The sequence below is a fragment of the Kineosporia sp. R_H_3 genome (assembly GCF_002198675.1).
Lineage (GTDB): Bacteria > Actinomycetota > Actinomycetes > Actinomycetales > Kineosporiaceae > R-H-3.
Window position 1 is genome coordinate 1 of the sequence record NZ_MWLL01000116.1, and the last position, 56,092, is coordinate 56,092.

Genomic DNA, 56,092 nt, shown 5'->3' on the forward strand with positions numbered 1-56,092 from the left:
GCGGGCGCCGGGTCGCTGCACGCGGCCAGGACGAGCACGGACCCGACGGCGGCGAGGACCGCGGCGGCAGCGCGTCGGGGGCGGCGGGCAGCGGTCCGGGTCACGCCCTCACGCTAGCCCGCGTCGTCCCACCCCGGGCGGCCGCGTCAGCCGCGGACGCTCGCCAGCTGCGCCCGCTCCCCCGGCCGGCGCCAGGCGTAGGCCTCGAGCACGGTGGCGAGCACCGGGTCCATGGAGAGCCTGCGGTGCACGGGCAGCGGCGCGTTGACGATCTCGAACCAGATGCCGTCGTCGGCGGCCTGCAGGACGGCGCGGCGCAGCTCCTGGAGGCCGCTGTCGCCGAACGAGTCCACGCCGCCGAGGTTGACGCTGATGCCCTTGGGGCGCGAGCGCAGCAGCGCGCCCAGGCCGGAGCGCAGGATGGCCGTCGACGTCGCGGTCTCGATCTCCCCGCTGAGCGAGACCCGGATCCACTGCCGGGCGGCGCGGTCGATGACGGACACGATCTGCACGGCAGGTGCGGCTCCTTCCTGGGCCGGGTGCTCGACTGCTCGACCGTCCGCGGGCCCGTCGGACGCGGACGGGCCGCGCCCGGCAGGCTCCTGTGCCGGTCCTCTGACTTGTCGGCGGGACGTGTGCGCTCTTGAGATCGTTCGCAGCCGCACCACCCTCTCGGCGGTGATCCGCCCCGGACGGCGTCAACCCGGCGCCCCCGGCGGCCGACACCTACAGGGTGACAGCGCGACCGCGAGCCGTTGCCGCCGCGGCCCTCGTGCTCGCGGGCGGCCTCGCCGCCGCGCCTGCCGCCGCGGCCGTTGCGCCCGCGGCCCCGGGCGGCTCCGTAGCCGCTTCCTCCGCCCTCTCCGACGTCTCCTCCGCCGCCCTGACGAAGGCCCCGGCGGGCCTGCTCCGCTCGGACCCGGAGAACGGGTCCTGGGCGCGGCGCACCCCCGACGCCGTCCGGCTCTGGTTCACCTCCGGCACCGTCGCGCGGGCCGCGGCCGTGCGGGTCTCGACGCCGCGCCGGACCTCGGCGACGGACGTGCGGCTGTCGGTGTCGGGTGCGGTGCTCAGCGTGCGTCTGCCGGACGACGGTCCGGGTGACTACCGCGTCGTCTGGTACGTCCTGCCGGGCGCGGACGGCGCCGGCGCCGCCGGGGCCGACACCGGGTACGGCGCGGCGGACGGCGAGGGCGGCGCCGCGGGCACGGTCGCCTTCCGGGTCGGCGGCGTCCGGCCCGCTCCCGGCTCGGACCGCGACCCGGACGACGCACGGGTGCCGGGTACGCCCCGCGCGGGCGGCTTCACCATCCCGGACCGGCCGACCACGTCCGGCGGCCGCGACGACGCCACGACGACCCCCACCACGACAACCCCCACGACCACGACGTCCACCACCACGACCTCCGCCGCGGCCACCGACGCCCGCCCCACGACGGCCCGCGCCGGGCTGCCGGCGCTGCCGGCGCTGCCACCCGGGCCCGCCGTCACCCCCGGCGACGGCCCGGCCGTGACGGCCGCGCTGCTCCTCACGGACCCCGTCGGCCTCGGCGTGACCGGGCTCGCAGGGCTGCTCGCGTGCGCCCTGGCGGCCCGCTGGTCGTGGCGCCGCGGCACCGCGGCCGGCCTGCGACCGCGCTGATCGGCTACCCGCCCGACCCGTCGAGCGTCGTCTCGCGGTACCCCTGCACCCCGGCCCCGGCGAGCTGCGGCGGGGCGTTCCACTTCTGCACGCGGCTGCCGTCGCAGACGTCCGCGGTGATCGTCGACCACTGCGCGAGGCCGCCCGACGTCTCCCCCGGCCTCCCGAGGGACAGGCAGCGTCCCTGGACGTCGGTGATCGTGTACGCCGTGGCGCGGGCCCCGGTCGCCCCGAGCTTCACCCAGTGCTGCGCGGTGTCGGCGGCGTCGCAGGGAACGGTGAGCACGTACCCGCCCGTCGACGTCGGCGTGCGCAGGCAGTGGTCACCGGTCGGCGCCGGCGTCGTGACGAGCCCTGTCACCGGGTCGTGGACGAACCGCTGGTTCCACAGCACCGGCCGCGTCGGGTCGGCCTTGCAGGGGAAGGCGATGAGGTAGGGCCACGTGACCTTCTGGTTCGTCACGTCGAGGCAGCGGCCGAACTCGCCGTAGTTGACGAGCTGACCGGTCACGTCGCCGGCCGCCCCGGCCCCGACGGCCGAGCTCGGCGCCCAGTCCCGGGCCGCACCGCAGTCGGCCTGCAGGGTCAGCCCCGCCCCGGCGGCGAGCGTCGGGGCGTCGACGCAGGCACCGGACAGCGCCGTCGCGTCGAACCGCTCGAGCTCGATCCGGCCGCCGTCGTTGTACGCCCACTTCTGGTGCGGGCCGCCGTCGCAGGGTGCGAGGAACGCCACGACGTCGTCCACGGCACCGCCGAGCGGCCAGTGGTGCTCGGCCCCGGTGCTCGCGGCGAGGCCCGTGACGTCCTGCCACGTCGGCGCCGTCGCGACGCTCGTCACCTCCCAGTCCCAGAGCTGGCGCGGCCACACCGAGACGTGCGCGAGCGAGCCCTGCCAGTACGGGTTGGACGGCGCCTGCACCCAGCCCGCGACGAGCTCGCCGCCCCACCCGACGTGCCAGTAGCCCGCGGTGCTCCCGGCCGACGTCCACAGCGGGTCCCAGGCGACGAGCGCGCCGTCCACGTAGAGCTTGGTCCCGCCCCAGCCGACCGACGCCGCGACGTGGTGCCAGGCACCGTCGGCGTACGTGCCGGTCGAGGTGACCGTGCGCCGGGACGTCGGCGAGACGCCCCACACGAGGTGCCCGGCCGAGTCGACCCAGAGCATCCTGTCCGCGGTGGTGCCCGCCGTCCCGGGGTCGCCGCCGAAGCCGATGACGGTGCCGCTGCGCGCCGTCGTCCGGAACCACGCCGCGACCGTCACCGCGGCGGGCGGGGCGAACGACGTCGACGTCCGCAGCCAGGACGACGCCCCGGAGAACGCGTGGGCCGAGCCCTCGACCGGGCCGGTGAGGTCGGGCGTCACGGCCGTCGAGGACGACGCCGTCGCGTCCGCGGGGGACGTGCCGTGGTCGGTGAGGTCCGCCCGGTCCCGTGGCTCGCCGGTCAGGCACATGCCGTCGTAGGTCCCGCTCACGGCGCTCTGGGTGCCGGCGAGGACGACGGAGTAGTCGTCGCGGAACGACCACAGCTGCTCGTCCCGGGCGGCGTCGCACGTCGCGAGCACCGGGACCGATCCCGTGGCCGGTGCGGTGGACGGCGAGGCCCAGCACAGGTCCGCGGAGGCCGAGTACGTGCCGACCTTGACGAGCCCGCCGGCGATCCCGGCGTCCGTGCGGTTGAAGGCGTAGACGACCTCGACGGAGCGGTCGGTCCACCCCGCCGGCAGCCCGCCCTCGGAGGACGCCGTGGCGACCGACTGCAGCAACGCGTAGTACGGCGCCTGCGGGGTGCCGCCACCGGTGACGCACGAGATCGTGTTCGTCGCCCGCCAGGACTCGGGGTGCCCGGACGGGTCGTCGAGGTAGTAGCGGATGACGACCGCGTAGGACGTCGGCGACGCACCGTCGGCGGAGACCGTCGCTCCGGCGCTGCCGCGCAACGGGTTCGCGGCCGTCGCGCAGGGCAGCCGGGTCAGGTCGCCCACCTCGCCGGTCCCGGCGACCGTCGTCCGGGCCGCCCGGACGACGGCGAGCCCGGCCTCCAGCCCGGCGCCCGCGGCGTGCAGGGTCCGCTCGCGCGCCCGCTCGGCCGCCGTGGGGAGCACCTCCCCGACGACGGTCGCGAGCACCGCGACCGACATCGCCGCGGTCATGAGCAGCACGAGGACGACCTGGAGCATGCCGACGCCCTCGTCGTCGTGCCGCCGGGGCCGCAGCGCGGCGAGCGGTCCTCCGGGGCGGGTCATGACCGCGCCACCTCCGCGCAGACCTGCTCGGACGCGACACCGCCGCTCTCGCCCGCGCCCTCGGTCAGCGGGACGACGGTCCCGGCGGGGACCGGCCCGCCCGTCGCCCGCCGCAGGCGCAGGTCGACGACGACCCGGCCCTGCGCCCAGTCGTCGTCCGCGGGGAGCAGCGCGAAGACGGGCTGGCCCGTCGTGTTCGCGACGCCGGTCGCGAGGGTGAGCCACGCGGTCGGCGTCGTCGTGCCCGCGGTCCAGGTGCGGGTCTGCAGCACCTGCTCCGCCGGGACGACGCGCCACTGCCGGCAGACCGCGGGACCGCCTGCCGCGGCAGCGGTCCGGGCCTCCAGGTACGTGTCGGCACCGACGGTCGCCGGCGGGTTGACGAGCTCGGCGGAGGCGAGCCCGCGGCGGACGGCGTCGACCGCCCGGCGGGCGTCCTGCGCGGACGCCGCGGTCGCGTCGAGCCGGCCCGCCGTCCGGATCATCCCGGTGACCGCCAGCGCGCTCACGACGAGGACCACCGTGAGCAGGATGCTCCCGACGAGCAGCTCGACGAGGGTCGTCCCCTCGTCCCGCGGGCGCGGACGGCGGGTCACGCCGTCCCCGTCCGGGCCGCCGACGCCGGGCCGGTGCCCATGGCGTTCGTCGCGGTCACCGTCACCGAGTACGTCGTCCCCGTGGTGAGACCGGTGAGCACGCAGCCGTTCGCGGCCGACGTGCACGTCGCACCGCCCGGGGCCGCGGTCGCCGTGTAGCCGGTCGGGGGCGAGCCGCCGTCCCACGACGGTGCGTCCCAGACGACGGCGAGGCTGCCGGGCGCGGCCGTCGTCACGGTGACGCCGGCCGGCGCGCGCGGGGTGACCGGCGCGGACCACTTGCGGGCGAGGTACTCCTCGAGCACCCGGCGCTCCGCGGTCGTCGCGGTCCCCTCGAGGACGACGACCTCCTCGATCGGGCCGCGCCAGCGGTCGTTGACGGAGCCGTCCGGCCAGATCGTGCAGCCGAGCCCGGCCGCCCCCGTCCCGGTGCTGCGCAAGGCCGCCGTGGCCCGGACGACGGCGGCCTGACCCGCGGCCCAGAGCACGACCTGCCCCGGGTCGTGCTGCGCGCCGACGACCTGCGCCGAGGTGCGCGACCAGTCGAGCGCGGAGACCGCCTTGTCGCTGAACGCGGTGTCGGCGGCGGCCTGGGCGCTGCCGGCGACCTTGTAGACCTGCCGCGCCTGGCCGCCGAGGTGCGTGCCCCAGGTGACGACCTGGCGGTACGGCGCGGTCGCCGGGGTCGGGTCCGCGGCGGTCGCGACGACGTACACCGTGCTCGGCGTCGCCCCGTTGGGCAGCAGCACCGGGTCCGCCGCGAGGCACGTCGTCGTCCCGTCCCAGTCCGGGACGACGCGACCGGCGCCGACGACGCTCGACGGCGGGGTGCTCCCGGCCCGGACGGTCGCGTCGTTGCCGCGGGCGGACTTGTCCTTCCAGCGCCGCACCGGCTGCCCCGAGCCGGTCACGGCCGTCGTCCCGGCCGCGTCGGTCGCCAGCGTCGCGAGGTCCGCGCCGTCGAGCCACCAGGCGAGCCGGGCGCCCGTCATCACCGCGGCCGGGTAGGGGATGACGGTCGTCGAGGCCTCGGCACCGGCGCCGAGCGCGTTGGTGGCGACGACGTGCACCGTGTACGTGACCCCGTTGACGAGCCCGGTGAGGCGGGCGCCGAGCGCCGCCGCTGCGGCCGTCGCCGTGACGGCGGTGCCGCCGTCGCCGGGGACCGCGGTGAGCGTGTAGCCGAGGATCGGCGAGTCCCCGGGCGAGGCCGGCAGCGCCCACGTGAGGTCGGCGACGCCGTCGCCGGGGACCGCGACGAGCAGCCGCGGCACGGACGGCGTCGGGCGCCGGATCTCGAAGAGCGGGTCGTCGGAGGCGTCGCGCAGCGTCGAGGCGGTGTAGAGGCAGCCGCCGGGGCAGCCGCGGGCCGCCGCCCACGAGACCGCGGCGACGACCCGGTAGACGGTCGTGGCGGGGACGTTCCCGATCCCGGACGCCGCGACGCAGGCCCCGCCCGCGACGGGCAGCGAGCAGGTCCCGACGTAGGTCCGCACGGTGAACTGCTGGCCGCCGACGACCACGGGGTCGGAGACGGTCTGCGCGGTGCCGGAGCGCAGCCCGGTCAGCGGCACGAGGGCCGGCCGGGACGCGCAGTCCGTCGGGGTCGTCGCCGGGTCGGTCGCGGCGAGGTCGAGCCCCGCGGGCGCCGCGGCCCACTGCTGGGTGACGGCCGACGCCGTCCGGCCGTCGAGCAGGGGCACGCACCCGTCGCCGCGGGCCGTCACGGGGACGGCGGCCGCCGTCCCGAGGGCCTGCGCGGCGAGCCGGACGGCGGTCTGGTGCCGCTGCAGCGCCGCGGCCGAACGGGTGCTCCCGACGAAGGTCACGGAGGCCGAGGCGAGGACCAGCCCGACGAGGACGACGGCCAGGACGTTCTCGAGCAGCGTGAAGCCCCGGTCGTCCGGCGCCGGGGGCAGGGGCGCGTGACGGCGACCGTCCGACCGGCGGCCGCACGAGTGCATGCCTGTCAGATCGTCCGGATCCCCCCGTTCTTGACCCGGGCGCGGCAGGACGACCCGACCGGACCACAGCCGGTCCGCCGGACGGCGATCAGGCCCCTGACCGGGACCGATGGCCCGCGGAAGGGCCTGCGGGACGTGCCCCGCGGGCCGTCCGGACGACGCCGTCCGGGGCGGATCCGGAAGAAGTGTTCGGAGAATCGGCCCGGAGGGCGCAGACTAGGGGTGTGACGCAGAGCCCTCCTCGCCAGCGCCGGCCGCTTCCGACCAGCCCGTTCCAGCGTAAGGAGGTCACCCTCCCCACCACGGCTGACTTCCACGTCGGTGACCGGGTGACCCACGACCACTGCGGCCTCGGCCGTGTGGTCGCCGTCTCAGAGCACTACGTGACCGTCGACTTCGGGTCGGCGGGCACCAAGCAGGTCACCCCCGCAGCGCGGGGCTTCTCGATCCTCTAGCCAGGTACGCGGCCGCCTCCGGGCGGCCGCGTCGCCCGGTAGAAGACCGCCGGACGACGTCACCGCGCAGCGGGTGGCGGCGTCCGTAGGGTCCGCACTGCCCCACCACTCGTGCGAGCGAGTCCCCGGCCCTCCCGGCCTGCGGACCCCCCCGAGTGTCCCCGGTCACGTCCCCCCGTCGCGTGCATGATCCGCGCCGGGAGTGGCACAGGGCCCCAGGACGGAGCCGCGCCGCTCCGTGATGATGCGCATCTGCGCCACGTCAAGCCCGGTCCGTCGTCACGCCGGCCGGGCCCGGTGCCCTCCACGACGGGACGCCCCGGCACCGCAGCCGGGCGGGTGTCCCGCAGCAGGTCGCACGGCGACGACGCCGGGCCCTGCCCCAGACCATCGCACCGCGGCGCGCCCTGCGCCGGACCGCTGCGGCACCCCACGCCGGCGCACCGCCGGCTCCAGGACGGAGACGCCACATCGTCATGTCTGCAGACACGGGACACCTGTCCGAGCACGAACCTGCTGCCGCCCACGCCCCTGCCCAGGCCCGGGCGAACCACCTCACCGCGCAGCCCGTCGACGACTACTCGTGGCGGCCGCTGCAACGCTCGACCCGCGTCGCCGTCGCCCTGGCGCTCGCCGTCACGATCTACTACGTCGTCTTCCTGCTCAACCCCGCCTACCGCGGCAACCCGTGGCTGTGGGGGGCGGTGCTCTTCGCGGAGGGCCTGACGGTCTTCCAGGCGCTCGGCACCTGGTGGACGGTCCTGGCCAACCAGGGGCACCCGGACACGACCGAGGTCGTGCTCAACCGCCGCCGCCTCACCACCGGTTCCTGGACGCCGACCGTCGACGTCTTCATCACCGCGTGCGGTGAGCCCGTCGAGATCGTCGACGGCACGATCCGGGCCGCGCGTGACATGGCGGTGCCGCACAAGACCTGGATCCTCGACGACGGCAAGTCCGACGAGCTGCGCGACCTGTGCGCCGAGCTCGGCGTCGGCTACCTGCGCCGCGGCGACAACGCGCACGCCAAGGCGGGCAACGTCAACGCCGGTCTGGCCCGCACGGACGGCGACTTCGTCGTCATCCTCGACGCCGACCACGTCCCGAGCCCGGACTTCCTGGTCCGTGCCCTCCCGCACCTGTTCGACGACGGCGTCGCGTTCGCCCAGACGCCGCAGGCGTTCCCGGCCGCGAAGGGCCTCGTCGCCACCGGCACCGCCGAGGCGCAGCGGATCTTCTACGAGCTGGTCTGCCCCGGCAAGAACCACTTCAACGCGGTGTTCTGCGTCGGCACGAACGTCATCTTCCGGCGGGCGGCCCTCGACCAGCTCGGCGGCATGTGGACGGCGAGCAACTCCGAGGACATCTGGACCTCGATCGAGCTGCACCGCCGCGGCTGGCGCTCGGTGTTCGTCCCCGAGACCCTCGCCCGCGGTCTCGCGCCCGACAACCTGCTCGCGTTCTTCAAGCAGCAGTTCCGCTGGTCCTACGGCGGCTTCGAGATCCTCCTGCGCGGCGGCATCTTCCGCCGCAAGGGCCTGACGCTCGACCAGCGCTTCCAGTACCTGCTCACCGGCACGAACTACCTGCTGTCGCTCGGCGCCATGGTGCTCATGCTGCTGCCGTCGGCGTACCTGCTCCTCGGGCTCAGCCCCGTCACCGCGACGATGTCGGTCTGGCTCACGCACTACGTGCCGTTCTACACGCTCGTCCTGGCCGTCACGTGGCTGCAGACCGGCGGTTTCAAGCCGTCGGCCGTCGTCACGAGCATCGGCGCGGCGCCGATCCACCTGCGGGCGCTCGTCATGGCCGTGCTGGGCCGCAAGGCGAAATGGACCGTGACCAACGTCAAGAGCGGCCGGCTCCCCGGTGTCCAGCTCGTGCTGCCGCACGTCGCGCTGCTCATCCTCAACGTCACCGCGATCGCCGTCGGCATCGCGACGATGACCGACCCGCTCGCCACCGGCCTGTCCGTCGTGTGGGCGTCGCTGCACGTGCTCGTCCTCGGCCGGGTCGTCGTCGAGGCCGTCCTCGCCCCGGGCCAGGAGCGCGAGCGCCGCGAGGACCGCAAGGCCGGTGCCCGCATCATCCGTGCACTGCCGTGGCCGGCACGCACCGACGACGAGCGCAGCGCGCAGGCCCTCGCATGAGCGCCTCCCCGCTGACCTCCCCGCGCACGGACCCGAAGGGAAACCCCATGATCGACCTCACCGAGCTCGACCCCGCCCGCGGCACCGAGGCCCGCGACCGCACCCCCGGCGGCGACACGGACGCCGTCCGCCGGCTGTCCGCGGACTCCCCGGGGCGCCGCGCCGCCGGTACCCCGGCCGCGCCGCGGCACCCCCTGCCCCGCACCCGTCGCCGGCCCGACGTGAAGAAGTGGTGGTCGCGGCTCCTCGTGCTCGCCATGATCGCGGGCGCGGTGTACGGCGGGACGAAGCTCGTCGAGTACCGCACGACCCAGCAGCAGACCATGGACATCGGCACCGTGACGCTCACCGCGCGCGCCACCGCCGTCTCGCCGTCCCAGCTGGGCGTCGTGAAGACGGTGGCCGTGAACGCGGAGGACACCGTGAAGGCCGGGGCCCGGCTCGGCACCGTCACGACGACGACGGTCACCGGCAACGGCCGCGTCGAGACCGCCGAGATCGCCGTCCGCGCACCGTCCGACGGCGTCGTCGTCGCCGACCCGATGCCTGTCGGCGCGACCGTCGCGCCCGGCCAGGCCTTCGTGAGCATCTACGACCCGGCGGACATGACCTTCGTCGGCGACGTGAAGATCGACACGCTGACCCACCTCAGCAGGGGCATGACCGTGACGCTCACAGGTCCCGGCCTGGCCGCGCCCGTGACGGCGAAGGTCGAGCGGGTGGCACCGCGGGTCGTCGGCAGCACCGACGACGTGGCGGCGGGCGCCATGCAGCTCGTGCTCACCCCGGCCGCGACCACGCAGGTCGCCGACCTCGTGCCCGGCTACCAGCTCACCGGCTCGGTCCAGGCCGACCCGGACGCCACGCCTGCCGGTGGCGGGATCCTCAGCGGCTCCTGACCCGTTCTCCAGGAAGGCTTCTCATGACGCACGCGACGACCGACAGAACGACCGGGCCGCCCAGCCCCGGACAAGGCGGCGACCCGGCCGCGGACGTCCGCCGGCCGCGGCGCCCCCGCAGGACGACGGCCCTGGTCGCCGGTGGACTCGTCGTCCTCCTCGCCGCCCTCGGCACCTGGTGGTGGACGACGCAGCGCTGGCAGACCGAGTGGCGCGACGACTTCGACGCCTCGGCCGGGAGCCTGCCCTCGCAGGACTGGATCGTCGACACCGGCACCCAGTACCCCGGCGGTGCACCCAACTGGGGCACCGGCGAGATCCAGACCTACACCGACGACCCCGCGAACGTCGGCCACGACGGCGACGGTCACCTGCGCATCACCCCGACGGTGGACGCCTCGGGCGCCTGGCGGTCGGGTCGCATCGAGACCCGGCGCACCGACTTCGCCGCCGAGCCCGGCGGCGAGCTGCGCGTCACGTCCCGGATCAAGGTGCCGGACGGCGGCCAGGGCTACTGGGCGGCGTTCTGGATGCTCGGCGAGGGGTTCCGCGAGAACGTCACCGACTGGCCCGGCGCGGGCGAGGTCGACATCCTCGAGGTCATCGGGCGCAAGCCGACGACGGTGCACGGCACGCTGCACTGCGGCACGGCACCGGGTGGTCCCTGTTCCGAGACCGACGGTCTCGCCGGGGCCAGGTCCGTGCCCGACGGCACCCACCTGTCGGAGGGTTTCCACGACTACGCCGTCGTGTGGGACCGCACCGGCGCGACCGAGGAGCTGCGCTGGTACCTCGACGGCGACCTCTTCCACACGGTCCGCTCGAGCGACGTGCCGGCGGCGGTGTGGGAGAGAGCGACCGGACGAGGCTTCTTCGTGCTGCTCAACGTCGCGATCGGCGGCGGCTGGCCGGGGCCCCCGGACGGCACGACGACGCCGGGCCGCCCGATGCTCGTCGACTCCGTCGCCGTCGAACGGCGCTGACGGCGGGCGCACGTCCCGGTGCAGGGCGCCCCGGGCGGCGTGATGATCGGACGGTGAGGGCCCACGGCAGCGCGACGGACGACGGGGCGGCGGCGCGGTGGTTCCTCACCCCGGCCCGTCGCGGCAACCCGGCCACCGAGATCGACCGGCTGCCCGAGGACTCCCCCGGGTCCTGGTGCGGCGGCAACCGCGTCGTCCCGCTCCTGCACGGCGCGACGTACTTCCGCCGCCTCCACGAGGTGCTCTGCGCGCTCTCGGCGGGCGACCGGGTGTTCTTCACGGACTGGTCCGGCGACGCCGACGAGCGGCTCCTGCCCGACGGCGGCGAGGTCGGGGACGTCCTGCGCGACCTCGTGACCGCCGGTGTCGAGGTGCGGGCGCTGCTGTGGCGCTCGCACTCCGAGCGGCTGTCGTTCACCGCCGCGCAGAACCAGCGGCTCGGGCGGTGGCTCAACGAGGCCGGCGGCGAGGTGCTCCTCGACCAGCGGGTGCGCCGGTTCGGCTCGCACCACCAGAAGCTCTTCGTCGTCCAGCACACCGGGCACGCGGAGCGGGACGTCGCGTTCGTCGGCGGGATCGACCTGTGCCACGGCCGCCGCGACGACGAGGAGCACGCAGGCGACCCGCAGCAGCCGCCGATGGACCGGCGCTACCGCGGCCGCGCGCCGTGGCACGACGTGACCTTCGAGCTGCACGGCCCGGTCGTCGGAGACCTGCTGCGCACCTTCGCCGAGCGCTGGAACGACCCCACGCCGCTCGACCGCCGCACCCCCTACCGGCTCCTCACGCAGCGCCTGGCCCGGATGCCCCGCCACCCGCGGCCGCTGCCCGAGGCGTTCCCCGACCCGCCGGCGGCCGGCCGGCACGCCGTCCAGGTGCTGCGGACCTACCCGCGCAAACGGCCGCGCTACCCCTTCGCGCCCGAGGGCGAGCGAAGCGTCGCCCGCGGCTACCGGACGGCGTTCGGGCTCGCCCGGAGCCTGGTGTACCTCGAGGACCAGTACCTGTGGTCCGGCGACGTCGTGGAGTCGCTGTGCGCGGCGCTGCGCCGCTCGCCCGGCCTGCGGGTCGTCGCCGTCGTCCCGCGCTTCCCGGACGCCGACGACGCGCTCGCCGGGCCGGCCAACCGGCTCGGCCAGATCGACGCCCTGGCCCGGCTCTACCGGGCGGGCCCGGGCCGGGTCGGCGTGTACGACGTCGAGAACGCCGCCGGGACGCCGATCTACGTGCACGCCAAGGTCTGCGTCGTCGACGACGTGTGGGTCAGCTGCGGGTCCGACAACGTCAACCGCAGGTCCTGGACGTCGGACAGCGAGCTCACGGTCGCCGTCCTCGACCCGGAGCGGGACCCGCGCGAGCCGCGGGACGTGAGCGGCACCGGGGACGGCGCCCGGGTGCTGCCGCGGACGCTGCGGATGCGTCTGGCGGCCGAGCACCTCGGGCTCGCGGCGGACGACGCACGGCTCGTCGACCCGATGGCGAGCGCCGACCTGTGGGCGGCGCGGGCGCGGGCGCTCGACGACTGGCACCACGCGCGCCGGGCGGGCGAGCGGCCGCCCGGCCGGGCCCGCGTGCACCGGCCGCAGCCGGTGCCACGCTGGGCACGCACCTGGTCGGTGCCGCTGTACCGCACGGTGTACGACCCCGACGGCCGGTCCCGCCCGCTGCGGCGCGCCGGCGAGTTCTAGGGTGGCAGCGGGCCGGACGGTCCGCCGTCGAGCAGGGAGGTCGTCGTGGCCGGCAGACGCTCGGCAGGGATCCTGCTGTGGCGCAGGGGGTCCGGGGGTGTCGAGGTGCTCGTCGCGCACATGGGGGGCCCGGCGTGGGCCCGCAAGACGGTCGGTTCGTGGTCGGTGCCGAAGGGCGAGTACCTCGACGACGAGGACCCGTTCGCGGCCGCGCTGCGCGAGTTCGCCGAGGAGCTCGGGCAGCCGGTGCCGGCCACCGAGTTCCTCCCGCTCGGGAGCGTGCGGCAGAAGAGCGGCAAGGTCGTGACCGTCTGGGCGGCCGAGGGCGACCTGGACCCGGACACGTGCGTGAGCAACACCTACGAGGCCGAGTGGCCGCCGCGCTCGGGACGGATCCAGACCTTCCCGGAGATCGACCGGGTCGCCTGGATGACCCCGGAGGAGGCGAAGGCGGTCGTCATCCCGGCCCAGGCGGAGCTGTTCGACCGGCTCGTCGCGGCCCTGGCGGCGCCCGGCGACCCGTCGTGACCCGCAGCACGTCCCTGACAGGAGATGTCGTCTTCGAGGGCTAGCGTCGGGCCATGCCGATCTTCGAGTCGACGGTCGATGTCGACGCCGCGCCCGCCGCCGTCTGGGACGTCCTCGTCGACACCGCCCGCTGGCCGCAGTGGGACTCGGGCGTGCTGGGCGTCGAGGGGAGCGTCGCCCTGGGCGCGAAGGTGACCGTGCGGGTGGAGGCGAACCCGGGCCGGGCCTTCCCGGTCAGGGTCGTCGAGCTGGCCCCGCCGGGCGCGATGACCTGGCGCGGCGGGATGCCCCTGGGCCTGTTCACCGGGACCCGGACCTACCGGGTCTCGGCGCAGGGCGCGGGCACCCGCCTCGTCATGCGCGAGGAGTACACCGGCCCGCTCGCGGGCCTCGTCACGCGCTCGATCCCGGACCTGCAGCCCTCGTTCGACCGGTTCACGGCCGGGCTCAAGGCCCGCGTCGAGGGCGGCGCCGGCGCCGCCTGAGCCCGCGGCGCGGGCCGTCAACCGAGCCAGGCCCGGTACGCCGGGTCCTGCGCCGCCGCCCAGACGCCGTCGAAGTCCGTCTCGGTGGTGTAGCCGCGCACCTGCTCGAGCGCGTGCAGCCGGCCGTACGTGAACGTGCTCTCACCGGCCGCGTGCGCCGCGGCCGAGAGCTCGACGAGGTAGCCGCGGATGACGACGCTGTCCTGGTGCTCGCCGAGCACCTCCTGCACGGCCGCCATCTGCTTGCCGTACGCCTTGGCGTCCTTGCCGAAGGCGGCGACCAGGCTCTCTCCCGCGTACCGGGCGCGCTTGGCGGCCTTGCGGACGTCGTGGAGCAGCAGGTCGTGCTCGGCCGGGTCGTCGGTGGCGTGCGCCGCGTCGACGAGCCGCGCCGTCCGCTTCCACGTCTTGCGGACGAGCGGCAGCAGGACGTCGGCCGCCGGGCCCTCGGCACCGGCGGTGAACGGCGGCGTCGCGACGAGGGCGTCGAGGGTGTCGAGGAGCGCGAAGTAGCGCGGGGTGTCCAGCGTGACGAGGGCCTCGTCATGGGCGGCCCGGTAGCGCTCGTCCATCGTGCGCACGATCCGCTCGACGACCGGGCCCTCGACGAGGCCCGCGGGCTCGGCCTCGACGAGACCGCGCAGGTGGTCGCGGACGACCTCGGCGTCCCGGGCCGCGCCGAGCTCCTCCCCGAGCCAGGCGAGCTCCTCGCGCAGCGGCTCGGTCACCTCGCGGTCGAGCAGCGGCCGGTACACGGTGAGCGCGCTGCGCAGCCGGCGGCAGGCGACCCGCATCTGGTGGACGGCGTCCTCGGCGTCGACCCGGACGAGCGGGTCGTGGGTCTGCAGGTGCGCGACCTGGTCGCGCAGGTACGCCAGGACGACGGCCCCGGCGCTGCCCTCGGCAGGCGGCTGCGCGGCGTCCTCGCCGGCGTCGTCGGCGTCCTCGTCCGCGCCGGGAGCGGCCGGGACGCGCCCCGCGGCGGCCAGCGCGCGGGCGACCTTGGACGGCGAGTCGCTCACCGCGGCGCCGGCCTTGACGAACGCCTTGACGACCTTGGCGAGCAGCTTCTCGGTGCCGCCGACGAGCTCGACCTCGATCTCGTCCCAGGCGGTGAGCGTCGTCCAGCGACCGTTGGCCGAGGGCACCGACGCGTGGACGGCGTCCACCGCGACCTCGGCGAGCACGGCGCCGTCCGCCCCGAGCAGGTTGCGGACGGTGCGTGTCGTCCGCAGCCGGACGACGGGGACGATCGCGACCCCGCGGGCGTGCACCTCGACCCCGGCGCGCAGCGCGGGCGGCACGACGCGGGTGGCCCGGCCGAGCGGGTGGTGCTCCTCGGTGCGGGCGCCGCCGGACGCCGGCCGCTTGAGGTGCCAGCCGCCGTCCGTGCCGCCGGTCCGCCGGCGCAGCGTGAGCCGGGCCTTCTGCAGCCGCAGGTCCTCGGTGTCGAAGTACGTCGCGTCGAGGGAGTGCTCGACCGGGTCGGAGACGGCCGCCACCCCGGCGACGCCGAGGAGGTCGGGCAGGACGAACCCCGCGGGGGCGTCCAGCTTGCGCTCGATCTCGACGTGGCGGGTGGGGGCGGGGGGCGTCATGTGGCCAGTAAACATCCAGAAGGTGAACAGAACGCGGGCCGTCCGGACCCGGTGCTGACGACCACCTGACCGGAGCACCCGGACGACGGCGCGCAGGGCCCCGGGGCGGCGCACGTCGCTTCTCACGATCCGAGACTCATTCGTCCGGCCCTTGAACAGGCCGGGACCGCTCACCTACCGTTGACGCCAGGTCACGAGTACCAGCGTCAAGCCCCGGCTCGCTGGTCGGCAACCCTCCTCCGCGGTGGGGTGCTCCGGGTGAGGACCGGGCCGCTGCCCGACCGGCAGCGGCAAGCGCGGACCTCTCGACGAGGTCCCTCCGGCTGGAGGAGCCATGACCGCTGTGCTGTCCCACCTCGAGAACGACACCTGTCCGCCCGCCGACCCCTGTGCGCAGGGCGCGCCCGTGGCCCGCACCGCCACCGCCACGTACGCGCCCGTCGTCCGCCCGCTGCTGCCCGTCGTCGGGCGCGACCTGCGCAGCCCGGTCGTCCCCGGCGGCACCGTCCGGTACGCCAACCTCGACTACGCCGCGAGCGCGCCGGCCCTGCAGACCGTCGCCGACCACGTCTGCAGCGGCCTGGAGCACTACGCGAGCGTGCACCGCGGCGCGGGCTACGCCTCGCAGGTGAGCACCGCGATCTACGAGGGCACCCGGGCCACGGTCGCGGCGTTCGTCGGCGCCCGCCCGGACGACGTCGTCGTCGTCACCCGGAACACGACCGACGCGCTCAACCTGCTCGCGTCCGCGGTGCAGACCGACGGCCCCGGCGGCGGCGAGGTCGTCTTCCTCGACGTCGAGCACCACGCGAACCTGCTGCCGTGGACCCGGCTGCCGCACCGCTGCGTGCCCGCGCAGGAGACGGTCGCGGGCACGCTCGCCGCGCTCGAGGCCTCGCTCGCGCAGCGCCCCGCGACGCTCGTCGCCGTCACGGGTGCGAGCAACGTCACCGGCGAGGTGCTGCCCGTCGCGGACGTCGTCCGGATCGCGCACGCGCACGGCGCCCGGGTCGTCGTCGACGGCGCCCAGCTCGTGCCGCACCGCCGCGTCGACCTCGCCGCGATCGGCGCCGACTACCTCGCGTTCTCCGGCCACAAGGTCTACGCCCCCTTCGGTGCGGGCGTCCTCGTCGGCCGCCGGGACTGGCTCGACGCCGCACCGGCCTACCTCGCCGGCGGCGGCGCCGTCCGCACCGTCGACACCGCGGACAGCCCGGACTCCGCGACGACGCAGTGGGCCCCGGCCCCGCAGCGTCACGAGGGCGGCACCCCGAACGTGCTCGGCGCCGCGGCGCTCGCCCAGGCCTGCCGTGACCTCGCCGGGCTGCCCGAGGGCGCGCTCGAGGCGCACGAGGCGTCCCTCGTGGCCCGCCTCGAGGAGGGCCTCGGCCGGATCCCGGGCGTCGAGGTGCTCCGGATCTGGGCGGACTCCCCCGACCGGGTCGGCGTCGTCGGCTTCACCGTCGCCGGCCACGACCCGGGCCGGGTCGCCGCGTACCTGTCCGCCGAGCACGGCATCGGCGTCCGCGACGGCAAGTTCTGCGCGCACCCGCTGCTGGCCCGGCTCGGGCACGGGGACGGTGCGGTCCGGGCGTCGCTCGGGGTCGGCTCGTCGTCCGAGGACGTCGACCGGCTCCTCGCGGCGGTCGAGCAGCTCGTCGTCGAGGGCGAGACCTGGGAGTACACGCTCGAGAGCGGACGCTGGACGCCCGTCGCGGACCCGCGCCCGCTGCCGGACTTCCTCGCCGGGATCGTCTCCGGGACGCTGCCGCCGGCCGGGACGTCGCCCTGCCAGGGCTGAGCCGCTTCCGGGGCTGAGCCGCTTCCGGGGCTGAGCGCATGCCGTGGCCGGACGGGTACGGCACCCTGGGGCGGTGAGCTCCTCGCCGTCCCCCCGGGACCCCGTCGCCGACCTGCGCCGGATCGCCTTCCTCCTCGAGCGCAGCCTGCAGTCCAGCTACAAGGTCAAGGCGTTCCGCGGGGCGTCGACGGCGATCGCCGTCCTGCCCGCGGGCCGGCTCGAGGAGGCCGTGGCCCGCAACGAGCTCACCGCGCTCAAAGGCGTCGGGGACTCGACGGCGAAGGTCATCACGGCGTCGCTGCGCGGCGAGGAGCCGGAGTACCTCGCGCGGCTCGAGCGCGAGGTCGGCGGGCCGCTGGTCGAGGGCGGCGACACGCTGCGCGCGGCGCTGCGCGGGGACCTGCACTGCCACTCGGACTGGTCGGACGGCGGGTCGCCGATCGAGGACATGGCGGTCACGGCGCTCGAGCTCGGGCACGAGTACACGGCGCTCACCGACCACTCGCCGCGGCTCACCGTCGCGCGCGGGCTCACCGCCGAGCGGCTGCGCCGGCAGCTGGACGTCGTCGCGCGGCTCAACGAGCAGCTCGCACCGTTCCGGCTGCTCACCGGGATCGAGGTGGACATCCTCGACGACGGCTCGCTCGACCAGGAGGAGGACCTGCTCGCCGAGCTCGACGTCGTCGTCGCGAGCGTCCACAGCAAGCTGCAGATGGAACCGGCCGCGATGACCCGGCGGATGGTCGCCGCGGTCTCGAACCCGCACGTCGACATCCTCGGGCACTGCACCGGCCGGTACGTCACGACGAACACCCGCACCGGCAAGCCCCGGGCGGAGTCCCGGTTCGACGCCGAGAAGGTCTTCTCCGCGTGCGTCGAGCACGGCGTCGCGGTCGAGATCAACTCCCGCCCGGAGCGGCTCGACCCGCCCAGACGCCTTCTGCGGCAGGCGGTCGAGGCGGGGTGCATCTTCTCCGTCGACACCGACGCGCACGCCCCCGGCCAGCTCGACTGGCAGCCCTACGGCTGCGCCCGCGGCGAGGAGTGCGGCGTCACCGCCGACCGCGTCGTGTCGGCGTGGGCGCTCGACGACCTGCTCGCCTGGACGGCGGACCACACGTCCCGCCCGGCCTGACGGGGCCCGCGGCGGCGCGATCCGTCGTCCGGGCGTGACCTAGGACCCGACGCGTGACGGATCCGTGAACGCTCACGGGTCGGTCGCCGGCCCGGGGCGACCTAGGGCCCGGGGGGTGCGCCACGGGCATGGCCGACGCTGACAACGACCAGCGGGGGACGCCGCCGTGGCGTGGAGGTGAGGGACATGCGCGACCGGACCGAGGACGACGCGGCGCACCCCGTGCGGGGCGACGTCCGCGACGAGGCCTGGGACCTCATCGCGTCGCCCGCCTGGCGCCCGCCGTCGCCGCGGACCCCGTTCGACGTCACGCCGCCGGTGCTCGTCGGGCTCGACGGCGGCGTCGGTGGTGAACGGGCCCTCGAGTGGGCGCTGCGCGAGGCCCAGGAGCAGGGCGCGCCGGTGCGCGCCGTCACCGCCTGGTCGTGGGACGCCCGGCTCCTGGCCGCCGTCGGCGGCCGTGCCGCCCGGCAGGTCGAGCAGGCCCGCCTCCTCCAGGAGGAGCAGCTCGCCCGGGTGCTGCGTCGCTTCGGCCCCGTGCACTGCCGCATCGAGACCGTCCTCGGCGAGGGTGACGCGGCCAGCCTGCTCCTCGAGGAGTCCCGTCGCGCCCGTCTGCTCGTCGTCGGCAGCCACGCCGAACCCGGCCGCCCGGACGTCGGCTCCGTCGCCCGCGCCTGCGTCCGGCTCGCGGCCTGCCCGGTCGTCGTCGTCCCGGTCCGCCTCACCGCCTGACCGAACCCCGCTCATGCTCGGGATCGGTACCGTTCCGGGCGCTCCGGACCGCGAGATCCGGTACCGGGCGTGAGCATGGGCGGCCCCGACCACGCCGCAACCAGAACCGTCCCGTGGAGCCGTCTCGCGCTGCGCGGTGCGGGTGGTCGCGTGCGGCTCAGTGGATCGCCAGATGGTCGCGGACGAGGCCGGAGATCCGGTCGCGCTCGCTCTCGGCGACGGGTTCGTCGTCCGCGTAGCCGAAGATCCGCGGGCCGAGCCGCTCCGGCGGCAGGTCGGGCATCCGCGGGACGACGTGGACGTGCACGTGCTCGAACCCCGGCCGTTCCGCGAGGAGCATCGTGTACGTCTTCGTGCAGCCGACGACCGCACGCAGCGCCGCCGTGACCCGGACGAGCAGCCGCCCCATCGCCTCGCCCTCCGCCTCGGTCAGCTCGTCGAGCGCGAGGACGTGCCGCTGCGGCACGAGCACGAACCACCCGGGCAGACCGCCCTCGAAGTTGTGCGCGAGGTACCAGCCGGCCTCGACCCAGGTCGCCTCCCGCACGGGCAGCGCCCCGAGCCGGGCGCTGATCGAGCACGCGTAGCAGCCCGTGGGGACGGCGGCTCCGGTCATGCCCCCATCCTGCAGCCACCCGGCCCGTCCAGGACACCGCTCATGCTCGGGCTCGGTACCGTTCCGGGCGCTCCGGACCGCCGGATCCGGTACGCGGCGCGAGCATGAGCGGGGTTCAGGGCAGGCCGTCAGCGGGGGGTCAGGCGGAGCGGGAGGCCGCCGCGGGGACGCAGGGTCACGAGGGCGTCGACGGTCGGCGGCGGCACCCCGTCGGGGCGGCTGACGGTGCGGTCGCGGAGCAGGCCGGCGAGCACGAGGACGGACTCGACGACCGCCATGTCGCGGCCGATGCACAGCCGGGGGCCGGCGCCGAACGGCACGTAGTCGCCGCGCGCCGGGCCGCGGGACGGCGGGGCGTCGCCGAGGAAGCGCCCCGGGTCGAACCGGCGCGGGTCGGGCCACGACCGCGCACGGCGGTGCAGGAGCCACGGGCTGAGCAGGACGAGCGTCCCGGCCGGGATCGCGACCTCGCTGACGACGTCGTCCGCGAGCGCGCGCCGGGTGATGACCCAGGCCGGCGGGTAGAGCCGCAGCGCCTCGTCGACGACGGCGCGGGTGTACGGCAGGTGCGGGACGTCGTCCCACCCCGGGGCACGACCGGCGAGGACGGCGTCCAGCTCGGCGTGCAGCCGGGCCTGCACCTGCGGCGACGAGGCGAGCAGGTCGAGGGTCCACGTGAGGGACGACGCGACGGTCTCGTGGCCGGCGATGACGAGCGTGAGGATCTCGTCGCGGACCTCGCGCGGCGCGAGCCCGCCGTCGGCCCCGGCCTCCCCCGCGTCGACGGCGGCGAGCAGCAGCGCGAGGACGTCGCCGTCGTCCGGCCCGACGCCGCGGGCGCGGCGCTGCGCGACGAGGTCCGCGCACACCGCGTCGAGGGTCGCGACGGCCCGGCGCAGCCTGTACCGGCGGGGGGTGGGGAGCCAGCCGGGCAGCGGGGACGCCGCGGTCCGGACGACGGCGTGCAGCGCGGTGTCGACGGCCCCGACGACACGCTCGCCGACCGGGCGCAGGTCGGCGGCGAAGAGGGTGCGGCCGACGACCTCGAGCATCGCGCGCATCGCGGCGCCGTCGGCGTCCACGACCCCGCCCGGGCCGGCGGCGTCCCACTCCGCGCGCATCCGCTGCGCCGCCGTCCCGGCCGCCTGTGCGACGGCCTCGAGCGAGCGCGGGTGGAACGCGGGCTGCGCGACCCGGCGGTGCCGCCGCCACACCTCGCCGTCCGTCGTGAGCAGGCCCGCGCCGGTGACCAGGGACAGCGCGCCGTACTGGAGCGTCGCCTTGCCGTAGCCCCGCGCGTTGTCGACGAGCACCCGGCGCGCACCCTCGGGCGTGTTCACGAGGAGCACCTGGCCGCGCGGCATCGGGAAGGCGACGAGGTCGCCGTACCGGGCGACGAGCCCGTCGAGGAACGTCAGCGGGTCGCGCCGGATCGCCGGGACGGCGCGGAGCATGTCGAGCGGCAGCGGCCCGTCGACGTCGAGGCCGGTGTAGCGCGCGTTGCGCCGAGGACCGGAGCGCCCGGGGGGCGCCGGGGACGCGGGGGTCGCCGGCTCCGCCGTCACGGGGTCCACGCCGGGCGCCGGACGGTCAGAGGTACAGGCCGGTCTGACCGTCCGCGACGCGCGGCGCCGCGACGGCGTGGATGTCCCGCTCGCGCAGGAGCACGTACTGGCCGCCCTGGAGCTCGACCTCGGAGCGGTCCTCGGGGTCGAAGAGCACCCGGTCGCCGACCTCGACGTGCCGGACGTTCTGGCCCACGGCGACGACCTCGGCCCACGCGAGACGCTTGCCGACGGCGGCGGTCGCCGGGATGACGATGCCCGCGGTCGAGCGCCGCTCCCCGGCCTCGCCGTCGGTCGAGACGAGCACCCTGTCGTGGAGCATGCGGATGGGCAGGCGGGCCGCGTCGGTCCCGCCGAGCGGCGCGGCCGTCGGGGTCGTCATGCCCCGAACGGTACTGCCCGGTCACCAGAACCGGCTGCCCGGGACCCCCTTGAACGGCCCGACGACGCGCTGCGTCACCCAGCCGCCGTAGAAGCCGCCGTCCTGGCCGCGCACGGTCTCGCCGTCGACGGTCACGTGGTCCATCCGGTCCGGGTAGAGCGCGACGTGGCCGGCGAGCGCCTCGTAGCCGGCCGTCGGGTCGGGGTAGGTCCAGGCGGCGGACGGCGCGACGCGCGCGGCGCCGTCCGGGCCGGGCCCGCCGACGACGTCGAGGTAGCCCGCCATGCCCTTGAACTCGCACCACGAGGACCCGGCCGCCGGCCGGAACGCCCCCTCGGCGGCGTCCGCGAGCGGCAGGTAGTACGTCGGCGGGTGGCTCGTCTCGAGCACCCGCAGCGCACGCCGGGTCTCGAGGACGACGAGCCCGCCGAGCACGACGACGACGTGCTCGGACGACGGCTCGACCCGGGGCGGGCGCGGGTAGTCCCACACCGACTCCTGGCCGGGCCCGGGCACCTCGGGGACGACCCCGGGCGGCAGCGGGCGCACGGAGCCGCTCAGCCCTTCCTGCGGCGGCGGCGCAGCACGACGGACAGGAGAACGAACAGCGCGACGGCGGCCGCGACGGCACCGACGCGCTCGGCCCGCAGGTCACCCTGAGGCGTGTAGACGGCGGCCTGCAGCCGGCCCTTGGCGTCCTCGACCCCGCGGGCGGCGAGCGCCTTCGGGTGCGCCCGCTCGACGAGCTCGTCGACGGTGGCGGCGAGGTGCTCGCGCCGCCGGGCGATCTCGGCCTCGATCGTCGCCGGGTCGCTGCTGCGCCGCGCGACGACCTCGCCGTCCAGAGCGGCGCGCTCGACCTCGGCGGCCACCTTCTCGACCGCCGCCTGGGTTCGTGCCGCTTCGTCCGTGCTCACGGGCCCCACCTCCTGAGGAATCACGCTATGCCACCGGGAGCAACCGCACATCCGCCGTCGGTCACGGCGCGTCGCAGCGCGTCGCCGCGCATCGGTCGGCCGTTACCGAGTCGAGACCGCTTTGCTCTTGTGTTCCACAGGCTGAACGGCGTTCCATATCTGGCACAGCCCGGAGCGGTGCTGGTCGAGGGCGACGGAGGTGGCGGCATGGCGGACGACGCCGCACCGGTCGGTGTCGTCGGTCTCGGCGTCATGGGGTCCGCCATCGCCCGGCGCCTGCTCGCCGGGGGCCTCGCCGTCGCCGTCCACGACGTCCGCACCGACGCCCGCGCCGCCCTGGTGTCCGCCGGTGCGGCCGACTGCGCGGACCTCGCCGCCCTGGCCGCGGCCTGCGACGTCGTCGTCCTCTCGCTGAACACCGCCGCCGTCGTCCGCGAGGTCGTCCTCGGCGACGGTGGTCTGCTCGCCGCCGCCCGCCCCGCCGGCGCGGCCCCGCTGCTCGTCGTCGACATGTCGAGCATCGACCCGGTGTCGACCCGCGACCTCGCCGCCGCCGCGGCGGCCCGCGGCGCCGCCTGGGTCGACGCCCCGCTCTCCGGTGGCGCCCCGGCAGCGGCCGAGGGCCGGCTCGCCCTCATGGTCGGCGGCGCCGAGGCGGACGTCGACCGTGCCCGCGTCGTCCTCGACCGCCTCGCGGCCCGGGTCACCCACCTCGGGCCGGCCGGCAGCGGCCAGGTCGTCAAGCTCGTCAACCAGGTGCTCGTCGGGGCGGCGTTCTCCGCGATCGCCGAGGCGGCCGCGCTCGTGCGCGCCGAGGGCCTGCGGCCCGCGGACGTGCTCGGCGCGCTGACCGGCGGCCGCGCGGACTCCGCCCTGCTCCAGGAGTTCTTCGTCAAGTTCGCGACCGGCGACCTCACCCCGACGGGCCGGATCGCCAACATGGTCAAGGACCTCGACACCGCGCGCGACCACGGCCGCGGCGTCGGCGTCCCGCTGCCGCTCACGTCACTGGTGTGCGAGCTCAACCGTTGGCTCGTGGCACAGGGGCACGGAGACGCCGACAGCGCGGCGCTCATGGGATTCTTCGACGCGTCCCTGCTGCCGTCGGGAGGCCACTCATGAGCGACACCACGAGCGACACGCTGCACGAGAACGGATCCGGGGCTGTCGTCGTCGACGACCCCCGCATGCTCGACCTCGTCGACGCGGATGTCACCGCGCAGTGGCTCGGCGGGGACGCCGCCTGGTCCGAGGGCCCGGTGTACCTGCCGGACGAGGACGCCGTCCTGTGGTCCGACATCCCCGGCAACCGGATCCTGCGCTGGGACGCGGCCGGCGGCGAGGTCACGGTGCACCGCACCGACGTCGAGTTCACCAACGGCCGCACCCTCGACCTGCAGGGCCGGGTCGTCGCCTGCTCGCACGGCCGGCGCGGCATCGAGCGCACCGAGCCGGACGGCACGACGCACGTCCTCGTCGACCGCTGGACCTCCCCCGCCGGCCCGGTCCGCTTCAACTCCCCCAACGACGTCGTCGTGAAGTCCGACGGCACGATCTGGTTCACCGACCCCGCCTACGGGATCATCCAGGCGCACGAGGGCCACCCCGGGACGCGGGAGTACGGCGACCACCACGTCTTCCGGTTCGACCCGGCGACCGGCGAGGTGACCCCCGTCGTCGTCGACGTCGAGGAGCCCAACGGGCTCGCGTTCTCGCCCGACGAGTCGCTGCTCTACGTCGCCGACACCGCGGTCGCCGCGGGCCTGGGGCACTTCCTCGCCGCGAACCACCACATCCGCGTCTACGACGTCGTCCACGGCCGCTACGCCAAGAACGGCAGGACGTTCGCCGAGGTCTCCCCCGGGGTCGCCGACGGGTTCCGGGTCGACGTCCACGGCAACGTCTGGACCTCGAGCGAGGACGCCGTCCAGGTCTTCGCACCGGACGGCGTGCGGCTCGGCGCCGTCCCGGTCCCGCAGAAGGTCGGCAACGTCTGCTTCGGCGGCCCGGACCGCTCGACGCTGTTCGTCGCCGCGACGGCGGGGCTGTACCGGATCGACACCCGGACCCGCGGCTGCTCGCCGACCGACCTCCTCGCGGGGACGTCATGACCGGCACCGCGACCCCGGCCGTCACCGGCCCCGCCGGCCCCGTCGGCCTCGTCGGCCTCGGCGTCATGGGCGCCGCCACCCTGCACCGGGTCACCGGGCAGGGCGCCGACGTCGTCGCGACGAGCCGCTCGCGGTCCTCCCGGGACGCCGTCGCCGGCACCGCCCGCACGACGCTCGTCGACACCCCCGCCGAGGTCGCCGCCACGGTGGCGGACCGCACCCCGGCCCCGGCCCCGGTCGTCGTCCTCGTCGCGGTCACCGCCGGGCCGCAGGTGCGCGCCGTCGTCGAAGGCCCGACCGGGCTGCTCGCGGGCCTGCCCGCCGGACGCCGCCTGCTGCTCGTCGACACGAGCACCTGCTCGCCCGCCGACGCGCGCTCGCTGCACGCCGACCTCGCCGCCCTCGGCCACGGCGCGCTCGACGCCCCGGTGAGCGGCGGCCCGTCCGCGATCGGCCGCGGCACCCTGTCCGTCATGGCGGGCGGGGACGCCGCGGACCTCGCCGCCGCCCGCCCGGTCCTCGACCTGTTCGCAGGCACCGTCGTGCACTGCGGCGGCCCGGGCGCCGGGCAGGTCACCAAGGCCGCCAACCAGCTCGTCGTCGCGTGCACGATCGAGGCCGTCGCCGAGGCGCTCGCGCTCGCCGCCGCCAACGGGGTCGACCCGGCGCTCGTCCGGACCGCGCTGCTCGGCGGGTACGCGGCCTCCCCGGTCCTCGACCTCGCCGGCGACCGGATGATCCGCGCCGACTTCCGCACCGTCGGCGCCGTGTCGCTGTTCGCCAAGGACCTCGGCATCGTCGCCGAGCTCGCCGCCGCGTCGGGCGTCGCCACGCCGGCCGCCGACGTCGTCCGCGGGCACGCCACCGCCCTCGCGGCGACCATGCCGGACGCCGACCACGCGGCCCTCGTGACGCTGTTCGCCCCGGACGGCCTCGCAGCGCTCGCCGGGGCCACCGCCGCGCCCCGCCCCGCCACGGACGCCGGAGCCGTCTCATGACCAGCAACCCGTTCGACCTCACCGGCACCGTCGCGCTCGTGACGGGCAGCAGCCGCGGCATCGGTGCGGCGCTCGCCGAGGGCCTCGCCCGCGCCGGGGCCACCGTCGTCCTCAACGCCCGCGACGGCGAGGCCCTCGAGGCCGCCCGCACGGGCCTCGCCGCCGCCACCGGTGCCACCGTGCACGCGTCGGCGTTCGACGTCACCGACGACGCGGCGGTCGCCGCCGCGGTCGCCGGCGTCGAGAGCACCGTCGGGCCGATCGGCGTCCTCGTGAACAACGCCGGGGTGCAGCACCGGGTCCCGATGCTCGACCTCGACGTGGCCGACTGGAACCGGGTGCTCGCCGCGAACCTCACCGGGCCGTTCCTCGTCGCCCGGGCCGTCGCCCGCGGGATGCTCGCGCGCGGCGCCGGCAAGATCGTCAACATCGCCTCGGTGCAGGCCCGGCTCGCCCGCCCCGGCATCGCCCCCTACGCCGCGAGCAAGGGCGGCATCGCGATGCTCACCCGGACGATGTGCGCCGAGTGGGGGCCGTCCGGCGTCCAGGCCAACGCGATCGCCCCCGGCTACTTCGACACCGTGCTCACCTCGGCGCTCGTCAACGACCCCGAGTTCGACGCCTGGGTCAGGGGCCGCACCCCGGCCCGCCGCTGGGGGCGTCCCGAGGAGCTCGTCGGGACGCTGCTGTGGCTCGCGTCCGGAGCGTCCGACTTCGTCAACGGGCAGGTCGTGCACGTCGACGGCGGCATGACGGCGGTGGTCTGAGTGGCCCCGCCGAGCAGCACCCGGACCGTCCGCGCCCTCGTCGCCCACGGCGCCGGCGACGTCCGCGTCGAGGAGCACCCGGCGCCGGTCCCCGGCCCGGGCCAGGTCGCCGTCCGCATCGCCTACGGCGGCGTCTGCGGCTCCGACCTGCACTACTGGCGGCACGGCCGGGTCGGCGACTTCTACCTGCGTGAGCCGCTGACCCTCGGGCACGAGGTCGTCGGCACGGTGCTCTCCGTCGGGCCGGGCGCCACGGGGGCGCCCGCACCGGGCACGCCGGTCGCCGTCCACCCGGCGACGCCGTGCGGCACCTGCCCGGAGTGCCGGTCGGGACGGCGCAACGTCTGCCGCGCCGTCCGCTACCTCGGCAGCGCCGCGCACCTGCCGCACGTCCAGGGCGGTCTCGTCGACGTCCTCGTCGTCCCCGCCGACCAGGCCGTCGCACTGCCCGACGGGCTCTCGCTCCTCGACGCCGCGGTCACCGAGCCCGCCTCGGTCGCCTGGCACGCGGTCACCCGGGCCGGCGACGTCCGCGGCGCCCGGGTGCTCGTCACCGGCGCCGGCCCGATCGGGGCCCTCGTCGTCGCCGCGCTGCACCGCGCCGGCGCGGCCGAGGTCGTCGTCACGGACGTCGCCGCGGAGCCGCTGGCCCGGGCGGCCGCCGTCGGGGCCACGACGACCGTCGTCGTCGGCCCGGACGCCCCGGCCGTCGACGGCCGCACCCCTGACGAGGCGCTCGCCGCGCTCGAGGTCGACGTCGCGATCGAGTCGTCCGGCAGCCCGGCCGGGCTCGGGACGTGCGTGCGCGCCGTCCGCCGCAGCGGCCGGGTCGTGACCCTCGGGCTGCTCCCGCCCGGCGACGTCCCGTTCCCCGGCAACCTCGTGGTGACCCGGGAGATCGAGCTCGTCGGCACCTTCCGGTTCGACCACGAGATCCACGACGTCCTCGCGGCGCTCGCCGACGGCTCGCTCGTCACCGGTCCGGTCGTCACGCACGTCCTGCCGCTCGCGCGGGCCGCCGAGGCGCTCGAGCTCGCGGGCGACCCACGACGCTCGGGCAAGGTGCTGCTCGACCTGACCGACGACCTCGACGACGACACGGCCGGGGGTGCGACACCATGACTGCCGTGCCTGACGTCCGCTCCCTGCGCTCGGTCGACTCCCCCGCGCCCGCCGTGACCCGTGCCGTCGCCCTCCTCGAGGAGCTCGCGCGCAGCGGCAGCCCGCTCGCGCTCACCGAGCTGGCCCGCCGGCTCGACCTCGCGAAGTCCACGGTGCTCAACCTGTGCGTCGCGCTCGAGGGCGGCGGGATGGTCCGGCGGACCGACTCCCGCTGGGCCCTCGGCTACAAGGTCGTCGAGCTCGGCCAGGGCTTCCTCGCCGGGACCGACCTCGTCGCGGAGTTCCGCCGGCTCACCGACGCGCTCCCCACCGGCCACCAGGAGACGGTGCTGCTCGCCGTCCTCGACGGGCCGGACGTGCTGTACCTCGCCCGGCACGACGGCACCCAGCCGGTGCGCCTGGCGAGCGACGTCGGACGGCGGCTGCCCGCCGTCGTCACGGCCCTCGGCAAGGCGATGCTCGCGAGCCTGCCGGAGGACCAGCTGGAGGCCCGGCTCGGTCTCGTCGACGAGATGCCGGTCCTCACCCCCCGCTCGCACCGGACCGTGGAGTCGCTGCGCGCCGACCTCACGGCCACCCGGGCCCGCGGCTACGCCGTCGACGACGAGCAGAACACCGAGGGCGTCACGTGCCTCGGGGTCGCCGTCCCCGGCATGTCCGACCCGCCCACCGCGGTGAGCACGACCCTGCTCACCGCCCGGATGACCACCGACCTGCGGGAGGCGCTCGTGCGCGACCTCACCGACCTCGCACGGCAGCTCTCCTCGCTCGCCCGGCTGTAGACCGCTCCCCCGACCGACCCCCTGCGACAGCTGCATCCAGCGAACCGAACGTTGTCCCACAGGCTGAACACGTACCGCACAACGACGTGACGAAGGACGGATGATGACCATGGCCGACACCGCGAGCCCGCGCCCGCTCGTCGCCGTGAGCCGGGGCGACCTCCCCGGCACCGCGGTGGCGGGCCTGGCCGCGGCCGCCGAGGTCCGCTCCTGGCCGACCGACACCCCGCCGACCGCCGATGAGCTCGCCGCCCTCGTCGCCAGCGCGTCCGGGCTGCTGGCCCTGGGCACCGACCGGATCGACGCCGCCCTGCTCGACGCCGCCGGACCCCAGCTGCGGGTCGTCGCGCTCGCCTCGATGGGCTACGACGCGGTCGACCTCGAGGCGGTCGCCGCCCGCGGCGTCGTCGCGACCCACACGCCGTCCGTGCTCGCCGAGACGACCGCCGACCTCGCCTTCGCGCTGATCCTCATGGCCCGTCGCCGGCTCCGGGTCGCGGCCGAGACCCTGCACGCCGGGGCGTGGCGCACCTTCCGGATGGGCGACCTGCTCGGCATGGACGTCCACGGCGCGCGGCTCGGGCTGCTCGGCTTCGGGCAGATCGGCCAGGCGGTCGCCCGCCGGGCCCGGGGGTTCGCGATGGACGTCGTCCACGTCGACCCGGCGCGCCCGGACGGCGGCGGGCTGTCCCGCGCCGTGTCCATGGACGAGCTCGTCGCGACGAGCGACGTCGTCAGCGTCCACGTCCCGCTCACCCCGGGCACCCGCGGCCTCGTCGGGCGCGACTTCCTGGCGGCGATGAAGCCGACCGCCACGCTCGTCAACACCGCCCGCGGCGGGGTCGTCGACGAGGACGCCCTCCTCGAGGCGCTCGCGGCCGGCACGATCCACTCGGCCGGGCTCGACGTCATGGAGCGCGAGCCGCGCAGCGACCCGGCGGACCGGCTCTTCGCCGAGTCCCGGCTCGTCGTCCTGCCGCACGTCGGCTCCGCGACCGAGGCGACCCGGGCCGCGATGGTGGACCTCGCAGCACGCAACGTCGCCGAGGTGCTCGCCGGCCGGCCGGCGCCGACGCCGGTCCCGGGCACGCCCGCGGTCCCGGGCACGGGGTCGGGCCTCGTCGCAGGAGCCACGTCGTGAGCGCCCTGCTCGAGGTCCAGGGCCTCGTGAAGTCGTTCCACGGCAACCGGGTCGTCGACGACGTGTCGTTCACGCTCGAGGCAGGCCGGATCGTCGCGCTCCTCGGGGAGAACGGCGCCGGCAAGTCGACGCTCATCAAGATGCTCGCGGGCGTCTACAAGAAGGACGGCGGCCGCGTCCTGCTCGGGGGCCAGGACCTCGAGGACCCCGGGGTCCGCCACCGGATCTCCTTCATCCACCAGGACCTCGGCCTCGTCGACTGGATGACGGTCGGCGAGAACATGGCCCTCTCCCTGGGCTTCCCGCGCCGCGGCGGCGGCTCGCGCGGCCTCGTCGACTGGGCCGCGGTCGACGCCCAGGCGACGAAGGCGCTCGCGCTCGTCGGCGGCGGGATCGACCCGTCGACACGGATGTTCGACCTCCCGCGCACCGAGAAGGCGCTCGTCGCCATCGCCCGCGCCCTCGTCACCGAACCCGCGCTCCTCGTCCTCGACGAGCCGACCGCGAGCCTGCCGGCGGCGGACGTGCAGCGCCTGTTCGACGTCGTCCGGGAGCTCGCCACCGGCGGCGTCGGGATGATCTACGTGTCGCACCGCCTCGACGAGGTCTACGACATCGCCGACTCGGTCGTCGTCATGCGCAACGGGGTGAAGGTCGGCGACGCCCCCGTCGCCGAGGTGCCGCCGGCCCGGCTCGTCGAGCTCATCGTCGGCCGCAGCACGCGGGCGGTGAGCCCCGGCAAGGTCGGCAGCGCCGTCCGGCTCGAGCTCGACGGGCTCGTCGCCGGGGACGTCGGCCCGGTCGACCTCACCGTCCGGCAGGGCGAGGTCGTCGGCCTCGTCGGCCTGCGCGGCGCCGGCCAGACCGAGGTCGGCCGCGCGATCGCCGGCGCCACCTCGGTGACCGGCGGCCGGATGCGGCTGGACGGCACCCCGTTCGCGCCGCGCTCCACGACCGACGCCGTCGTCGACGGCGTCGGCTTCGCGACGTCGAACCGGGAGACCGAGGGCATCGCCGCCGGGCTCTCGGTGCGGGAGAACCTCTTCCTCAACCCCGGGGTCTGGGGCCGGCGGCTGCGGTCGCTGTCGACCCAGCGCGCCGAGCGTGTCCGCGCGCGCGAGCTCGTGGCGCGCTTCGGCGTCCGGCCCGGCGACCCGGAGGTCGCCGCGGACACCCTCTCCGGCGGCAACCAGCAGAAGGTCGTCCTCGCCCGCTGGTTCGGCGTCGGCCGCAAGGTCGTCGTCCTCGAGGAGCCGACCATGGGCGTCGACGTCGGCGCCAAGGCCGACATCTACGCCCTCCTGCGCGAGGCCGGCGAGCAGGGCACCGCGGCGGTCGTCGTCTCCACGGACGTCGAGGAGGTCGCGGCGATCTGCCACCGGGCGCTCGTCTTCGGCCGCGGCCGGGTCACCGCCGAGCTCGCCGGCGACGACCTCACCGTCGCCGGCCTCGTCGCGGCCGCCTCCGGCCTGCCGCCCGCCCCCCTGCCCGGCACGACGACCGGCACGACGAACAGCCCGACGACCAGCACCACGGACGAGGAGGTCCGGTCATGACGCTGCACACGTCCGTCAAGTCGACGGCGCTCGAACCACGGGCGGGGACGGCGCTGAGCCGCCGCGTGCTCACGGTCCACGGCATGGTCGTGCTCACCGTCGCGCTCGCGATCTTCTTCAGCGTGCTGCGGCCCGACACGTTCCCGACCCTGCTGAACTTCCGGCTGCTCGCGGCCGGCAAGGCGGTGCTGCTCGTCCTCGCGCTCGCCGTGAGCGTGCCCATGGTCGCGGGCAAGATCGACCTGTCGGTCGGCTACGCGGTGGGCCTGTGGCAGGTCATGGCGCTGTCGTGGCAGATCCAGGGCATGGACTACCGGCTGACGATCGTGCTCGTGCTCCTCGGCGGCGCCGTCGTCGGGGCGGTCAACGCCCTGCTCGTCGAGCTCGCCCAGGTCGACGCGTTCATCGCGACGCTCGCCACCGGGCAGGTCATCAACGCGATCACCTACTGGCACACCGGCGGCCGCCAGATCACCGACACCGACGGCAAGCGGGCGCAGGCGTTCGACGCGCTCGCGACGTGGTCGGTCGGCCCGGTGCCGGGGCCGTTCATCATCGCCCTCGCCCTCGCGGTCGCGCTCTGGGTGGTCCTGGAGTTCTCGCCGATCGGCCGCTACCTCTACGCCGTCGGGGCGAACCCGAAGGCCGCCGAGCTCATCGGCGTCCGGCGGCGGTCGTACGTCGTCGGCGCGATGGTCACCTCCGGCGTGCTCGCCGCCGTCGCCGGGATCCTGCTCTCGGCCCGCCAGGGCGGCGTCGTCCAGGCGAACATCGGCCCGGAGTTCCTGCTGCCCGCGCTCGCCGCGGCGTTCCTCGGCTCCACGACGATCCGGCCGGGCCGGGTCAACGCGTGGGGCACCGTGCTCGGCGTCGTCATCACGACGCTCGGCATCTCCGGCCTGCAGCAGCTGCTGCCCGGCCGCTTCTACCTGGAGCCGCTGTTCAACGGCCTGACGCTCGTCGCCGCGATCACCATCGCGAGCCTGGCGAGCCGTCGACGGCTGGCGAGCGCCGAACGGCACCAGGCCACCGACACACCGGCACCCGCCGGTGACGGCGCCGCCCTTGCCCCCGGGAGGGCCACGGACGACGCCGCTGCGGACGAGGCGACGGCGCCCGTCCAGCAACCCGAAGGGAGCACCACATGAGAACCGCTGCTCGCAGTCGCGTGGCGGTCGTCGCCGCCGCCGGGTTCCTGCTCACCGCGTGCGGCAGCGCGTCGGTCGGCAGCGGGGACGCCTCGTCGTCCGCGCCCGCCGCCGGTGCGTCGTCCTCGGCGCCCGCCGCGAGCGACTCGGTCGTCGCCGACGCCAAGGCCTTCGTCGAGGCGAGCCTCGCCGCGAAGGAGGGCTTCACGCCGCCGTCCACCGGCCCCAAGGCCCAGAAGGCGGGCTCGACGATCGTCTACGTCGCGGCCGACCTCACCAACGGCGGCGTCAACGCCGTCGGCGAGGGCGTCAAGGAGGCCGCGGCCAAGATCGGGTGGAAGGTCACCGTCATCGACGGCAAGGCCTCCGCCCAGGGCCGGACCGACGCCCTCAACCAGGCGCTGGCGTCCAAGCCGGCCGGCATCGTGCTCGGCGGCTTCGACGCCAAGGAGCAGGCGTCGGTCATCAAGCAGGCGACGGACCTGAAGATCCCCGTCGTCGGCTGGCACGCAGGCGCCGCCCCGGGCCCGGACACCGCGAACGGGCTCTTCACGAACGTCACGACCGACCCGCTCGAGGTCTCGGCGATCGCGGCGAAGTTCGCCATCGCCGACTCCGACGGCAAGGCCGGCGTCGCGATCTTCACCGACAGCCAGTACGAGATCGCGGTGGCGAAGGCCGACGCGATCAAGGCCGAGATCGAGAAGTGCACGACGTGCACGGTGCTCGAGTACCAGGACTCGCCGATCGCCGAGGCGGACTCCCGGATGCCCGGCGTCATCTCGGGGCTGCTCCAGAAGCACGGCGACAAGCTGACGTACCTGCTCGCGATCAACGGCAACTACTTCGGCGGGGCCCGGGCCGCGCTCAAGGACGCCGGCAAGCCCGGTGACGGCCCGCCCAAGTCGGTGGCCGCCGGTGACGGCGACGCCGCGGAGTTCCAGCGGATCCGGACCGGTGACTACCAGGCGGCGACCGTCGCCGAGCCGCTGCTCCTGCAGGGCTGGCAGCTCGTCGACGAGCTCAACCGGGCGGTCGCCGGCGAGGCGGCGTCCACGTTCGTCGCCAAGCCGGGCCTGGTCACCAAGGCGAACGCGCCGACCGGTGACGTCTTCGACCCCGCCTCGGGGTACCGGGACATCTACGCCAAGATCTGGGCCGGCGCCTGACCCCCCTGCTCCACCTGCTCCACCTGACCCACCCCGATCCACCGGCTGCATCGAGCAGGGGCGGCGCCTACGATGGCGCCGCCCCTGTCCGTCGTCCCCGTCGGTCCGACAACCAGCCGGTCCGGCAACACGTCCCCCGAGGAGCTGTCGTGCCCCAGGTCGCCGTCGGTGAGAAGGCCCCGGACCTCACCCTGCCCGCCGCGGACGGCTCGACCGTCTCCCTCGCGGACCTGCGCGGCAAGCACGTCGTCGTCTACTTCTACCCGGCGGCGATGACGCCCGGGTGCACGAAGCAGGCGTGCGACTTCCGCGACTCCCTCGACGCGCTGGCGGCCCAGGGCTACGCCGTGCTCGGGGTCTCCCCCGACAAGCCCGAGAAGCTCCAGAAGTTCGTCGAGCGCGACGGCCTGACCTTCCCGCTGCTCTCCGACCCCTCGCACGCGACGATGGAGGCCTGGGGCGCCTGGGGCGAGAAGTCGCTCTACGGCAAGAAGGTCGTCGGCGTCATCCGCTCGACCGTCGTCGTCGACCCCGAGGGCGTCGTCGAGTACGCGCGCTACAACGTCAAGGCCACCGGGCACGTCGCGGCCCTGCGCAAGGCGCTCGGGATCTGACGGACCCCGGCCCTACACTGCAGACGGCGGTGGGGGCCGTCGTCCGCAAGGGAGGAGCACGCCGCATGAGTGCACTGTGGCCGGACCATCTCCTGACGCTCGCCGAGTGGGACGACGTCCCCGTGGAGAGCTCTCGACGACTCGAACTCGTCGAAGGGGTCGTCCAGGTGGTGCCACGTCCGACCGTCCAGCACCAGGTCGCGATGGCGAACCTCGCCGCAGAGCTGAACCGGCAGCTTCCGACGCACCTGCTCGCTGCGCCTGATGTCGAGGTACTCGTCGACGCCGCCTTCCCGCCGACCGTTCGCGCACCGGATGTCGTCGTGCTGCCGACGACGCTGCTGGACAGCAACCCGTCCAGGGTTCTCGCGTCAGACGTGGCACTCGCGGTCGAGATCGTGTCCCCGGGCACCGGCCGCACGGACCGGGTCATGAAGCCGGTCGAGTACGCAGACGCCCGCATCGGGACCTACTGGGTTCTCGACCTGGCCGATCCGGAGGCGTCGAGGGCGTTCGTCCTCGTGGACGGCGAGTACGAGGAAGCAGCACGCGGCCCGCACCGGCTCACCGTCCTGAGCCCGGTACCGCTGGACATCGACCTGTCGGCTCTTCCCCGTCGACGCTGACGTCCGGCCGCCGCAGGGCTGCGTCCGATCGCCTACTCTGGCCTCCTCGCGGGAGTGGTGTAACTGGCAGCCACGCAGGATTTAGGTTCCTGTGCCTTCGGGCGTGCGGGTTCGAGTCCCGCCTTCCGCACCACGGCCCTGCCCGTCAGGGCACGCCCTTGATCTTGTGCACGAGCACCGAGCCGGCGACGGTCACGACCGCGACCGCGAGGTACAGCGTCGGGTAGCCGCCGAACGTCGACACCAGCGGTGCCGCGACGACCGGGCCGAGCACCTGCGGCGCGGAGTTCGCGATGTTGATGATCCCGAGGTCGCGGCCCCGGTCCGCCGCGGTCGGCAGCACCTGGGTGACGAGCGCCTGGTCGACGGACATGTACACGCCGAACCCGAGGCCGAGAACCGCCGCGGAGCCCAGGACGACCGGCCACGTCGGCCAGAACGCGAGGGTGACACCGGGCACCGCCATGACGAGCCCGGAGACGACGACCGAGCGCTTCCGGCGTCCGCTGCGGTCCGAGACGACGCCGCCGACGACGGTCGCGACGACGGTGACGGCGACGTAGACGAGGATGACGAGGAACAGGCCGTCCTCGGCCTTCGCGCCGGGGAACAGCTGCTCGTAGCGCACCTCGTCGCGCAGGTAGTAGAGCAGGTACAGGGTCGCGAGCGCGTTGCCGAGCTGCACGAGGAAGCGCGTCGCGAACGCCCACGCGAAGTCGGGGTGCGCGCGCGGGCTCAGCCAGAAGCGGCGCAGGAACGCGCGCCAGGACCACGCCGGGCGGTCGGCCGGGTGCAGCCGCGGGTCGGGTGAGAGCAGCACGAACGGCAGAGTCAGCGCGACGACGAGGGCGGCGGTCACGAGGTAGCCCGGGGCGTTGCCCGTGACGAGCAGCGCGACGACGAGGACGCCCAGGACCACGCCCAACGACTGCGGCACGCTGATCCACCCCGACACCGTCGCACGCTGGACGACGGGCACCTGGTCCGGGACGACGGCTGTCACCGCCGCCTGCAGCAGGTTCAGCCCGGCCTGCGCGACGCACCAGCCGATGACGACGGCGAGCAGCGTCGTCCCGCCGGCGAGCGCGGCGAGCCCGGCGGCGCCGAGCAGCGCACCGCCGAGCGCCCACGGCCGGCGGCGGCCGAACCGGCTCGTCGTCCGGTCGGACAGCGCGCCGGCGACCGGGTTGACGACGACGGCGACGAGCGCACCGGCCCCGGTCGCGACGGCGAGGAACGTCGTCTTCCCCGCGGGGTCGATCGCCTGCGCCTGGTTGGGGAGCAGCACCTGGAGCGGGCCGAAGTAACCCATCCAGAGCCCGAGGTTGGCGAGGGCGACGAGCGTCGTCCACCGGGCGCCGACGCGGGCGGTCGGCTCGGCGAGGGCGGACGGCGTCCCGCCCGTGGTCGCGGCGCCCGGCGCCGGGGTGCTCACGGCAGCGGCCCGCGCTGGGCGGCGACCTCGTCGCGCAGCCACGCGTAGGAGTCCTTCGGCGTCCGCACGAGGGTCTCGAAGTCGACGTGCACGAGGCCGAACCGCTGGCTGTACCCGTCGGCCCACTCGAAGTTGTCCAGCAGCGACCACACGTAGTACCCGCGGACGTCGACCCCGTCGGCGATCGCGGCGTGCAGGGCCCGCAGGTGCCCGTCGAGGAAGGCGATCCGCTCGGGGTCGTGCACGGCACCGTCCGGGGCGACGACGTCCGGGTAGGAGCAGCCGTTCTCGGTGACCCACACCGGGGGCAGTGCACGCCCGTACCGGGCCTGCAGGCCGGTGAGCAGGTCGTGCAGGCCGCCGGGCAGGACCGGCCAGTCGAAACCGGTGCGGGTCGGGGCCTCGACGCGGACCGGGGCGAACGGGAGCGGCCCGTCGGGCGCGGCCGCGACGTGCGTCGGGTTGTAGTAGTTCACGCCGAGGCCGTCGAGGTGGTGGCCGCGGCCCGAGATCGTCGCGAGGTCGCCGTCCAGCACCCACGGCGGCATCTCGGGCAGTCCGACCGCGGACAGGTCCGGGTAGCGGCCGAGCAGCACGGGGTCGGTGAAGAACCGGTTGTGCAGCGCGTCGTACACGGCTGCGGCCGCGGCGTCGGCCGGGTCGTCGGAGGCCGGCGCGACGGGGGTGAGGTTGTTCGTGAGGAGCACCTCGGGCCGCCGGCCCGTCGCGGACCCGCTGCTGCGCAACGCCTCGGCGGCCAGGCCGTGGGCGAGGAGCTGGTGGTGGCCGGCGGGCAGCGCGTCGAGGAGCAGGGCCCGGCCGGGGGCGTGGCTGCCGAACGCGTACCCGAGCGCCATGTGGATGAACGGCTCGTTGAGGGTCACCCAGCGCGGCACCCGGTCCCCGAGCCGGTCCGCGACGACCGCCGCGTAGTCGCCGAACCGGTGGGCGGTGTCCCGCGAGAGCCAGCCGCCGGCGTTCTCGAGCGGCTGCGGCAGGTCCCAGTGGAAGAGCGTGGGCAGCGGGGTGATCCCCTTGTCCAGCAACGCGTCGACGAGCCGGTCGTAGAACGCGAGGCCGGCCTCGTTGACGGCGCCGGACCCGGTCGGGACGACCCGCGGCCACGCGACGGAGAACCGGTAGCCGGTGAGCCCGAGGCCCGCGAGCAGGTCGACGTCCTGCGGCCAGCGGTGGTAGTGGTCGCACGCGACGTCCCCGGTGTCGCCGTCCCGGACCCGCCCCTCGGTGCGGCAGAACGTGTCCCAGACCGACGGGCCCCGGCCGTCCTCGGCCACGGCGCCCTCGATCTGGTACGACGCCGTCGCGGCACCCCAGACGAACCCGTCGGGGAACCGGGGCAGCCGTGCCGTCGCGGCCCCGCCGTGGCCGGTCACGACGCGGCCCCGTTGAGGCGGGCGAACATCTTCTTCTGGCGCGTGTAGAGGCCCGGGAACTCGGCGTAGAGCCGGGCGTACGTCGCGACCCGCTGCGGGTCGGGCACGTACGTCGCGCGCACCGGGGTGAGGTCCGGCAGGTCCTCGACGCGCACCCGGCCGAGCGCGATGCCGGCGTTGAAGGCTGCCCCGCGCAGGGTCGCGGCGTCCGGGTCCTCGACCTGCTCGACGGCCCGGTCGAAGACGTCGGCGTGGATCTGGCACCACAGGTCGGACCGGGCGCCGCCGCCGACCATCCGGACCGCGCCGAGCCGACGTCCGGTGAACTTCTCGAGGATGTCGAAGCTCCAGCGGTCGTTGTAGGCGACGCCCTCGAGGACGGCCCGCACGAGGTCGGCCCGCACGGTGGAGAGCGAGACGTTGTGGAAGCCGCCGCGGGCCGCCCGGTCGGTGATCGGCGTCCGCTCCCCCATGAGCCACGGCGTGAAGATGACCCCGCCGGCGCCCGGTGCGGCCTGCGCCGCGAGGGTGTCGAGGTCGGCGTAGGTGAGCGGGTCGTCGGGGCCGGCGACGAGCCCGCGCAGCCAGTGCAGGCACCGGCCGGACGTCTCGTGGTTGTTGAGGACGACGTAACGGTCCGGCAGCGTGCTCGGCACCGACGCGAACGCCCGGACGACGTCGGTCTTCTTCGCCGGCACGTGGCAGGAGACCCAGGACGTCGTCCCGAGGCTCACGTGCGGCGCGTACAGGTCCGTGGCGCCGGACCCGAGGGCGGTCGTCAGGGCGTCCCCGACACCGGCGACGACGTGCGCGCCCGGCGGCACGCCCAGCCTGCGGGCGACGTCCGGGAGCACCGGCCCGAGCACGGACCCGTTGCGCACCAGGGGCGGGAGCTTGTCGGGGTCGACCCCGGAGCGCCGGACGAGCCCGGGGTCGTAGCCGCCGGGGTCGAGCCGCCGGTTGTCCGTGAGCCAGACGCCGATCATCGACGCCTGGGTCGCCGCGGCCCGGCCGGACAACCGCATGGCGATGTAGTCCACCGGCTCCATGAGCCAGCGCGCCGCAGCGTGCACGGCGGGCTGCTCGGCGGCGAGGAACCAGCGGTGGCCGAGCGGGTCGGCGCCGTCCAGGGAGGGCGCACCGCCGCTGCGGCGCACCCACGCGAGCAGGGCCCGCGGGTCGTAGCCGGCGACCGGGCCGCCGACCCGGCGCACCGACTCCGGGCCGCCCCGGCTGTCGAGCCACATGATGCACGGCCCGACCGGGGTGCCGTCCTCGGCGACGGGGACGGTCGAGGACCACTGCCCGGTGACGGTCAGCGCGACGACGTGCCCGGCGTCCGCGGTCGCCGCGACCGCGCGGGCGCCGAGCTCGAGGACGAGTTCCCACCACCGGTGGGCGTCCTGGGTGGCGGCCCCGCCGGGGGCGAGCAGGAGGTCGAGGTCGACGCCCTCGGCGTGGACGACGCGCCCCGTGAGGGACACGACGCCGACCTTGAGGGCCGTCGTCCCGAGGTCGACGACGAGGACGAGCGACCCGTCGTCCGGCGCCCCCGCCGCCGCGCTCACGGGGCCGGCTCGTAGAAGGCGTCGAGCGCGGCGGACAGGAGCTGTCCCGCGGCCTGCACCCCGGCCGGGCCCGCGCCCGAGAGGCCGTAGAGCGCACCGCTGCGCGCGGAGCCGGCCGGCCGGCCGCGGGCGGCGTCCACGGCCTCCCGCAGGTCGGCGAGGAACTGCTCGACGACGCCGTCCGCGCTGTTCGGCCGGGTCACGCAGAAGTGCAGGCCGGGCGGCAGCTGGATGCCGTTGAGCCGCCAGCCGCGGGCGATGAGCTCGTCGTTGACGACGTAGACGTCGACGTCGGGGTCGCCGCTGCGGAAGGCCACCATGAACGGCGAGCGCCCGATGAGCTCGAGGCCCTCGACGGCCTCGACCCCGGCGCGCATCGTGTCGGCCGCCGTGAGGATCTGCCGGGCGGCGTCGAGGTAGCCCTCCTCGCCCAGGGTGACCATCGCCGCCCACGTCGAGGCGATGAGCCCGCCCGAGCGGCTGCCCGCCATCCCCGGCGAGATGTAGATGCCGCCCGGCCAGTCGGCCGCGGTGAAGTACTGGTGCCGCCGCAGGTCGCGGTCGCGGTACAGGAGCACGCTCGTGCCCTTGAGACCGAAGCCGTACTTGTGGGTGTCGACCGAGATCGACGTGACGCCGGGGACGGCGAAGTCGAACGGCGGGACGTCGTAGCCGAGCCGCCGCGCCCAGGGCAGGACGAACCCGCCGAGACAGGCGTCGACGTGCAGCCCGATGCCGTGCTCGGCCGCGACCTCGCCGAGCTCGGCGATGGGGTCGACGACGCCGTGCGGGTAGTTGCCCGCCGAGCCCATGAGCGCGACGGTCCGGTCGGTGACGTGGGCGCGGACCCAGTCGACGTCCACCCGCCAGTCGTCGTCGACCGGCGCCTTGACGAGCTCGACGCCGAAGTAGTGCGCCGCCTTGTCGAGGGCGCAGTGCCCGGTCACGGGGATGATGACCTGCGGGTCCGTGACCCCGCGGGTGGCCTTCGCGTGGTCCCGGTAGGTGAGGAGCTGCGTCGTGAGGGACTCCGTCCCGCCGCCGGTGAGGACCCCGCAGACGCCGCCCGCCGGCTGCGCGCCGAGCATCCCGGCGGCCATGGCGACGATCTCCGCCTCGAACTTCGTCGCCGACGGGTACATGTCGCGCTGCAGCACGTTGGCGTGCGCGAAGAGCCCGAACGCCTCCGTGAGGAACGCGTAGTGCTCCGGGTCCCCGTGGTAGAGCGAGCCGGAGACGCGACCGGCGTGACCCTGCTCGTCCTCGCGCTCGGCCATCCAGCGCAGCTCACCGAGCACCTCCTGCGCGTCACGGCCCTTCTCCGGCAGCCGGCGGAAGGTCTCGAACCGCTCGCGGTACGGGTAGAACTCCTCGACGAGACGCTGGAAGGCGTTCGGGTCGTCGAACATCGCGCGGGCCACCTCAGCCTCGACAACAGTGCAGTGAGTGCAGTGAAATGGGTCATCGAGGTCATCGTCAAGCACTTGACGGGACCGACTCCCGGCAGCGACGCTCCGGCGGTCGGTCTCGACGAGGCAGGGCGTTTCACGGATACTCGACCCACGGCTGCACCGGCGCGCGACCGCCGCCACGGGAACGTTCCGGTGCAGCCGCTGCATCCCCTGGCGGGAGGAGTGCGCAGTGGCGGCCCGACCCAACCGGCGCGAGGAGCAGCGCGCCCGCACCCGGCAGGTGCTCGCCGAGGCCGCCCTCGCCGCCTTCCTCGAGCGCGGCATCGACGCCGTGACCGTCGAGGAGATCGCCCGGGAGGCCGGCGTCAGCCCCCGCACGTTCTTCCTCCACTACGGGTCCAAGGCCGCGGCGGTCTTCCCCGACCACGACACGAACATCGCCTGGTTCCGCACCGGCCTCGCCGCGCTCCCCCACGACGGCGACGCCGTCCGCGACCTGTGCGACCTCGTCGTCGAGGGGGTCCGGCGGCAGTCCGAGTCGTCGTTCCGGCAGCGCCGGCGCCGCCTCGTCGTGACGTCCCCGGCCGTCCGCGACCTCGACGCCCGCACCGACCGGGACTACGAGGAGGCCGCCGCGGAGCACCTCCTCGACCGCTGGTCCACCGACGCCACCGCCCGCCTCGACGCGCGCGTGCTCGCCAACGTCGTCATCGGCGTCGCCCGCGCGGCCCTCGACGCGTGGGGCCACGACGGCACCGACCCGGTCGCCGCCACCCGCTCAACCCTCGACCGCCTGCTCCTGCCCCCCCTGGGCACCCCGACACGCCTCGCCGTCGCCGGCTGAGCACGCGCCCGCTGTCCGCCCACTCGCCCGCCCGGCCGAGCCCCGACGTACCCCAGTTCGTCACAAGAGACGGCGCCGGGCACGGGTGTGCCCCCGCCCACCTGGTGGTGGACGGGGGCACGCGCCGCTGGGCGCCCCTCAGCCCCAGCGACGCACCCCGGCGCAGGGGTGTCCTGCGGGGTGCCGGACCCGGCACTGCAGCGGGTTCGGAGCGGGTCGGGCCCTGGATGGGTGCGACCGCCCGGTTTCTCGCGGCACCTACGAGGTCCGCGGCGCGCCGTCTCGGGACNTCTCGGGACGGCGCGCCGCGGGGTTCAGCGGTGGGACGACATGATCAGGACTTCGGGGTGAGAACCCCGTCGATGAGGTAGACGGTGGCGTTGGCGGTCTGGACGCCGCCGCAGATCACGTTGGCGCCGTTGACGGTCAGGGCCTCGGGCGTGCCCTGGACGTCGACCGAGTCACCCTCGACGGTCTTCTGCATGCCGACGACCTGCTCGGGCGTGAGGCGGCCCGGGACGACGTGGTACGTGAGCACCGAGGTGAGGAGCTTGTCGTCCGTCTTGAGCTTGTCGATCGTCGCCGCCGGCACCTTCTTGAAGGCGTCGTCGACCGGCGCGAACACCGTGAACTCGCCGCCGTTGAGCGTGTCGACGAGGTTGACCTTCGGGTTGAGCTTGCCGCTGACCGCCGAGACGAGCGTCGTGAGGAGCGGGTTGTTCGACGCCGCGGTGGCGACCGGGTCCTGGGCCATGCCGGACACCGAGCCGGCGCCGCTCGGCACGGCCTTCGCGTAGTCGGCGCAGCCGGGGCCCACCGGGCCGGCCATGGCGGCCGAGGACGACATCGACGGCGACTCCGTCATCGACGGCGACATCGCGCTCGAGGACGGGGCGGCCGCGGCCGTCTCCGTCGTCGTGCCGGACGAGCTGCCGCCGCAGGCCGCGGTGCCGAGGGCGAACACGGCGAGCGCGGGCAGGACGACGGCGCGACGCATGGTGCGGGAGGAGGAGCGCATCGGGATCGGACCCTTCTTCGTGGTGACCCGGCCCGGGAGGTCCGGGCAGGGGTGGTCGGCGCGTGCGGGTGCACGCGATGGGGCGGAACGGGTTCCGGCCGGTGGCCGGAAGGGATGGGTCAGCCGACCCGGACGACGACCGAGTGCCAGCCGGTCGCGCCGTCCGGTCTCGGAGGTCTGCGGGTCTGCGGCTGGGGGTCGCCCGTGGCGTCGGTCGCGCGCACCTCGAGGGTGTGCTGGCCGGGTTCGGCGTCCCAGGCGAAGACCCACTGCCGCCAGGTGTCGAGACTGGGGACGGCACCGAGCGTCGCGGGCTGCCAGGGCCCGCCGTCGACCCGGACCTCGACGGCGTCGACGCCGCGGTGCTGCGCCCACGCGACCCCGGCGACCGCCGTCCGGCCGGCCGGGACCTGCGCGAACGAGGCGGGGACGTCGATCCGGGAGAAGGTCCGGACCGGGGCCTGGGCGGCCCAGCCGCGCCGGGTCCAGTAGGCGGTGGCGCGGTCGAAGCGGGTCACCTCGAGGTCGACGACCCACTTCGTCGCACTGACATACCCGTACAGGCCGGGGACGATCATCCGGGCCGGGAACCCGTGGTCGACGGGCAGCGGCGAGCCGTTCATGCCGACGGCGAGGAGCGCGTCCCGGCCGTCGAGGAGCGCCGCGAGCGGTGTCGAGGCGGTGAACCCGTCGGCGCTCGTCGAGAGCACCATGTCGGCGTCGGGCAGCGGGCCGGCCTTCTCCAGCAACGACTTCAGGGGCAGACCGAGCCAGCGGGAGGTCCCGGCGAGCCGGCCGCCGACCTCGTTCGACACGCAGGTGAGGGTCATGGTCCGCTCGACGAGCGGCTCGGCGAGGACGTCGTCCAGGCTCAGCGTCACCTCGCGCTCCACGAGCCCGTGCAGCCGCAGCCGCCAGGTGCCGGCGTCGACCCGGGGCACGGTGAGCGCGGTGTCGACGCGGTAGAAGTCGCGGTTCGCGGTGACGAACGGCGTCACGCCGGGGACGTCGACCTCGACGGCCGCGGGGAGCGCTGCGGCCGGGTCGGCGGGACGGGGCAGCACGAGGTCCGACGGGCGGACGGCGGCCGCGCGGCGGGCGGCGAGCACCCGGCCGCCCGCTCCGGCGAGGACGGCGGTGCCGCCGACGGCGAGCAGGCTCCCGAGCACCGGACGGCGCGGCAGGTCGGCGACGGGCGGTTCGGCGACAGGCAGGTCGGCAGGCAGCTCGGCAGGCAGCTCGGCAGGCAGGCCGGACGACGCCCCGCCGGTGACGGCGCGCGCGCTCCGCACCCGTCGGGCGAGCAGCACGAGCGCGGCGCCCCCGGCGACGACCCCGAGCACCGTCGGGACCGCGGCCCGCAGGATCCCCGCGAGGCCAGGGTCGACGTCCGGCCGGGTCACCGCCGAGGCGACCGCCGCCGCGCCGAGCAGCACGACGAGCGCGAGCCCGGCGGCCGGGCGACGGCGGGCGAGCAGCCCGGCGACGGCGGACGCGGCGACGAGGACGGCGCCGATGCCCGCGAGCAGGACGACCTTGTCGTAGGCGCCGAACGTGGACACGGCGAAGTCCTTGAGCGGCCCCGGGACGAGGTCGATCGCGGCCCGGCCGACGGCGAGCACCGGGGACGCCCCCGGGGCGACGACGCCGGCGGCGAGGTCGGCGACGCCCAGGGTCAGGGCGCCCGAGACGACCCCGGCGGCCGCCGCGGCGAGCGCGCCGCGGACGTCACGCCGTCCGGCGGTGGCGGCCCGGGGCGCCCTGGGGGTCGTGCTCGTCGTGGTCACGCCGGTTGTTCGGCGCCGCCCCCGGCCCGGATGGGTCGGACCTCAGAAATTCTTTGCCGGTGTCAGTGGGTCAGGTGACCGTGACCTGGATCGTGTGCCAGCCGGTCGCCCCGTCGGGCGCGGGCGGCGCCTGATCCCCGGTCTGCGGCGTGCCGGTCGCGTCGGTCGCCCGGACGGCGAGCGTGTGCCGGCCGGGGGTGGCGTCCCACGCGAGGACCCACTGCCGCCAGGTGTCCGTGCTCGGCACGGAGCCGAGCTTCGCGGGCTGCCAGGGGCCGTCGTCCACCCGGACCTCGACCGCGTCGATCCCGCGGTGCTGCGCCCACGCGACACCGGCCACGGCCACCGTGCCGGCCCGGACGTCGGCCCCCGCGGCCGGGACGTCGATCCGGGACTGGGTCTTGACCGGCGCCTTCTCCGACCAGCCGCGCGGGGTCCAGTAGGCCTGCGCGTCGGCGAACCGGGTCACCTCGAGGTCGACGACCCACTTCGTCGCACTGACGAAGCCGTAGAGCCCCGGCACGACCATCCGCACCGGGAAGCCGTGCTCGACCGGGAGCGGCTCGCCGTTCATCCCGACCGCCAGCAGCGCGTCCCGGCCGTCGAGCAGGACGTCGAGCGGCGTCGAGCAGGTCCAGCCGTCGGCACTCGTCGAGAGCACCATGTCCGCCCCCGCGGTCGCGCCGGCCTTCTCCAGCAACGGCTTGATCGGCAGCCCGAGCCAGCGGGCGTTGCCGACGAGGTCGCCGCCGACCTCGTTCGAGACGCACATGAGGGTCACGTCGCGCTCGACGAGCGGCTGCGCGACGAGCTCGTCGTACGTGAGCGTCACCTCGCGCTCGACCATCCCGTGGATCCGCAGCGTCCACGACGTCGCGTCCACCTGGGGCACGACGAGCGCGGTGTCGATCCGGTAGAAGTCGGCGTTCGGGACCCGGAACGGCACGACACCGTCGACCCCGACCTCGACGGAGGCGGGCAGCGCCGGGGCCGGGTCGGCCGGGCGCGGGAGCGTGACCTGCGCGCGGGACGCCGTCCCGCCGGCGAGCCGGGCCGAGACCGCGCGGCCGACGACGACCGCCGCCGCTCCCCCGGCACCGACGGCGCCGAGGACCTGGAGGAAGCGCCTGCGGTCGGCGCTGCCGGACGGCGCACTGCCGGATGGCGGCGAACCGGCCGGCTCTGAGACCCCGGCACCCGGCGCCCGCGAGGCGAGCGCCGAGAGCGCGACCGAGCCGACGATCGCGCCGAGGACGCTGGGCAGCACGGCGAGCGCGCCGGCGTCCGGCCGGGTCGCGGCGGCGAGCGCCGCGACGGCCCCGAGACCGAGCACGACCTGGGACGCCGTCCCGGCACGGCGGCGCGCGAGCAGCCCGGCGAGCGCCCCGAGCCCGAGGAGCACGACCGCCGCGCCACCGAGGAGGACCGCCTTGTCGTTCGTCCCGAAGGTCGCGACGGCGAAGTCCTTGAGCCACGGGGGTGTCCGGTCGACGAAGGCGTCGCCGACGGCCACGAGCGGCGCCGTCGAGGCCCCGGTGAGGAGGGCGACGACCTGCGCGACGCCGAGCGCCAGCAGCGTCACCGCGACCCCGAGCGCGGCCCAGGCCCAGGCCGGCAGGGGCGGACCGGCGGGGCGGCCGGCCGGCGCGCCGGCCCCGTGCGGCTCGGGTTCCGGGAAGCTCAGGTCGGGCGGTCGGGTCTCCACGGTCCCAGCATGCGGCACCGGCGCCCGCAGGACCTTACGAGGCTCTGACGCCTCGCGCACGACGGCGGGGAGACCGCCGACCCGAACGCCGATATGACTGAATGTAACTGATTCAGCACTCTAGGTCGCGTACGGTGGACGGGGTCCGCGGGGGCGGTACGCGTCGGTGACACGGGGTCGCGCGCGGGGAAGGACACATGACCGGGTTCGACGGACGCCGGGCGGCCGGCATCGGGTTCGCCCTCGTGACGGCGACGGCCCTCGTGGCGCAGACGGTCGCCGGGGTGCACGGGGCGCTGCCGGGGGTGCACGTCCAGCAGGCGACGGTGCGGCCCGCAGCGCAGATCGCCGGGCTCGCGACGACGATCGACGGGATCCTCGCCGACGGCCGGCTCGCGGGCTCGCAGAAGCGCGTCGTCGTCAAGGACGCCGTCACCGGCGAGGTGCTCTACAACCGCAACGGCACGCTCCGCGGCAACCCGGCCTCGAACGAGAAGCTCTTCACCTCGGCCGCGGCGATGGACCTGCTCGGCCCGGCGTTCCGGTTCACGACGTCGGTCTCGCGCACGGGCACGGTCGCCGGCGGCCGGCTCACCGGCAACCTCTACCTGCGCGGGACCGGCGACCCGACGACGCTCGCCTCCGACTACGACCGGCTCGCCGGCGCCGTCGCCGCCGCGGGCATCACGTCGGTCTCGGGCTTCCTCGGCGTGGACGACACCGCCTTCGACGCGGTGCGGCTCGGGCCGGCCTGGTCGTGGGACAACGAGCCCTACGCGTACTCGGCGCAGGTCTCCGCGCTGACGATCGCACCCGACACCGACTACGACGCGGGGGCCGTCGCCGTGACGGTCCGCCCCGCCGCCCGGGGCAGCCGGCCCACCGTGTCCTTCGTGCCGGCGAGCACCCGGTACACCGTCGTCAACCGGGCGACGACGGGCGCGGCGGGCAGCGGCCGGACGCTGCGCGTCGTCCGCGCCCACGGCAGCAACCGGTTCGTCGTCACCGGCTCCGTCCCGGCCGGCGGCGTCGCGAGCCGGCGGCTGCTCAGCGTCTGGGACCCCTCGTACGTCGCGGCCGACGTCTTCCGCGCGGCCCTCGCGAAGCGCGGGATCCGGTTCTCCGCCGCGCCGGTGCTGCGCCGGGCCACGACCCCGACGACGGCGACCCGGATCGCGACCGACTCCTCGGTGACCCTGGCGACCCTGCTCACGAAGTTCCTCAAGCTGTCGAACAACGGCCACGCCGAGGTGCTCGTCAAGGCGATCGGCCGCAAGCGGGCCGGCGCCGGGACGTGGGCCGCCGGGACGAGCGCGATCCGCACCTGGCTCGCGGCGAACGGGGTCGTGACGTCGGCGATCCGGATGAGCGACGGGTCGGGCCTGTCCCGGACCGACCTGCTGACGGCGAACCAGGTGACGAACCTGCTGCGCGCCGTCCGCGCCAAGCCCTGGTTCCCGACCTGGTACGCCGCGCTGCCGGTCGCCGGGCGCGCCGACCGGCTCGTCGGCGGGACCCTGCGCTACCGGATGGGCGGCACCGCGGCCGCCGGCAACGTCCACGCGAAGACCGGCTCCCTGACGTCGGTGTCGGCGCTGTCCGGCTACGTGACGACGGCCGGTGGCCGCAGGCTCGTGTTCTCGGTGATCATCACCGACTTCGTCGCGGCCGGGGTCAAGGACCTCGAGGACCGGATCGCCGTAGCGCTGGCCCGGTCAGGGTCCGCGGCGGGCACGGCGCCGCAGTCCGCGGACGGCGGCGGCACCGGGACCGCCCCCGGCGCGCCGCCGCGGTCGGTGACCGTCCCGGACGACCCGGCCACGGCCGTCGACGAGTCGCAGCTCGAGTGCTCGTGGGTCGGCGCCTGCTGAGCCGCACCCGGACGGACCCGCTCAGGCCCGCAGGAACGTGAGGACGGCGCGCACCCTGCGGTGCTCGCGGTCGTCGGGCGGCAGCCCCAGCTTCACGAAGATCGACCGGACGTGGGCCTCGACGGTCTTGAGCGCCAGATGCAGCGTGTCCGCGACCGCGGCGTTCGACAGACCCTGCGCCATGAGCGCGAGGACCGACCGCTCGCGCTCGGTGAGGGCGTCGATCGGGTCGCGCTCGCGGCGCCGGGCGACGAGCCGGGTGACGAGCTCGGCGTCGACGACCGTCTGCCCGCGCGCGACCCGCTGCAGGTCGGTCGAGAACGACGCGAGGTCGGACACCCGGTCCTTGAGCAGGTAGCCGACCCCGCCCTCGAACTCCGTCAGGAGCCGGAGCGCGTGGTGCGCCTCGACGTACTGGGACAGGATCATCACCCCCACGCCCGGGTGCGAGCGCCGGACCGAGGCCGCGGTCTCGATCCCCTCGGCGCCGAAGCCGGGCGGCATCCGCAGGTCGAGGACGACGACGTCCGGCGGGTCACGCCGCAGCAGCGCGAGCAGCGCCGGCCCGTCCCCGGCCTGCCCCACGACCGTGACGCCGACGTCCGGGAGGATCCGGGCCAGCCCTTCCCGGAAGAGCACGCCGTCGTCCGCGAGCATCACCCGCACGGGACCACCGTCCTCAGTCGCGTGCCTCCCGCGCCCGAGTCCAGCCCGAGCCGCGCGTCGAGCGTCCGGAGCCGGTCGGCGAGACCTTCGAGCCCGCTGCCGCTCCGGACTGCGGCGCCGCCCCGGCCGTCGTCCACGACCTCGAGCTCGAGCCCTTCGGCGGTCAGCCGGACGCGGACGTCGACGGCGTCCGCGCCGGAGTGCTTGGCGGCGTTGGTCAGCGCCTCGCTCACGACGTAGTAGGCGGTCGCCTCGACCTGCGGCGGGAGCCGCCGCGGGACGTCGACGGCGAGCCGGACCGGCACCGCGGACCGGTCGGCGAGCCAGCCGAGGGCCGCCTCCAGGCCGTCCTGCGTGAGCACCGCCGGGTGCAGCCCGCGCGCGGTCTCGCGCAGCCCGGCCGTCGCCTCGAGAAGGCGGTCGCGCGCGACGCCCGCGCGGGCGGCCAGGTCGTCGTCCCCGCGCGTCGCGGCGAGCCGGACGACGCCCCCGAGCTCGAGCGCCGCGGTGACGAGCCGCTGCTGGACGCCGTCGTGCAGGTCGCGCTCGAGCCGCCGGCGCGCCAGGTCCCCGGCGGCGACGATCCGCTGCGCGCTCCCCTGCAGCTCGAGGATCAGCCCCGCCTGGGCCGCGAGGTCCCCGACGAGCCGGCGCTCCGCCGCCCCCATCGGGTCGCCCGGCGCCGTGCGGACGGTGAGGGCGCCGAGGAAGCGGCCGTCGTGCAGGACGGGGACGGCGACCCGCCCGGCGCCGGTGTCGGCGAGGTCGTCGAACCGGTGCGCCCCGTCGGGCAGGGCGCGTCCGGCGGGCCAGGCCGACACCGCCCGCAGGTCGTCGCGCTCCCCCGTCCAGAGCACGACCTCCCGGGCGCCGACACCGTCGGCGACCGTCGTGCAGACGCCGTCGAGCAGCCGGCCCCGCGGCCCGGCGAGCTGCTCCGAGAGCCGGGCGAGCGACTCGTACGGCGTCGCCCGGTGACCGAGGACGAGCCGGTCGGCCAGGCGCTGCGCCCGGCGCCGGACCGGTTCGAAGACGACCGCGACGAGCGCGGTCGCGAGCAGGGCGAGGGCGGTGCCCTGCCCGTGGACGACCGCGCCCACGCCGGCGACGACCGCGGCGTACCCGAGGGTGACGACCCCGGCCATGGTCGCGACGACGAACGCCCGGTTGACCGCCGTGTCGAGGTCGTGGAGCCGGTACCGCAGGATCGCCGCGCCGGCCGCCAGGGGCACGAGCGGGACGGCGAGCACCCCGGGCAGCGGCGTCCCCCACCCGACGAGGCCGGCGACCATGACCGCCCCGGTGAGGACGACCGCGGCGACGAACCAGCGCAGCCGGCTCGCCTCGTCGCCCCGCGCCCGGCGCAGCCGGACGACGACGCTGACGACCCAGGTCAGTTGGAACGCCAGGTACACGACGGGCCGGGCGACCCGGTAGAACGCGTCGGCGGCAGCGGCCCCGGGCAGCGCGAACGGGTGCGGGGCGACGAGGCCGGTCCGCGCGTACTCGACGGGGTACCCCGCGCTGACCAGGCTGAGCGCCGCCCCTGCGACGGCGAGGACGGCGACCACGCGGCGCCAGCCCGGTGACGGCAGGCGGCCGTCCGGGAAGCACATGACCGTGACGCTCACGAGCACGAGCGTCAGCGGGAGCGGCCACACCCCGAGCCAGCCGAGCCACGAGGCGCCGGGCAGCGGGCCGGGGTGCAGCGCGTACTGCCGGCCCGCGAAGAGCACGGCGTGCGCGGCGCCGGTCGCGACGAACAGCCAGCCCTCGCGGTGCCCCGGACGGCGGGCGACGACGTAGAGGCCCACCGCCGTGAAGGAGACGGCGATGAGGCCGTTGTGCAGGTTGCCCGCGTGCAGCCCGAGCGCGGCGCCGCCGGCGACGAGCACGGCGCAGAACCCGCCCGCAGCGAGCACGACGCCTGCCGACCGGCCCATGGCGGTCATCGTGGCAGAGCGGCCGCCGTCCCGGATCAGTGCAGACCCTCGGTGCGTCGCCGGGACTGCCCCGATGCGCGCACCCGGAGCACGCGGGCAGCGTGGTCGGCGTCCACCCGCCCCACCACGGAGGTCGTCGTGACCTGTGAACCCGGCTCGCCCACCGACCGTCTGCTCACCGCCTGCCTCGTCGTCGCTCCGGTCGTGTACCTCCTCGCCGACGTGCTCTACGCGCTGCGCGGCTGGGCCGACCCGACGGCCGGCGTCGTGCACGTCCTCGGCGCGGTCGCCTACTCGCTCCTGGTGCTCCGCGTCGTCACGTGGGCGGACGGCGCCCTCGCCGCGGTGCTCCTCGCGGTCGGCGCGCTCGGTGCCGCCGGCAACGTCGCCTACGGCTTCGACACGATCCACGTCTCGCTCGGCGACACCGCGCTCGTCGACCAGGGCGGCGCGGCGAACCTCATCAAGCCGATGGGGCTGTTCTTCCCGCTCGGTCTGCTGCTCGCCGCGGCCGTCGTCCGCCGGGTCGCGGGCACCGCCGCGGCTGCCGCGATCGCGGTCGCCGCGGTCGCGTGGCCGGTCGCGCACATCGCGAACATCGGCTGGCTCGCGGTCGCCGTCAACCTCGTGCTCGTCGGGGCGTTCGTGCGGACCGCGACCGGGCGGCCCGCCGTCAGCCCAGCAGCTCCGCGATATGCGGCACCAGCCCGCGGAACGCACGCCCACGGTGGCTGATGGCGTCCTTCTCCTCGGGCTCCATCTCGGCCGTCGTGCGCTCCTCGCCGTCCGGCACGAAGACGGGGTCGTAGCCGAACCCGTTCGTGCCGCGGCGCTCCCGGACGAGCACGCCGGTCATCCGGCCCTCGACGACGCGCTCGGCACCGCCCGGCAGGGCGAGCGCCGCGACGCACGCGAAGTGCGCACCGCGGCGGTCGTCGGCGATGTCGGACACCTGGGCGAGGAGCAGGTCGAGGTTCGCGGCGTCGTCCCCGTGCCGGCCGGACCAGCGCGCGCTGAAGACGCCCGGCGCCCCGCCGAGGACGTCGACGCACAGCCCCGAGTCGTCCGCGACGGCGGGCAGCCCGGTCGCTGCGGCGACGGCGTGCGCCTTGAGGAGGGCGTTCTCGGCGAACGTCACGCCGGTCTCGGGGGTGTCGGGCACGTCCGGGAACGAGTCCATGCCGACGAGCTCGACGGGCAGCCCGGCGTCGCCGAGGATCCGGCGCAGCTCCTCGACCTTGTGCGCGTTGTGGGTCGCGAGGACGAGCCGGCTCATCGCGCCAGGGTCTCCTCGAGGGCGGCCTGCTGGAGCACCCGCAGGTCGGCGCAGCCCGCGACCGCCAGGTCGAGCAGCGCGTCGAGCTCGGCCCGGTCGAAGGGGACGCCCTCGGCCGTGCCCTGGACCTCGACGAACCGCCCGTCCCCGGTGCACACGACGTTCATGTCGGTGCCGGCCTTGACGTCCTCGTCGTAGCAGAGGTCGAGCACGGGCCGGCCGTCGACGACGCCGACGCTCACGGCCGCCACGGAGTCGAGCAGCGGCTGGGCGCCGGCCTTGACGAGCTTGCGCTCACGGCCCCAGGCGATCGCGTCGGCGAGCGCGACGTACGCGCCGGTGATGGCCGCCGTCCGGGTGCCGCCGTCGGCCTGGAGGACGTCGCAGTCGAGGACGACGGTGTTCTCGCCGAGGCCCTTGGTGTCGACGACGGCCCGCAGCGAACGGCCGACGAGCCGGGAGATCTCGTGGGTGCGGCCGCCGATCCGGCCCTTGACGGACTCGCGGTCGCCGCGGGTGTTCGTCGCGCGCGGGAGCATCGCGTACTCGGCGGTGACCCAGCCCTGGCCGGAGCCCTTGCGCCAGCGCGGCACACCCTCGGTGAACGAGGCGGCGCACAGCACGCGGGTCCGGCCGAACTCGACGAGGACGCTGCCCTCGGCGTGGTCGAGCCAGTTGCGGGTGATCTTGACGTCTCGCAGGTCCTGCGGGGTGCGGCCGTCGGGGCGGAGGGTCATGGGCGCAGCCTATTGGGGGCGGGGGTGGTCAGCTGCGCTGGGCGTCCCAGGTCGCGGGACCGACCCCGCGCGCGGCGAGCGCGACCTTCTCGACCTTCTCGGTCGGCGTCTTCGGCAGCGCGTCGACGACCTCGACGTAGCGCGGGGCCATGTACGCCGGGCCGTGGGCCAGGGCGTGCTCGCGCACGTCCCGCGGCCGGACGGTGCGGCCCGGCCGCGGGACGACGAAGACCATGACGTCCTCCTCGGTGAGCTCGCTCGGGACACCGAGGGCCGCGACCTCGAGGACGTCCGGGTGGCTGCCGACGACCTCCTCGACCTCGAAGCACGAGATGTTCTCGCCGCGGCGCCGGATCGAGTCGCTGAGCCGGCCGTGGAAGCTCAGCCAGCCGTCGGCGTCGAGCGCGCCGAGGTCGCCCGTGCGCACCCAGCCGTCGACGATCGTGCGCGCCGTCGCCCCGGGGTCCTCGTGGTAGCCGTTCATGACCAGGCCCGGCTCGAGGCCGCGGACGAGGATCTCGCCCTGCTCCCCCGGCCCGGCGTCCGCGCCGTCAGGGCGGACGACGCGCACCTCGTACTCGGCGACGACCCGGCCGGCGGCCCCGGGACGGCGCTCGCCGGGCGGGTCGTAGACCGGCACCCCGGCGTCCGTCAGGCCGTAGACCTGGCGCAGCGGGACGCCGAACCGCTCCTCGAACCCCGGTGCCCACTCCGGCATCGGGACGCCCCAGGCCAGGCGCACCCGGTGGTCGCGGTCACCCGGCTCCGGGTCGCGCTTCCAGAGGATCGTCAGCGTGGCGCCCATGAAGTTGAAGACCGTGGCGCCCGTCGCGCGGACCTGCGGCCAGAACCCCGAGGCGCTGAAGCGGACGTCGAGCGCGGCGGTGGCGCGGACGGCGAGCGCGGCCGACACGGTGAGCGTCGCGGCGTCGATGTGGAACAGCGGGAACGGGCAGTAGAGGACGTCGTCGCCGCACAGCCCGAGCGCGGCCGCGTGGATCTGCCCGGCCCGTACGAGGTAGTGGTGGGACAGCGCGCACGCCTTCGACGGGCCGGTCGTGCCCGACGTGAAGAGCAGCGTCGCGGTGTCGAGGTCGGGCCCGTCGTCCGGGGGCGCCGACGGGGCCGGAGCCGTTGCGGTGGAACAGGTCCCACCGGTCGGGCGGGGACCGGTGACGTCCCGCAGGTGGACGACGTCCGGGCCCGTGACGACGGGCGCGAGCGCAGGGTCGGCGACGACGAGCCGGGCGCCGCTGACCCGCAGCGCGTGCGCCAGGCGCGGCCCCGACAGCGCGGTGTTGAGCGGTGCGTGCAGGGCGCGCATCCGGTTGAGCGCGAACCACACGGCGACCTGCTCGGCGCTGTTGCCGGCGAGCACCGCGACGGCGTCCCCGGCGCGGACGCCGAGGCCGCGCAACGACCGCTCGGCCGCCTGCGACCAGGTGAGGAGCTGGGCGTAGGTCGTGTCACCGTCCGCCGTCCGCAGGAACACCCGGTCGCCCGCCTCGGCCGCCGCCGCGCCGAGCAGCCCGGCGAGCGTCGTCATGCGCCCGGCGCCGCGCCCGCCGGCGTCGCGTCGAGCCCGAGGAGGCGGCGGGTGTTGCCGCCGAGCAGCGCCGCGAGCGCGTCGTCCGGCAGGCCCGCGGCCCGCCACTCGGCGAGCGCCCGGGTCGGCGCGATGACGGGCCAGTCGCTGCCGTAGAGCACCTGCTGCGACAGGACGTTGCGCATCATCCCGAAGAGGGCGTCCCAGCCGGTGCCGGCCCGCGCGACGTACTTCGGCGCGAGGCCGCCGAACTCGAGGAAGACCGTCGGGTGCCGGCGGGCGACGGCGGCGAACTCGGTCGCCCACGGCCAGCCCGCGTGGCAGGCGACCAGGCGCAGGTCCGGGAAGTCGCAGGCGACCTGGTCGAGCATCTCGGGCCGCTCGTGGCGCAGCGGGTGCATCCGGCTGTACGTGACCCCGGTGTGGACGGCGACGAGCAGCCCGAGCTCCTCGGCGCGCGCGTACAGCGGGTAGAGGTGCCGGTCGTCGATGTCGCGCCCGAAGAACGCGGGCTGGAACGAGACGCCGACGAACCCGAGGTCCGCGCACCGCACGGCGTCCGTGGCGAGCCGGCCCGGGAACGGCCGGGCGATGTCGACGCAGCCGACGCCGACGAACCGCCCGGGATGCTCGTCGAGGACGCCGCGCAGCGCCGCGTTGAGCGCGTCGGCGTCCTCGCCGCCCTCGGTCTCGGCGTGCATGACGGCCCGGCCGACGCCCGCGGCGTCGAGCTCGGCGAGCAGCGCGCCGAGCGAGCCGGCGTTCATCTTCGCCGACAGGTCGAGCACCCGGTCGTACTGCTCGGTGACCCGGGGCGGGGCCGCGTACGACCCGGACGGACGGCGGTCCTGCGGCAGTCGGACGCGGGCGTCGACGACCTCCATGCGGGCTCCTCGGTGGTTCGGCCGGGGCACGGGGCGGGCCCCGGGGCAGACCCTAGACGTCGAGGACGAGCCCCGGCGCCGCCACCCGGACCGGCCCGTCGAAGGCGCCCTTCGCCTCGGCGAGGACGACGGCCCCGTCGGTCCACGGCGGCAGGTGCGTGAGCACGAGGGAGCGGGCGCCGGCCGCCGCCGCGACCTCGCCGGCCCGCCGGCCGGTGAGGTGCACCCCGCGGTGCTCGTCGTCGCGCCCCTCCTGGAAGGAGGCCTCGGCGAGGAAGACGTCGGCGTCCCGGGCGAGCTCGACGAGGGCGTCGCAGGTGTCGGTGTCCCCGGAGTACGCGAGGACCCGGCCCCCGTGCTCGACCCGCATCCCGTAGGCCTCGACGGGGTGGTCGACCCGCCGGGCGGTCACGGTGAACGGGCCGACCCGCACGGTGCTGCCGTCGTCCGGCTCGGCGCCCTCCTGGTCGACGTCCCCGACCCACGGCACGACGTCGTAGACGTGCTCCATCTTCCCGGCGCCGTCCTCGCCGTAGGCCTCCGAGAGCCGGGCGAGGGCGTTCGACGGCCCGTGCACCCGCAGCCGCGGCTGCGCCGGGCCTGCCGGGTCGTAGCGCCGGGCGACGTAGAGACCGCACAGGTCCATGAAGTGGTCGGGGTGCATGTGCGAGAGCAGGACGGCGTCGATCCCGTCGGGCCGGACGTGCCGCTGGAGCGCGCCGAGGGCGCCGCTGCCGAGGTCGACGACGACGGACACGGTCTCGCCGGTGACGTCGTCCGGGGCCTGGAGCAGGTAGCACGAGGCCGGGGAGTCGACGCCCGGGAACGAGCCGGAGCAGCCGACGACCGTGAGCCTCACGCGAAGACCCCGGCGTGCTCGGCGACGGTCACCTCGGGCCCGAGGAAGCGCCGCGCGAGCCGGGTGAAGGGCTCGGGGTCCCCGGTCGCGAGAAAACGGTGCTGCGGCGCCGGCAGGTCGGGGTCGCGCTCGAGGCCGTGCGCGACGAGCCGTCGGTAGACGTCCTTCGCGGTCTCCTCGGCGGAGTTGATGAGGGTGACGTCCTCGCCCATGACGTAGGAGATCACCCCGGTGAGCAGCGGGTAGTGCGTGCAGCCGAGCACGAGGGTGTCGACGCCGGCCGCCTTGACCGGGTCGAGGTAGCCGTGCGCGACCTCGAGCAGGTCGGCGCCGCCGGTGACTCCGCGCTCGACGAACTCGACGAAGCGCGGGCAGGCCATCGGGGTGATCTCGAGCTGCGGGGCCGCCGCGAACGCGTCCTCGTAGGCCTGGGAGGCGATCGTGGCCCGGGTGCCGATGACGCCGATCGCACCGTTTCGCGTCGCGGCCACGGCGCGCCGGACGGCGGGCTGGATCACCTCGACGAGCGGCACGTCGTACCGCTCGCGGGCGTCGCGCAGGGTCGCGGCGCTCGCGGAGTTGCACGCGATGACGATCATCTTGACGCCGGACTCGACGAGCGAGTCCATGACGGCGAGCGCGTGCCGGCGCACCTCGGCGATCGGCTTGGGCCCGTAGGGGCCGTGGGCCGTGTCGCCCACGTACACGATGGGCTCGTGGGGCAGCTGG

51 protein-coding genes, 1 tRNA gene and 1 riboswitch (1 of these 53 cut by a window edge) are annotated in these 56,092 nt (G+C 75.7%); of the genes, 27 read left to right on the forward strand and 25 right to left on the reverse strand.

All coding sequences use genetic code 11. The features are described from left to right. Positions 1–146: 146 nt before the first annotated feature. The gene (locus ECOMGDLI_RS11235) at positions 147–512 is read right to left on the reverse strand and encodes a hypothetical protein (protein WP_088316927.1); all 366 of its coding nucleotides are present in this window, start codon (positions 510–512) and stop codon (positions 147–149) included. Between the two features lie 221 nt (positions 513–733). On the opposite strand from ECOMGDLI_RS11235, the gene ECOMGDLI_RS34590 reads away from it, so the two are divergent. Beyond that, positions 734–1,642: a copper resistance protein CopC gene (locus tag ECOMGDLI_RS34590; protein WP_088316928.1), complete on the forward strand. Its 909-nt coding sequence runs from the start codon at positions 734–736 to the stop codon at positions 1,640–1,642. A gap of 4 nt (positions 1,643–1,646) precedes the next feature. Here ECOMGDLI_RS34590 and ECOMGDLI_RS11245 read toward each other — a convergent pair whose 3' ends face one another. Genes ECOMGDLI_RS11245 through ECOMGDLI_RS11255 form a run of 3 tightly spaced genes read right to left on the reverse strand, consistent with a single transcriptional unit; the run spans position 1,647 to position 6,447 of the window. After that, positions 1,647–3,887: a LamG-like jellyroll fold domain-containing protein gene (locus ECOMGDLI_RS11245; protein ID WP_088316929.1), complete on the reverse strand. Its 2,241-nt coding sequence runs from the start codon at positions 3,885–3,887 to the stop codon at positions 1,647–1,649. After that, positions 3,884–4,483: a hypothetical protein gene (locus ECOMGDLI_RS11250; protein ID WP_088316930.1), complete on the reverse strand. Its 600-nt coding sequence runs from the start codon at positions 4,481–4,483 to the stop codon at positions 3,884–3,886. The genes ECOMGDLI_RS11245 and ECOMGDLI_RS11250 overlap by 4 nt, the downstream gene beginning before the upstream one ends. After that, positions 4,480–6,447, reverse strand: coding sequence for a fibronectin type III domain-containing protein (locus ECOMGDLI_RS11255; RefSeq protein ID WP_088316931.1), 1,968 nt, complete (start codon positions 6,445–6,447; stop codon positions 4,480–4,482). Before ECOMGDLI_RS11255 ends, ECOMGDLI_RS11250 begins: the two co-directional genes overlap by 4 nt. 329 nt (positions 6,448–6,776) lie before the next feature. Between ECOMGDLI_RS11255 and ECOMGDLI_RS36285 the strand changes: the two genes are divergently transcribed. The 7 genes from ECOMGDLI_RS36285 to ECOMGDLI_RS11290 all read left to right on the forward strand — a co-directional run bounded on the left by ECOMGDLI_RS36285 (position 6,777) and on the right by ECOMGDLI_RS11290 (position 13,635). Then, positions 6,777–6,902 (forward strand): hypothetical protein, encoded by a 126-nt coding sequence (locus ECOMGDLI_RS36285; protein WP_255395987.1) that lies wholly within the window; start codon positions 6,777–6,779, stop codon positions 6,900–6,902. Positions 6,903–7,378: 476 nt separating this feature from the next. Then, a complete protein-coding gene (locus ECOMGDLI_RS11265; protein ID WP_088316932.1) occupies positions 7,379–9,052 on the forward strand; it encodes a glycosyltransferase family 2 protein in 1,674 nt (557 codons plus the stop codon). A gap of 47 nt (positions 9,053–9,099) precedes the next feature. After that, positions 9,100–9,951 (forward strand): HlyD family efflux transporter periplasmic adaptor subunit, encoded by an 852-nt coding sequence (locus tag ECOMGDLI_RS11270; protein ID WP_143447653.1) that lies wholly within the window; start codon positions 9,100–9,102, stop codon positions 9,949–9,951. 23 nt (positions 9,952–9,974) lie between these two features. After that, a complete protein-coding gene (locus ECOMGDLI_RS11275) occupies positions 9,975–10,934 on the forward strand; it encodes a family 16 glycosylhydrolase (protein WP_088316934.1) in 960 nt (319 codons plus the stop codon). Positions 10,935–10,987: 53 nt separating this feature from the next. Then, positions 10,988–12,622 (forward strand): phospholipase D-like domain-containing protein, encoded by a 1,635-nt coding sequence (locus ECOMGDLI_RS11280; protein WP_088316935.1) that lies wholly within the window; start codon positions 10,988–10,990, stop codon positions 12,620–12,622. Between the two features lie 45 nt (positions 12,623–12,667). After that, on the forward strand, positions 12,668–13,150 hold the full coding sequence (locus tag ECOMGDLI_RS11285) for an NUDIX domain-containing protein (RefSeq protein WP_088316936.1): 483 nt from the start codon (positions 12,668–12,670) through the stop codon (positions 13,148–13,150). Between the two features lie 53 nt (positions 13,151–13,203). Then, a complete protein-coding gene (locus ECOMGDLI_RS11290) occupies positions 13,204–13,635 on the forward strand; it encodes an SRPBCC domain-containing protein (protein ID WP_088316937.1) in 432 nt (143 codons plus the stop codon). Positions 13,636–13,652: 17 nt separating this feature from the next. On the opposite strand, the gene ECOMGDLI_RS11295 is transcribed toward ECOMGDLI_RS11290, so the two are convergent. Continuing rightward, complete coding sequence (locus ECOMGDLI_RS11295) at positions 13,653–15,359, reverse strand: CYTH and CHAD domain-containing protein (protein WP_143447654.1); 1,707 nt, start codon at positions 15,357–15,359, stop codon at positions 13,653–13,655. A gap of 63 nt (positions 15,360–15,422) precedes the next feature. After that, positions 15,423–15,536, forward strand: a riboswitch (SAM riboswitch). 31 nt (positions 15,537–15,567) lie between these two features. Here ECOMGDLI_RS11295 and ECOMGDLI_RS11300 point away from each other — a divergent pair. From ECOMGDLI_RS11300 to ECOMGDLI_RS11310, 3 genes are all read left to right on the forward strand, one after another. Continuing rightward, complete coding sequence (locus tag ECOMGDLI_RS11300) at positions 15,568–17,034, forward strand: aminotransferase class V-fold PLP-dependent enzyme (RefSeq protein ID WP_088316939.1); 1,467 nt, start codon at positions 15,568–15,570, stop codon at positions 17,032–17,034. Positions 17,035–17,107: 73 nt separating this feature from the next. Beyond that, positions 17,108–18,169, forward strand: a complete 1,062-nt coding sequence (locus ECOMGDLI_RS11305; protein ID WP_088316940.1) for a PHP domain-containing protein — start codon at positions 17,108–17,110, stop codon at positions 18,167–18,169. 186 nt (positions 18,170–18,355) lie between these two features. Next, positions 18,356–18,904: a universal stress protein gene (locus ECOMGDLI_RS11310; RefSeq protein WP_088316941.1), complete on the forward strand. Its 549-nt coding sequence runs from the start codon at positions 18,356–18,358 to the stop codon at positions 18,902–18,904. A gap of 157 nt (positions 18,905–19,061) precedes the next feature. On the opposite strand, the gene ECOMGDLI_RS11315 is transcribed toward ECOMGDLI_RS11310, so the two are convergent. The 5 genes from ECOMGDLI_RS11315 to ECOMGDLI_RS11335 all read right to left on the reverse strand — a co-directional run bounded on the left by ECOMGDLI_RS11315 (position 19,062) and on the right by ECOMGDLI_RS11335 (position 22,384). Continuing rightward, the gene (locus ECOMGDLI_RS11315) at positions 19,062–19,520 is read right to left on the reverse strand and encodes an HIT family protein (RefSeq protein WP_088316942.1); all 459 of its coding nucleotides are present in this window, start codon (positions 19,518–19,520) and stop codon (positions 19,062–19,064) included. A 128-nt stretch (positions 19,521–19,648) separates the two neighbouring features. Continuing rightward, positions 19,649–21,085, reverse strand: a complete 1,437-nt coding sequence (locus ECOMGDLI_RS11320; RefSeq protein WP_088316943.1) for a cytochrome P450 — start codon at positions 21,083–21,085, stop codon at positions 19,649–19,651. A 25-nt stretch (positions 21,086–21,110) separates the two neighbouring features. After that, positions 21,111–21,467, reverse strand: a complete 357-nt coding sequence (locus ECOMGDLI_RS11325; protein ID WP_088316944.1) for a co-chaperone GroES — start codon at positions 21,465–21,467, stop codon at positions 21,111–21,113. A gap of 21 nt (positions 21,468–21,488) precedes the next feature. Beyond that, entirely contained in the window at positions 21,489–22,016 is a 528-nt protein-coding gene (locus tag ECOMGDLI_RS11330) for a DUF427 domain-containing protein (protein ID WP_233153411.1), read from the reverse strand. A gap of 8 nt (positions 22,017–22,024) precedes the next feature. Then, positions 22,025–22,384 carry a DUF3618 domain-containing protein gene (locus ECOMGDLI_RS11335; protein WP_198954770.1) on the reverse strand — a complete coding sequence of 120 codons (360 nt, stop codon included), beginning with the start codon at positions 22,382–22,384 and terminating at the stop codon, positions 22,025–22,027. A 207-nt stretch (positions 22,385–22,591) separates the two neighbouring features. On the opposite strand from ECOMGDLI_RS11335, the gene ECOMGDLI_RS11340 reads away from it, so the two are divergent. The 13 genes from ECOMGDLI_RS11340 (at position 22,592) to ECOMGDLI_RS11400 (ending at position 34,551) form a co-directional block, all read left to right on the forward strand. After that, the gene (locus tag ECOMGDLI_RS11340) at positions 22,592–23,506 is read left to right on the forward strand and encodes an NAD(P)-dependent oxidoreductase (RefSeq protein WP_088316945.1); all 915 of its coding nucleotides are present in this window, start codon (positions 22,592–22,594) and stop codon (positions 23,504–23,506) included. Continuing rightward, positions 23,503–24,495, forward strand: a complete 993-nt coding sequence (locus tag ECOMGDLI_RS11345; protein WP_233153412.1) for an SMP-30/gluconolactonase/LRE family protein — start codon at positions 23,503–23,505, stop codon at positions 24,493–24,495. Before ECOMGDLI_RS11340 ends, ECOMGDLI_RS11345 begins: the two co-directional genes overlap by 4 nt. Then, positions 24,492–25,493 (forward strand): NAD(P)-dependent oxidoreductase, encoded by a 1,002-nt coding sequence (locus tag ECOMGDLI_RS11350; protein ID WP_088316946.1) that lies wholly within the window; start codon positions 24,492–24,494, stop codon positions 25,491–25,493. The genes ECOMGDLI_RS11345 and ECOMGDLI_RS11350 overlap by 4 nt, the downstream gene beginning before the upstream one ends. Then, positions 25,490–26,260 (forward strand): SDR family oxidoreductase, encoded by a 771-nt coding sequence (locus ECOMGDLI_RS11355; RefSeq protein ID WP_088316947.1) that lies wholly within the window; start codon positions 25,490–25,492, stop codon positions 26,258–26,260. The genes ECOMGDLI_RS11350 and ECOMGDLI_RS11355 overlap by 4 nt, the downstream gene beginning before the upstream one ends. Continuing rightward, positions 26,261–27,382 (forward strand): L-idonate 5-dehydrogenase, encoded by a 1,122-nt coding sequence (locus ECOMGDLI_RS11360; RefSeq protein ID WP_088316948.1) that lies wholly within the window; start codon positions 26,261–26,263, stop codon positions 27,380–27,382. It abuts the gene before it with no gap. Then, positions 27,379–28,164: an IclR family transcriptional regulator gene (locus ECOMGDLI_RS11365; RefSeq protein ID WP_088316949.1), complete on the forward strand. Its 786-nt coding sequence runs from the start codon at positions 27,379–27,381 to the stop codon at positions 28,162–28,164. Before ECOMGDLI_RS11360 ends, ECOMGDLI_RS11365 begins: the two co-directional genes overlap by 4 nt. 109 nt (positions 28,165–28,273) lie before the next feature. Further along, complete coding sequence (locus ECOMGDLI_RS11370) at positions 28,274–29,305, forward strand: D-glycerate dehydrogenase (RefSeq protein WP_088316987.1); 1,032 nt, start codon at positions 28,274–28,276, stop codon at positions 29,303–29,305. Further along, positions 29,302–30,861, forward strand: a complete 1,560-nt coding sequence (locus ECOMGDLI_RS11375) for a sugar ABC transporter ATP-binding protein (protein WP_088316950.1) — start codon at positions 29,302–29,304, stop codon at positions 30,859–30,861. The genes ECOMGDLI_RS11370 and ECOMGDLI_RS11375 overlap by 4 nt, the downstream gene beginning before the upstream one ends. Next, complete coding sequence (locus ECOMGDLI_RS11380; RefSeq protein WP_088316951.1) at positions 30,858–32,009, forward strand: ABC transporter permease; 1,152 nt, start codon at positions 30,858–30,860, stop codon at positions 32,007–32,009. The genes ECOMGDLI_RS11375 and ECOMGDLI_RS11380 overlap by 4 nt, the downstream gene beginning before the upstream one ends. Next, entirely contained in the window at positions 32,006–33,178 is a 1,173-nt protein-coding gene (locus ECOMGDLI_RS11385; RefSeq protein ID WP_088316952.1) for a substrate-binding domain-containing protein, read from the forward strand. Before ECOMGDLI_RS11380 ends, ECOMGDLI_RS11385 begins: the two co-directional genes overlap by 4 nt. A 149-nt stretch (positions 33,179–33,327) precedes the next feature. After that, entirely contained in the window at positions 33,328–33,792 is a 465-nt protein-coding gene (bcp, locus tag ECOMGDLI_RS11390; RefSeq protein WP_088316953.1) for a thioredoxin-dependent thiol peroxidase, read from the forward strand. 65 nt (positions 33,793–33,857) lie between these two features. After that, on the forward strand, positions 33,858–34,418 hold the full coding sequence (locus ECOMGDLI_RS11395) for a Uma2 family endonuclease (protein ID WP_088316954.1): 561 nt from the start codon (positions 33,858–33,860) through the stop codon (positions 34,416–34,418). Positions 34,419–34,466: 48 nt separating this feature from the next. Continuing rightward, a tRNA-Leu gene (locus tag ECOMGDLI_RS11400) sits at positions 34,467–34,551 on the forward strand. 12 nt (positions 34,552–34,563) lie between these two features. Here the strand turns inward: ECOMGDLI_RS11400 and ECOMGDLI_RS11405 are convergent. The 4 genes from ECOMGDLI_RS11405 to ECOMGDLI_RS11420 are packed head-to-tail and all read right to left on the reverse strand — an operon-like array spanning position 34,564 to position 40,224. Then, positions 34,564–35,853 carry an MFS transporter gene (locus ECOMGDLI_RS11405; RefSeq protein ID WP_198954772.1) on the reverse strand — a complete coding sequence of 430 codons (1,290 nt, stop codon included), beginning with the start codon at positions 35,851–35,853 and terminating at the stop codon, positions 34,564–34,566. Beyond that, positions 35,850–37,247 (reverse strand): GH1 family beta-glucosidase, encoded by a 1,398-nt coding sequence (locus ECOMGDLI_RS11410; RefSeq protein WP_233153413.1) that lies wholly within the window; start codon positions 37,245–37,247, stop codon positions 35,850–35,852. The genes ECOMGDLI_RS11405 and ECOMGDLI_RS11410 overlap by 4 nt, the downstream gene beginning before the upstream one ends. Then, complete coding sequence (locus ECOMGDLI_RS11415) at positions 37,244–38,815, reverse strand: FGGY-family carbohydrate kinase (RefSeq protein ID WP_088316955.1); 1,572 nt, start codon at positions 38,813–38,815, stop codon at positions 37,244–37,246. The genes ECOMGDLI_RS11410 and ECOMGDLI_RS11415 overlap by 4 nt, the downstream gene beginning before the upstream one ends. Further along, on the reverse strand, positions 38,812–40,224 hold the full coding sequence (locus tag ECOMGDLI_RS11420; protein WP_158220977.1) for an aminotransferase class V-fold PLP-dependent enzyme: 1,413 nt from the start codon (positions 40,222–40,224) through the stop codon (positions 38,812–38,814). The genes ECOMGDLI_RS11415 and ECOMGDLI_RS11420 overlap by 4 nt, the downstream gene beginning before the upstream one ends. Before the next feature lie 232 nt (positions 40,225–40,456). Between ECOMGDLI_RS11420 and ECOMGDLI_RS33795 the strand changes: the two genes are divergently transcribed. Further along, positions 40,457–41,071 (forward strand): TetR/AcrR family transcriptional regulator, encoded by a 615-nt coding sequence (locus ECOMGDLI_RS33795; protein ID WP_143447657.1) that lies wholly within the window; start codon positions 40,457–40,459, stop codon positions 41,069–41,071. A gap of 334 nt (positions 41,072–41,405) precedes the next feature. Here ECOMGDLI_RS33795 and ECOMGDLI_RS11430 read toward each other — a convergent pair whose 3' ends face one another. The 3 genes from ECOMGDLI_RS11430 to ECOMGDLI_RS11440 all read right to left on the reverse strand — a co-directional run bounded on the left by ECOMGDLI_RS11430 (position 41,406) and on the right by ECOMGDLI_RS11440 (position 45,494). Continuing rightward, on the reverse strand, positions 41,406–42,089 hold the full coding sequence (locus tag ECOMGDLI_RS11430; RefSeq protein ID WP_088316958.1) for a fasciclin domain-containing protein: 684 nt from the start codon (positions 42,087–42,089) through the stop codon (positions 41,406–41,408). A 119-nt stretch (positions 42,090–42,208) separates the two neighbouring features. Continuing rightward, a complete protein-coding gene (locus tag ECOMGDLI_RS11435; RefSeq protein WP_088316959.1) occupies positions 42,209–43,876 on the reverse strand; it encodes a molybdopterin-dependent oxidoreductase in 1,668 nt (555 codons plus the stop codon). A gap of 70 nt (positions 43,877–43,946) precedes the next feature. Continuing rightward, positions 43,947–45,494: a molybdopterin-dependent oxidoreductase gene (locus ECOMGDLI_RS11440; RefSeq protein WP_088316990.1), complete on the reverse strand. Its 1,548-nt coding sequence runs from the start codon at positions 45,492–45,494 to the stop codon at positions 43,947–43,949. A gap of 284 nt (positions 45,495–45,778) precedes the next feature. Between ECOMGDLI_RS11440 and dacB the strand changes: the two genes are divergently transcribed. Further along, complete coding sequence (gene dacB, locus ECOMGDLI_RS11445) at positions 45,779–47,452, forward strand: D-alanyl-D-alanine carboxypeptidase/D-alanyl-D-alanine-endopeptidase (protein WP_088316960.1); 1,674 nt, start codon at positions 45,779–45,781, stop codon at positions 47,450–47,452. Positions 47,453–47,473: 21 nt separating this feature from the next. Here the strand turns inward: dacB and ECOMGDLI_RS11450 are convergent, their stop codons facing one another. Further along, entirely contained in the window at positions 47,474–48,109 is a 636-nt protein-coding gene (locus tag ECOMGDLI_RS11450; protein ID WP_198954781.1) for a response regulator transcription factor, read from the reverse strand. Next, entirely contained in the window at positions 48,109–50,061 is a 1,953-nt protein-coding gene (locus tag ECOMGDLI_RS11455; RefSeq protein WP_088316962.1) for a histidine kinase, read from the reverse strand. Before ECOMGDLI_RS11455 ends, ECOMGDLI_RS11450 begins: the two co-directional genes overlap by 1 nt. Before the next feature lie 138 nt (positions 50,062–50,199). Between ECOMGDLI_RS11455 and ECOMGDLI_RS11460 the strand changes: the two genes are divergently transcribed. Continuing rightward, positions 50,200–50,796, forward strand: a complete 597-nt coding sequence (locus ECOMGDLI_RS11460) for a hypothetical protein (RefSeq protein WP_088316963.1) — start codon at positions 50,200–50,202, stop codon at positions 50,794–50,796. Here ECOMGDLI_RS11460 and rdgB read toward each other — a convergent pair. The 6 genes in view from rdgB to murI are tightly spaced (at most 52 nt apart) and all read right to left on the reverse strand, a layout consistent with a single transcriptional unit that may run on beyond the window. Next, entirely contained in the window at positions 50,735–51,337 is a 603-nt protein-coding gene (rdgB, locus tag ECOMGDLI_RS11465) for an RdgB/HAM1 family non-canonical purine NTP pyrophosphatase (protein WP_088316964.1), read from the reverse strand. The two genes, ECOMGDLI_RS11460 and rdgB, sit on opposite strands and share 62 nt — an antisense overlap. Further along, the gene (rph, locus tag ECOMGDLI_RS11470; RefSeq protein WP_088316965.1) at positions 51,334–52,074 is read right to left on the reverse strand and encodes a ribonuclease PH; all 741 of its coding nucleotides are present in this window, start codon (positions 52,072–52,074) and stop codon (positions 51,334–51,336) included. The genes rdgB and rph overlap by 4 nt, the downstream gene beginning before the upstream one ends. Before the next feature lie 28 nt (positions 52,075–52,102). Then, positions 52,103–53,620 carry an AMP-binding protein gene (locus ECOMGDLI_RS11475; protein WP_088316966.1) on the reverse strand — a complete coding sequence of 506 codons (1,518 nt, stop codon included), beginning with the start codon at positions 53,618–53,620 and terminating at the stop codon, positions 52,103–52,105. Further along, positions 53,617–54,504: an amidohydrolase family protein gene (locus ECOMGDLI_RS11480; RefSeq protein ID WP_088316967.1), complete on the reverse strand. Its 888-nt coding sequence runs from the start codon at positions 54,502–54,504 to the stop codon at positions 53,617–53,619. Before ECOMGDLI_RS11480 ends, ECOMGDLI_RS11475 begins: the two co-directional genes overlap by 4 nt. Positions 54,505–54,556: 52 nt before the next feature. Continuing rightward, on the reverse strand, positions 54,557–55,363 hold the full coding sequence (locus tag ECOMGDLI_RS11485; RefSeq protein ID WP_088316968.1) for an MBL fold metallo-hydrolase: 807 nt from the start codon (positions 55,361–55,363) through the stop codon (positions 54,557–54,559). Next, a protein-coding gene (gene murI / locus ECOMGDLI_RS11490) for a glutamate racemase (protein WP_088316969.1) crosses the window boundary here: on the reverse strand, positions 55,360–56,092 show its 3' portion. It continues 71 nt past the right edge of the window; the window shows 733 of its 804 coding nt (coding positions 72–804); its start codon lies beyond the right edge, outside the window; the stop codon is at positions 55,360–55,362. The genes ECOMGDLI_RS11485 and murI overlap by 4 nt, the downstream gene beginning before the upstream one ends.

Bases quoted from the DNA above. Each gene is read 5' to 3' on its own strand.
- ECOMGDLI_RS11245 (WP_088316929.1), bottom strand. From the start codon at position 3,887: ATGACCCGCCCCGGAGGACCGCTCGCCGCGCTGCGGCCCCGGCGGCAC.
- ECOMGDLI_RS11255 (WP_088316931.1), bottom strand. From the start codon at position 6,447: ATGCACTCGTGCGGCCGCCGGTCGGACGGTCGCCGTCACGCGCCCCTG.
- ECOMGDLI_RS11265 (WP_088316932.1), top strand. From the start codon at position 7,379: ATGTCTGCAGACACGGGACACCTGTCCGAGCACGAACCTGCTGCCGCC.
- ECOMGDLI_RS11270 (WP_143447653.1), top strand. From the start codon at position 9,100: ATGATCGACCTCACCGAGCTCGACCCCGCCCGCGGCACCGAGGCCCGC.
- ECOMGDLI_RS11275 (WP_088316934.1), top strand. From the start codon at position 9,975: ATGACGCACGCGACGACCGACAGAACGACCGGGCCGCCCAGCCCCGGA.
- ECOMGDLI_RS11290 (WP_088316937.1), top strand. From the start codon at position 13,204: ATGCCGATCTTCGAGTCGACGGTCGATGTCGACGCCGCGCCCGCCGCC.
- ECOMGDLI_RS11300 (WP_088316939.1), top strand. From the start codon at position 15,568: ATGACCGCTGTGCTGTCCCACCTCGAGAACGACACCTGTCCGCCCGCC.
- ECOMGDLI_RS11310 (WP_088316941.1), top strand. From the start codon at position 18,356: ATGCGCGACCGGACCGAGGACGACGCGGCGCACCCCGTGCGGGGCGAC.
- ECOMGDLI_RS11315 (WP_088316942.1), bottom strand. From the start codon at position 19,520: ATGACCGGAGCCGCCGTCCCCACGGGCTGCTACGCGTGCTCGATCAGC.
- ECOMGDLI_RS11325 (WP_088316944.1), bottom strand. From the start codon at position 21,467: ATGACGACCCCGACGGCCGCGCCGCTCGGCGGGACCGACGCGGCCCGC.
- ECOMGDLI_RS11340 (WP_088316945.1), top strand. From the start codon at position 22,592: ATGGCGGACGACGCCGCACCGGTCGGTGTCGTCGGTCTCGGCGTCATG.
- ECOMGDLI_RS11345 (WP_233153412.1), top strand. From the start codon at position 23,503: ATGAGCGACACCACGAGCGACACGCTGCACGAGAACGGATCCGGGGCT.
- ECOMGDLI_RS11350 (WP_088316946.1), top strand. From the start codon at position 24,492: ATGACCGGCACCGCGACCCCGGCCGTCACCGGCCCCGCCGGCCCCGTC.
- ECOMGDLI_RS11355 (WP_088316947.1), top strand. From the start codon at position 25,490: ATGACCAGCAACCCGTTCGACCTCACCGGCACCGTCGCGCTCGTGACG.
- ECOMGDLI_RS11365 (WP_088316949.1), top strand. From the start codon at position 27,379: ATGACTGCCGTGCCTGACGTCCGCTCCCTGCGCTCGGTCGACTCCCCC.
- ECOMGDLI_RS11370 (WP_088316987.1), top strand. From the start codon at position 28,274: ATGGCCGACACCGCGAGCCCGCGCCCGCTCGTCGCCGTGAGCCGGGGC.
- ECOMGDLI_RS11380 (WP_088316951.1), top strand. From the start codon at position 30,858: ATGACGCTGCACACGTCCGTCAAGTCGACGGCGCTCGAACCACGGGCG.
- ECOMGDLI_RS11385 (WP_088316952.1), top strand. From the start codon at position 32,006: ATGAGAACCGCTGCTCGCAGTCGCGTGGCGGTCGTCGCCGCCGCCGGG.
- ECOMGDLI_RS11395 (WP_088316954.1), top strand. From the start codon at position 33,858: ATGAGTGCACTGTGGCCGGACCATCTCCTGACGCTCGCCGAGTGGGAC.
- ECOMGDLI_RS11420 (WP_158220977.1), bottom strand. From the start codon at position 40,224: ATGTTCGACGACCCGAACGCCTTCCAGCGTCTCGTCGAGGAGTTCTAC.
- ECOMGDLI_RS11430 (WP_088316958.1), bottom strand. From the start codon at position 42,089: ATGCGCTCCTCCTCCCGCACCATGCGTCGCGCCGTCGTCCTGCCCGCG.
- dacB (WP_088316960.1), top strand. From the start codon at position 45,779: ATGACCGGGTTCGACGGACGCCGGGCGGCCGGCATCGGGTTCGCCCTC.
- ECOMGDLI_RS11450 (WP_198954781.1), bottom strand. From the start codon at position 48,109: ATGCTCGCGGACGACGGCGTGCTCTTCCGGGAAGGGCTGGCCCGGATC.
- ECOMGDLI_RS11455 (WP_088316962.1), bottom strand. From the start codon at position 50,061: ATGGGCCGGTCGGCAGGCGTCGTGCTCGCTGCGGGCGGGTTCTGCGCC.
- rdgB (WP_088316964.1), bottom strand. From the start codon at position 51,337: ATGAGCCGGCTCGTCCTCGCGACCCACAACGCGCACAAGGTCGAGGAG.
- rph (WP_088316965.1), bottom strand. From the start codon at position 52,074: ATGACCCTCCGCCCCGACGGCCGCACCCCGCAGGACCTGCGAGACGTC.
- ECOMGDLI_RS11475 (WP_088316966.1), bottom strand. From the start codon at position 53,620: ATGACGACGCTCGCCGGGCTGCTCGGCGCGGCGGCGGCCGAGGCGGGC.
- ECOMGDLI_RS11480 (WP_088316967.1), bottom strand. From the start codon at position 54,504: ATGGAGGTCGTCGACGCCCGCGTCCGACTGCCGCAGGACCGCCGTCCG.